48 protein-coding genes (2 of these 48 only partly in view) are annotated in these 57,671 nt (G+C 42.9%); 33 read left to right on the top strand and 15 right to left on the bottom strand.

The window, feature by feature from the left end; translation table 11 throughout:
* From EKM93_RS01320 to EKM93_RS01300, 5 genes are all read left to right on the top strand, one after another.
* Positions 1 to 917, top strand: the 3' portion of a protein-coding gene (locus tag EKM93_RS01320; RefSeq protein ID WP_225423596.1) for an amino acid permease. Its footprint begins 421 nt before the window's first position; the window shows 917 of its 1,338 coding nt (coding positions 422-1,338); its start codon lies beyond the left edge, outside the window; it ends in the stop codon at positions 915 to 917.
* A 31-nt stretch (positions 918 to 948) separates the two neighbouring features.
* Complete coding sequence (locus tag EKM93_RS01315; RefSeq protein ID WP_125712263.1) at positions 949 to 2,277, top strand: L-cysteine desulfidase family protein; 1,329 nt, start codon at positions 949 to 951, stop codon at positions 2,275 to 2,277.
* Between the two features lie 551 nt (positions 2,278 to 2,828).
* Positions 2,829 to 3,467 carry a TrkA C-terminal domain-containing protein gene (locus tag EKM93_RS01310; RefSeq protein WP_125712261.1) on the top strand — a complete coding sequence of 213 codons (639 nt, stop codon included), beginning with the start codon at positions 2,829 to 2,831 and terminating at the stop codon, positions 3,465 to 3,467.
* Between the two features lie 217 nt (positions 3,468 to 3,684).
* Positions 3,685 to 4,902, top strand: coding sequence for a quaternary amine ABC transporter ATP-binding protein (locus tag EKM93_RS01305; RefSeq protein WP_164506954.1), 1,218 nt, complete (start codon positions 3,685 to 3,687; stop codon positions 4,900 to 4,902).
* Positions 4,895 to 6,640: an ABC transporter permease/substrate binding protein gene (locus EKM93_RS01300; RefSeq protein ID WP_125712257.1), complete on the top strand. Its 1,746-nt coding sequence runs from the start codon at positions 4,895 to 4,897 to the stop codon at positions 6,638 to 6,640. Before EKM93_RS01305 ends, EKM93_RS01300 begins: the two co-directional genes overlap by 8 nt.
* Positions 6,641 to 6,803: 163 nt before the next feature.
* Here the strand turns inward: EKM93_RS01300 and EKM93_RS01295 are convergent, their stop codons facing one another.
* The 3 genes from EKM93_RS01295 to EKM93_RS01285 form a co-directional block, all read right to left on the bottom strand.
* Positions 6,804 to 7,772 (bottom strand): hypothetical protein, encoded by a 969-nt coding sequence (locus tag EKM93_RS01295; RefSeq protein WP_125712255.1) that lies wholly within the window; start codon positions 7,770 to 7,772, stop codon positions 6,804 to 6,806.
* Between the two features lie 400 nt (positions 7,773 to 8,172).
* Positions 8,173 to 9,579, bottom strand: a complete 1,407-nt coding sequence (locus tag EKM93_RS01290) for a MucBP domain-containing protein (protein WP_125712253.1) — start codon at positions 9,577 to 9,579, stop codon at positions 8,173 to 8,175.
* 205 nt (positions 9,580 to 9,784) lie between these two features.
* Positions 9,785 to 13,084 carry a hypothetical protein gene (locus EKM93_RS01285; RefSeq protein WP_125712252.1) on the bottom strand — a complete coding sequence of 1,100 codons (3,300 nt, stop codon included), beginning with the start codon at positions 13,082 to 13,084 and terminating at the stop codon, positions 9,785 to 9,787.
* A gap of 534 nt (positions 13,085 to 13,618) precedes the next feature.
* On the opposite strand from EKM93_RS01285, the gene EKM93_RS01280 reads away from it, so the two are divergent.
* From EKM93_RS01280 to hemH, 4 genes are all read left to right on the top strand, one after another.
* Positions 13,619 to 14,383, top strand: coding sequence for a (Fe-S)-binding protein (locus tag EKM93_RS01280; protein WP_125712250.1), 765 nt, complete (start codon positions 13,619 to 13,621; stop codon positions 14,381 to 14,383).
* A gap of 21 nt (positions 14,384 to 14,404) precedes the next feature.
* Positions 14,405 to 15,910, top strand: coding sequence for a LutB/LldF family L-lactate oxidation iron-sulfur protein (locus EKM93_RS01275; RefSeq protein ID WP_125712247.1), 1,506 nt, complete (start codon positions 14,405 to 14,407; stop codon positions 15,908 to 15,910).
* Between the two features lie 14 nt (positions 15,911 to 15,924).
* Positions 15,925 to 16,638 carry a LutC/YkgG family protein gene (locus EKM93_RS01270; protein ID WP_125712245.1) on the top strand — a complete coding sequence of 238 codons (714 nt, stop codon included), beginning with the start codon at positions 15,925 to 15,927 and terminating at the stop codon, positions 16,636 to 16,638.
* 456 nt (positions 16,639 to 17,094) lie between these two features.
* Positions 17,095 to 18,072 carry a ferrochelatase gene (hemH, locus tag EKM93_RS01265; protein ID WP_125712243.1) on the top strand — a complete coding sequence of 326 codons (978 nt, stop codon included), beginning with the start codon at positions 17,095 to 17,097 and terminating at the stop codon, positions 18,070 to 18,072.
* Here the strand turns inward: hemH and EKM93_RS01260 are convergent.
* A complete protein-coding gene (locus tag EKM93_RS01260) occupies positions 18,069 to 18,971 on the bottom strand; it encodes a 1,4-dihydroxy-2-naphthoate polyprenyltransferase (protein ID WP_125712241.1) in 903 nt (300 codons plus the stop codon). The two genes, hemH and EKM93_RS01260, sit on opposite strands and share 4 nt — an antisense overlap.
* Positions 18,972 to 19,059: 88 nt before the next feature.
* Between EKM93_RS01260 and EKM93_RS01255 the strand changes: the two genes are divergently transcribed.
* The 8 genes from EKM93_RS01255 to EKM93_RS01220 all read left to right on the top strand — a co-directional run bounded on the left by EKM93_RS01255 (position 19,060) and on the right by EKM93_RS01220 (position 32,377).
* Complete coding sequence (locus tag EKM93_RS01255) at positions 19,060 to 20,031, top strand: polyprenyl synthetase family protein (protein WP_125712239.1); 972 nt, start codon at positions 19,060 to 19,062, stop codon at positions 20,029 to 20,031.
* A gap of 462 nt (positions 20,032 to 20,493) precedes the next feature.
* A complete protein-coding gene (locus EKM93_RS01250; protein WP_125712237.1) occupies positions 20,494 to 24,027 on the top strand; it encodes a KxYKxGKxW signal peptide domain-containing protein in 3,534 nt (1,177 codons plus the stop codon).
* A 1,133-nt stretch (positions 24,028 to 25,160) separates the two neighbouring features.
* Entirely contained in the window at positions 25,161 to 26,006 is an 846-nt protein-coding gene (locus tag EKM93_RS01245; protein WP_225423595.1) for a formate/nitrite transporter family protein, read from the top strand.
* Between the two features lie 12 nt (positions 26,007 to 26,018).
* Positions 26,019 to 26,600, top strand: coding sequence for a hypothetical protein (locus tag EKM93_RS01240; RefSeq protein ID WP_125712235.1), 582 nt, complete (start codon positions 26,019 to 26,021; stop codon positions 26,598 to 26,600).
* Between the two features lie 28 nt (positions 26,601 to 26,628).
* A complete protein-coding gene (locus EKM93_RS01235; RefSeq protein WP_125712233.1) occupies positions 26,629 to 27,117 on the top strand; it encodes an NADH-quinone oxidoreductase subunit NuoE family protein in 489 nt (162 codons plus the stop codon).
* 12 nt (positions 27,118 to 27,129) lie between these two features.
* Positions 27,130 to 28,428 carry a complex I 51 kDa subunit family protein gene (locus tag EKM93_RS01230; RefSeq protein WP_125712231.1) on the top strand — a complete coding sequence of 433 codons (1,299 nt, stop codon included), beginning with the start codon at positions 27,130 to 27,132 and terminating at the stop codon, positions 28,426 to 28,428.
* A complete protein-coding gene (fdhF, locus tag EKM93_RS01225) occupies positions 28,428 to 31,148 on the top strand; it encodes a formate dehydrogenase subunit alpha (RefSeq protein ID WP_125712229.1) in 2,721 nt (906 codons plus the stop codon). Before EKM93_RS01230 ends, fdhF begins: the two co-directional genes overlap by 1 nt.
* 26 nt (positions 31,149 to 31,174) lie before the next feature.
* Complete coding sequence (locus EKM93_RS01220) at positions 31,175 to 32,377, top strand: molybdopterin molybdotransferase MoeA (protein WP_125712227.1); 1,203 nt, start codon at positions 31,175 to 31,177, stop codon at positions 32,375 to 32,377.
* Positions 32,378 to 32,643: 266 nt separating this feature from the next.
* On the opposite strand, the gene cydC is transcribed toward EKM93_RS01220, so the two are convergent.
* The 4 genes from cydC to EKM93_RS01200 form a co-directional block, all read right to left on the bottom strand.
* Positions 32,644 to 34,386 (bottom strand): thiol reductant ABC exporter subunit CydC, encoded by a 1,743-nt coding sequence (cydC, locus tag EKM93_RS01215; RefSeq protein ID WP_125712225.1) that lies wholly within the window; start codon positions 34,384 to 34,386, stop codon positions 32,644 to 32,646.
* A complete protein-coding gene (gene cydD / locus EKM93_RS01210; protein WP_125712222.1) occupies positions 34,386 to 36,143 on the bottom strand; it encodes a thiol reductant ABC exporter subunit CydD in 1,758 nt (585 codons plus the stop codon). The genes cydC and cydD overlap by 1 nt, the downstream gene beginning before the upstream one ends.
* A gap of 115 nt (positions 36,144 to 36,258) precedes the next feature.
* The gene (gene cydB / locus EKM93_RS01205) at positions 36,259 to 37,260 is read right to left on the bottom strand and encodes a cytochrome d ubiquinol oxidase subunit II (protein WP_125712221.1); all 1,002 of its coding nucleotides are present in this window, start codon (positions 37,258 to 37,260) and stop codon (positions 36,259 to 36,261) included.
* Positions 37,257 to 38,696, bottom strand: coding sequence for a cytochrome ubiquinol oxidase subunit I (locus EKM93_RS01200; protein WP_125712219.1), 1,440 nt, complete (start codon positions 38,694 to 38,696; stop codon positions 37,257 to 37,259). The genes cydB and EKM93_RS01200 overlap by 4 nt, the downstream gene beginning before the upstream one ends.
* Positions 38,697 to 38,929: 233 nt before the next feature.
* On the opposite strand from EKM93_RS01200, the gene EKM93_RS01195 reads away from it, so the two are divergent.
* Both EKM93_RS01195 and EKM93_RS01190 read left to right on the top strand, forming a co-directional pair.
* Positions 38,930 to 39,325, top strand: coding sequence for a hypothetical protein (locus EKM93_RS01195; protein WP_125712217.1), 396 nt, complete (start codon positions 38,930 to 38,932; stop codon positions 39,323 to 39,325).
* Entirely contained in the window at positions 39,288 to 40,136 is an 849-nt protein-coding gene (locus EKM93_RS01190) for an aldo/keto reductase (protein ID WP_125712215.1), read from the top strand. The genes EKM93_RS01195 and EKM93_RS01190 overlap by 38 nt, the downstream gene beginning before the upstream one ends.
* Positions 40,137 to 40,695: 559 nt before the next feature.
* On the opposite strand, the gene EKM93_RS01185 is transcribed toward EKM93_RS01190, so the two are convergent.
* Together EKM93_RS01185 and EKM93_RS01180 are read right to left on the bottom strand one after the other, a co-directional pair.
* Complete coding sequence (locus tag EKM93_RS01185; protein WP_125712213.1) at positions 40,696 to 41,241, bottom strand: AAA family ATPase; 546 nt, start codon at positions 41,239 to 41,241, stop codon at positions 40,696 to 40,698.
* A gap of 272 nt (positions 41,242 to 41,513) precedes the next feature.
* Positions 41,514 to 42,434: a cation diffusion facilitator family transporter gene (locus EKM93_RS01180; protein ID WP_125712211.1), complete on the bottom strand. Its 921-nt coding sequence runs from the start codon at positions 42,432 to 42,434 to the stop codon at positions 41,514 to 41,516.
* 91 nt (positions 42,435 to 42,525) lie between these two features.
* Here EKM93_RS01180 and EKM93_RS01175 point away from each other — a divergent pair, with 91 nt between their 5' ends.
* A complete protein-coding gene (locus EKM93_RS01175; RefSeq protein WP_125712209.1) occupies positions 42,526 to 43,329 on the top strand; it encodes a hypothetical protein in 804 nt (267 codons plus the stop codon).
* Here EKM93_RS01175 and EKM93_RS01170 read toward each other — a convergent pair.
* Positions 43,321 to 43,938, bottom strand: a complete 618-nt coding sequence (locus EKM93_RS01170) for a carbonic anhydrase family protein (protein WP_125712206.1) — start codon at positions 43,936 to 43,938, stop codon at positions 43,321 to 43,323. The genes EKM93_RS01175 and EKM93_RS01170 overlap by 9 nt on opposite strands.
* Before the next feature lie 255 nt (positions 43,939 to 44,193).
* Between EKM93_RS01170 and EKM93_RS13465 the strand changes: the two genes are divergently transcribed.
* Positions 44,194 to 44,355 carry a hypothetical protein gene (locus tag EKM93_RS13465; RefSeq protein ID WP_164506953.1) on the top strand — a complete coding sequence of 54 codons (162 nt, stop codon included), beginning with the start codon at positions 44,194 to 44,196 and terminating at the stop codon, positions 44,353 to 44,355.
* Positions 44,356 to 44,410: 55 nt separating this feature from the next.
* Here EKM93_RS13465 and rpmG read toward each other — a convergent pair whose 3' ends face one another.
* On the bottom strand, positions 44,411 to 44,560 hold the full coding sequence (rpmG, locus tag EKM93_RS01165; protein ID WP_125712205.1) for a 50S ribosomal protein L33: 150 nt from the start codon (positions 44,558 to 44,560) through the stop codon (positions 44,411 to 44,413).
* 303 nt (positions 44,561 to 44,863) lie between these two features.
* Here rpmG and EKM93_RS01160 point away from each other — a divergent pair, with 303 nt between their 5' ends.
* On the top strand, positions 44,864 to 45,388 hold the full coding sequence (locus tag EKM93_RS01160) for a GNAT family N-acetyltransferase (RefSeq protein WP_164506952.1): 525 nt from the start codon (positions 44,864 to 44,866) through the stop codon (positions 45,386 to 45,388).
* Here the strand turns inward: EKM93_RS01160 and EKM93_RS01155 are convergent.
* The 3 genes from EKM93_RS01155 to EKM93_RS01145 all read right to left on the bottom strand — a co-directional run bounded on the left by EKM93_RS01155 (position 45,380) and on the right by EKM93_RS01145 (position 47,098).
* On the bottom strand, positions 45,380 to 46,063 hold the full coding sequence (locus tag EKM93_RS01155) for a type 1 glutamine amidotransferase (RefSeq protein ID WP_125712346.1): 684 nt from the start codon (positions 46,061 to 46,063) through the stop codon (positions 45,380 to 45,382). The two genes, EKM93_RS01160 and EKM93_RS01155, sit on opposite strands and share 9 nt — an antisense overlap.
* A gap of 64 nt (positions 46,064 to 46,127) precedes the next feature.
* A complete protein-coding gene (locus EKM93_RS01150; RefSeq protein WP_125712202.1) occupies positions 46,128 to 46,625 on the bottom strand; it encodes a CvpA family protein in 498 nt (165 codons plus the stop codon).
* A gap of 95 nt (positions 46,626 to 46,720) precedes the next feature.
* Positions 46,721 to 47,098 carry a hypothetical protein gene (locus tag EKM93_RS01145; RefSeq protein WP_125712200.1) on the bottom strand — a complete coding sequence of 126 codons (378 nt, stop codon included), beginning with the start codon at positions 47,096 to 47,098 and terminating at the stop codon, positions 46,721 to 46,723.
* 171 nt (positions 47,099 to 47,269) lie between these two features.
* Here EKM93_RS01145 and rsmG point away from each other — a divergent pair, with 171 nt between their 5' ends.
* From rsmG to EKM93_RS01090, 11 genes are all read left to right on the top strand, one after another.
* Positions 47,270 to 48,007, top strand: a complete 738-nt coding sequence (gene rsmG / locus EKM93_RS01140; protein ID WP_125712198.1) for a 16S rRNA (guanine(527)-N(7))-methyltransferase RsmG — start codon at positions 47,270 to 47,272, stop codon at positions 48,005 to 48,007.
* A gap of 15 nt (positions 48,008 to 48,022) precedes the next feature.
* Complete coding sequence (gene noc / locus EKM93_RS01135; RefSeq protein ID WP_125712196.1) at positions 48,023 to 48,934, top strand: nucleoid occlusion protein; 912 nt, start codon at positions 48,023 to 48,025, stop codon at positions 48,932 to 48,934.
* Positions 48,924 to 49,751 (top strand): ParB/RepB/Spo0J family partition protein, encoded by an 828-nt coding sequence (locus tag EKM93_RS01130; RefSeq protein WP_376923115.1) that lies wholly within the window; start codon positions 48,924 to 48,926, stop codon positions 49,749 to 49,751. The genes noc and EKM93_RS01130 overlap by 11 nt, the downstream gene beginning before the upstream one ends.
* A gap of 59 nt (positions 49,752 to 49,810) precedes the next feature.
* A complete protein-coding gene (locus EKM93_RS01125) occupies positions 49,811 to 50,059 on the top strand; it encodes a DUF951 domain-containing protein (protein WP_125712192.1) in 249 nt (82 codons plus the stop codon).
* Positions 50,060 to 50,092: 33 nt separating this feature from the next.
* Positions 50,093 to 51,193: a redox-regulated ATPase YchF gene (gene ychF, locus EKM93_RS01120; RefSeq protein ID WP_125712191.1), complete on the top strand. Its 1,101-nt coding sequence runs from the start codon at positions 50,093 to 50,095 to the stop codon at positions 51,191 to 51,193.
* 28 nt (positions 51,194 to 51,221) lie between these two features.
* On the top strand, positions 51,222 to 51,995 hold the full coding sequence (locus EKM93_RS01115; protein WP_125712189.1) for a DUF1129 domain-containing protein: 774 nt from the start codon (positions 51,222 to 51,224) through the stop codon (positions 51,993 to 51,995).
* A 191-nt stretch (positions 51,996 to 52,186) separates the two neighbouring features.
* On the top strand, positions 52,187 to 53,665 hold the full coding sequence (gene guaB / locus EKM93_RS01110) for an IMP dehydrogenase (protein ID WP_125712187.1): 1,479 nt from the start codon (positions 52,187 to 52,189) through the stop codon (positions 53,663 to 53,665).
* Positions 53,666 to 53,940: 275 nt separating this feature from the next.
* Entirely contained in the window at positions 53,941 to 54,552 is a 612-nt protein-coding gene (locus EKM93_RS01105) for a hypothetical protein (protein ID WP_125712185.1), read from the top strand.
* 40 nt (positions 54,553 to 54,592) lie between these two features.
* Complete coding sequence (locus EKM93_RS01100; protein ID WP_125712183.1) at positions 54,593 to 55,705, top strand: GH25 family lysozyme; 1,113 nt, start codon at positions 54,593 to 54,595, stop codon at positions 55,703 to 55,705.
* A gap of 473 nt (positions 55,706 to 56,178) precedes the next feature.
* On the top strand, positions 56,179 to 57,228 hold the full coding sequence (locus tag EKM93_RS01095) for a sulfurtransferase (RefSeq protein ID WP_125712181.1): 1,050 nt from the start codon (positions 56,179 to 56,181) through the stop codon (positions 57,226 to 57,228).
* 101 nt (positions 57,229 to 57,329) lie between these two features.
* Positions 57,330 to 57,671 carry the 5' portion of a TVP38/TMEM64 family protein gene (locus EKM93_RS01090; protein WP_125712179.1) on the top strand. It continues 312 nt past the right edge of the window, so 342 of the gene's 654 nt are visible here — the first part of the coding sequence; it begins with the start codon at positions 57,330 to 57,332; its stop codon lies off the right edge, out of view.

Below are 57,671 nucleotides of genomic sequence, written 5' to 3'. Positions count from 1 at the left end.
ATGATAGTGCATCATTCCTGCATTCTTTCCATATTACTAAAACAGTTTGGTCCCATAATCCATTTTATGGCTTAGGTGTAGTGATCTTATTAGTTTTGATTGCTTCCCAAGCTGAAAAATTATTATTTAAAATTTCTTCATTTATGGTTTGTACAAAGCTATTAATTATCTTTGTTCTCGGCGTTACGATGATTGGTTTTTGGAACATTCACAACATTCCCACGTTCCCTTCGATCAGTTATCTTATCAAACAGGGCATTATTATGTTACCATTTACGTTAACTTCCATTTTGTTCATCCAGTCCTTATCGCCGATGGTTATTTCTTTTAGAAGCCACAACGAAAATGTAGAAGTCGCACGTTACAAAGCTTTACGGGCGATGAACATTGCCTTTTTCGTTTTGTTCTTTGTCGTTTTCTTCTATGCGATTTCGTTTAATTTAGCCATCGGTCATGATCAGGCAGTGGAAGCTTACGCTAAAAATATCTCCACCTTGGCGATTGTCGCCCAGAATATGAATGTCGGCTCTGTAAAAATTCTAAGTTTGGTCTTGAACATCTTTGCAGTTATGACGGCCTTCTTCAGCGTTTTCCTTGGCTTTAGAGAATCTTGTCAAGGTATCGCCACCAATGTCTTAAAACGGTTTATGCCGGAAGAAAAAATTAATAAAAAAATCTTGAGTAAATGTATCTTAGTCTTTGCCGTATTGGTCTCTTGGGGGGCCATCTTACTGAATGCTCCTGTTTTGAGTTTTACCTCCATCTGTTCTCCGATTTTTGGGATGATCGGTTGCTTAATTCCAGCGTACCTTGTCTACAAAGTGCCGGCGTTACATAAATGGAAGAGCCCTAGCGTTTGGTTCATCATTCTCATTGGGATTTTGCTCATTGCATCACCATTCCTCGCATTTAGTTAATCAAAGACAACTCTGAAAGGAAATGATCACAATGGATTCAACAAAAATGGCAGCGCAATTTATAGATGTTTTAAAAGATGGTGTTGTGGCCGCAACCGGCTGTACAGAACCGATTGCCGTAGCTTACGGTGCCGCCAATGGTCGTGCGGTATTGGCAGATCAGACGATCCAAAAAATTGAAGTGAAAGTCTCGCCGAATATTATGAAGAACGCCATGGCTGTAATTGTGCCGGGAACCGGCGAACCTGGATTGTTAGTCGCTGCCGCTGCCGGCGCCCTATGCGGACAAGCGGATGCCGGCTTGAGCGTGATTGCCAACATGACGCCAGCGGACGTACCGGCTGTTTTGGAATTGGCCCATTCTGGTCGGGTCAGTGCCCAAGTGGCGGCCGTAGACGATGATCTGTACGTGGAGGTGTCCTTAACCACCGCCAAAGATACCGTGCGTGTCTGTATTGCCGGCGCCCATACGAATATTTTCCTAGTTGAAAAAAATGACACTGTTTTATTTTCTAAAGAACGGCCTTCTGCCCATGCCACTTCGGATTTTAAGGCCTTTATGAAAACTGTAACGTTTGCTGATATTTGGCAGTTTGCGCATAATGTTGATCTAAAATCAATTGCGTTTATGAAAGACGCTGCCACTGTTAATATGGCCTTGGCCGAAGAAGGGCTGCACCATGATTATGGGTTGAAATTGGGCCGTTCCATTGATCAAGCCAGTACCTCTGGTTTTGGCTCCGGGATGGCTGCGGATTTAGGCAATCGCATTGTGGCCTACACCGCAGCTGCTTCTGATGCCCGCATGGGTGGCGCACCGTTGCCCGCAATGTCTAATTCAGGCTCCGGCAATCAAGGCATCACCGCCACTTGTCCGGTTTGTGTTGTGGCCCAGCATGTCAACGCTGACGAGGAGACTTTGGTCCGTGGCATAACGTTGTCCCATCTCACGGCATTATATATCCATGCCTTTTTGCCAGTGCTGTCTGCATTTTGCGCCACTGATTCCGCTGCAATGGGTGCTGCAGCTGGGGTGGTCTATTTAATGGATGATGATTTCCAAACAGCCTGTCGCAGCATTAACAATATGGCCAGTGATGCCGCAGGGATGATCTGTGATGGCGCTGGTTGCTCTTGTGCGATGAAAGTCGCAACTTCTGTAGCCTCTATGTATCGTTCTGTGAATCTAGCGCTGATGCAAATTGCAGTGCCTGCCAGCAATGGGCTTGTTTGCCATCAAATTGATGAGACGATTCAAGCTATTGGGCGTTTAGGTACAGAAGGGTTGGCGGGTACGGATCCGACGATCTTGAACATTATGGTTGAAAAAAAAAGTGATCAAGTCCAAGAGGTGCGATAGAAAGTTGCTTTAACGGCTATATATAATAGAAGGAAAATAAAAAAGCAGTCTGGTCGGGTTTGATCAGGCTGTTTTTTGTGGGGCTTGAGGCTTTCCCGCTCACGGCGGTTTTATCTTATGCTCGTCTTCTGAAACGCGTTCGAGCTTACTGACAATTTACATAACTACGTCTTACTCACAAGCCAAGACCGGGCTTATGTCGTAAGTCTAGGTTATGTGCATTGTCACCCATAAGCTCTCACGCTCTGGCTCATAAACGCGTTCACTAGAGCAAAGCTCTCACCTAACTACGAATCTCTTGTGTGTCTGACGACACCCTGCAAGATTCTAGGTTAGTGTTCGAGGCTTTCCCGCTCTAGTTCACGCTCTGGTCTTTAAAACGCGTTCCAAAAGACTGATTTCTGTGCCTAGCTACGTCTAACTTGTAAGCGAAGCCCGCTCACGGCGTTAGTCTAGGCTATGCTCAAAATCAACCCGTCTTTTGTCACGCTCTGGCTTTTTTTATGCTATGCTTAGTTTAATAAATTTTTTTTATGGAGTGATTATTGCGTATGGCTGGGATTAAAGAGAATGCGCTTGCGCGTTATCAGCAGATTGCCTTAGATCTTGCGACGCGTATTACCAAGCAGGAGTATCCGATTGGGACTAAGATTCATGCTCGTTCGACGGTGGCGAATACTTATCAAGTGTCTGCGGAGACGGCCCGTAAGGCGATTAAATTATTGGCGGATTTAGAGATTGTTGAGGCGAAACAGGGTAGTGGTTTTTATGTGGCTTCGATGGTTAAGGCGATTGATTTTATTAATCAGTTCAAAAGTGTCAAAACGTTAAAGGATATTAAAAATGATATTCAGAAAACAATGAAGCAGCAACAAGATGCTTATCAAAACTTGTCTGAATTAATGGATCAGTTTTTAGATCAGACCCAGCGTTTTAATGCGGTGAATCCGTTAATGCCGTTTCAGTTAACGCTAAAGGCTGGGGACAAGCATCTGGGCCGTAGTATTGGCGAGTTAAAATTGTGGCAGAGTACAACGGCGACGATTGTGGCTGTCCGACATAATCAAGAGTTAAAAGTATCGCCAGGGCCTTATGCCAAAATCGAAGCTGGCGATACGATCTTTTTTGTAGGGCAGGGGGCAGCTTGGCAGCAAGTTCAAAATTTTTTTACCGCTGATGAGCAGCATTAGGACAAAACTTCAAAATTTTTTGAAGTTTTTTTTGTGCCTTTTGATCTGGTCGAAGATTGGGTCAAGGACAGACTTGAGACGCCTTTTTTTCATGAAAACCAAGGGGGCTATAGGTTTATTTAGGCTGATAATCGTTTGACAAAAGTGCCCATATGAGAATAACATGGTTAAGTCACTTAGTTTTATACATTGTTCGAAATTTGAAGGAGGAAGTTTATTGCCAATTGTAAAAGTAGAACATCTTACAAAAATATTTGGGAAACGTGTCAAACCCGCCTTAGAAATGATTCAAGATCGTCAGTCTAAAACAGAAATTCTAAAGAAGACTGGCGCAACGGTTGGGGTTTATGACGCTAATTTTGAAGTAAATAAAGGCGAGATCTTTGTTGTGATGGGACTGTCCGGCAGCGGTAAGTCCACAATGATCCGCTTGATCAATCGACTGATTAATCCGACAACTGGGTCGGTTTACATTGATGGCGCAGATATTGCCAAAATGGATAAAAACGCCTTAATTCAGGCACGACGCAAAAAAATGAGTATGGTTTTTCAAAATTTTGCGCTATTTCCCAACCGGACCATCTTAGAAAATACCGCCTATGGTTTAGAAATTAAAGGCGTCGCAAAAACAGAACGCTTAAAAAAAGCCCAAGCCACCTTAAAAGACATGGGCTTGTCGGCCTTTGCGGATCAGTATCCCGACCAATTATCCGGCGGAATGCAGCAGCGAGTTGGCCTGGCCAGAGCGCTGACCAATGACCCCGAAGTACTATTAATGGATGAAGCCTTCTCAGCATTGGATCCATTAATCCGCCGAGAAATGCAAGATGAACTGCTGGATCTGCAGCAAAAAATGCAAAAAACCATCATCTTCATCACCCATGACCTGAACGAAGCCTTACGTATCGGCGATCGAATTCTAATCATGAAAGACGGCCAAGTCATGCAGACCGGGACCGGGGAAGAAATCTTAACGCATCCGGCCAATGATTATGTCCGGACCTTTACCCGGGATGTGGATTATGCCAAAGTCCTTACCGCACAAAATATCATGATTCCAGCATTGACCCTTAATTTGGATAAAGAAGGGCCAAATATCGCCCTGCGCCGCATGCGGCATGAAGAAGTCAGTATGCTCGTGGCCGTTGACAGTCAAAGACAGCTCAAAGGTGTTATCAGCGCTGAAAATGCCGTGGCCGCCCGTCAAAAACAGGCCCCACTAACCGATTATCTAGATACCGCCGTGACAACCATTACAAAAGAAACCATTGTAAATGATATTTTCAAAGTAATTAATAATTCACCGACTCCCGTTGTGGTGACCGAACAAAATCGAGTACTGGGCGTCGTTATCCGAGGCAGCGTCATTGATGCCTTAACCGATGATGCCGCCGTAACAGAATCTAAGACAAAAGGGGGGGATAGCAATGAATAATGGCTTGATGATCGCACAACTCCCCGTAGCTGATTGGGTGGAAAAATTCACCGATTGGCTGACAACAAATTGGGCCGGTTTCTTTGATGTTTTGCAGAATTTCGGTAAAAGCTTGATGAACGGCATTACCGCCGGCTTAATCGCTATTCCACCGCTAGTCTTTATACTCGTACTCACCGTAGCCGCTTTTTTCGTCTCTAAGAAGCGCTGGGGCCTGACAGCATTCACCTTATTAGGCCTGCTTTATATTTATAACCAAGGCCTCTGGGCGGACTTGATGAATACAATCACCTTAGTCCTGTTATCCAGCCTGCTGTCAATAATTATTGGCGTCCCACTAGGAATCTGGATGGCTAAAAGCAATCGGGCCCGAATCGTAATCACCCCCATCTTAGACTTCATGCAGACCATGCCGGGTTTTGTCTATTTAATCCCCGCCGTTGCCTTCTTTGGCATTGGGATTGTCCCCGGTTTGTTCGCATCCATTATATTCGCCTTGCCGCCAACAGTGCGCATGACGAACCTAGGAATCCGCGGCGTCCCCCAAGATCTCGTGGAAGCAGCAGACTCATTTGGCAGTACCGGCTGGCAGAAATTAACGAAAGTAGAATTACCCCTAGCCAAAAATACAATTATGGCCGGCATTAACCAAACAACCATGCTGGCACTATCCATGGTCGTCATCGCCTCAATGATCGGCGCACCAGGCCTAGGCCGCGGCGTCTTACAAGCCCTGCAAAGAGCCCAAGTCGGCAGCGGCTTCGTAAATGGCCTCGCCTTAGTCGTACTGGCAATTATCATTGACCGGTTCACCCAATACTTAAACCAGCCTAAAGCCAACAAAACCAAAACCCCGGCACAAAAAAAGCGGCAACGCTATTGGACCATCGCTGGTCTAGTGGCCGCACTGGGCTTAGTCGGCAGCAGTGTGGTTTATAATCAACAGCAAACACAATCTCAAAATAAAGGCACGCTCAACCTGTCCTATGTGGAGTGGGACACAGAAGTCGCCTCCACCAACGTGATCGCTGAAGTTTTGCGACAAGAGGGCTACGACGTCAAAACCACCCCCTTAGACAACGCCATTATGTGGGAATCCGTTGCCAAAGGGGAATCTGACGCCATGGTAGGGGCCTGGCTGCCCAATACCCAAGCCGCCCAGTACAAAAAATATAAAAAGGACGTTGTTAACTTAGGCACCAATCTAAGCGGCGCCAAAGTCGGCTTAGTCGTACCTAAGTACATGACCGACGTTAATTCAATTGCCGATCTGAACGGTCAAGCCAATCAAACCATCACCGGCATTGAACCCGGCGCTGGCGTAGTTGCTGCTGCAGAAAAAGCTCAGCAGACCTATCCTAATTTAAAGGATTGGCAAGTCTCAACCTCTTCATCTGGTGCCATGACCGTTGCCCTAGGGAAAGCCATCAAACAAAAAGAACCGATTGTTATTACCGGTTGGTCACCACATTGGATGTTCAGTAAATATGACCTGAAATATCTAAAAGATCCCGCCGGTGCCATGGGACAAGCAGAAACCATTAAAACTATGGTACGCAAAGGCTTAAAACAAGATCAACCGGAAGCTTATCAAATTCTAGATAACTTCCATTGGTCTGTCAAAGATATGGAAACTGTCATGTTGCAAATTCACAACGGGACAGCACCAGAAAAAGCCGCAAAAGCTTGGATTAAAGCCCATCCAAAACAAGTTAAAGCTTGGACGGACGTTAAATAAAAAAAATCGTGTTTTACTTGGCCAAAAAGACCGGGTAAAACGCGATTTTTTTATTGAAAGGAAGTTAAACTTTGTATTGTTACTATCGTTTGTTTTGAAAGGAAGAAATATTACACTCACTCTTATTTTGAAAGGAAGAAATGCAAAATCTATACGCTGCTATTTAATGTAATGCCATGGTAATGGTGTTATTTTGACCATCTTTTGTACTAAGGTTAATCGTCAATGGTAAAACATCGTTATTCAATTTGAACAAATATTTCAGACTCATTGTTGTGCCCACCGTATTTTGGAACTGTGGGAGGAGGGCGGTGGCACTGTCTTCATTTTGTAATGCCGTCAACTGTGACCCTGATTGCTGCACAGTCGGCTCATTAAACAAACTGACAAACATCGGTATGTCTTGATTATCAATGTTTTTCCAATTCACCGTTAACGTTAATACATTGTCAGCAACCGCAGTCTCTAAGCTGATGATTCTCGTATTAGCCACGTCCCAGTCGATGGTTTTCTTTTCCTGAGCGTCTTCAGCTGCCTTTGCCTGAGTTTGGTCCTGATCGCCTTCAGGGCGGTCACTGCTGGCCGCCGCTTCAGAAGGGGCCGATGCTGATGCCGCCTCTGAAGCACTACTACTTGAGGCCGCCACCGACGTGCTATCATCCGCTTGGCGTAGGCTGGCTAAATATTTGGCGCTGGGGATAATCGAAATCCGTGCCGTCTCGGTGGCATTAGTAATACTTTTCGCCTGAATGGTCAAAGTCTGACTTTGAGGTGTTTTCAAAGTATAGTTGAACTTGAAATGACCATTCTTAGCCACCGTAGTTTGGGGCGTGTTCTCAATCATAATCGTTGTGCCCGCCGTAGACACACCTTGAATTACAGCAACGCCCTTAGCGTTAGTCGTAACCTTCGACTGAGTTAACTGTAATAAGCTCATAGACTGTGTTGTTGCCTGTTCTTGGGTACCTGCTTGTTTCATAGCAGCCATCATAACGAATAAACCTAAGCAAAGCACAATACCAATAAGGGTCCAAAACCAGCCACGTTTGTAAAAAACACGATGGTGGCGCTTTTCGCCATGGCGCCGCCGCTGTGACCGTTGATATGTGGGATGCTGCGTTGATCTTCTCATGAGTGACCGCTCCTAAGTGGACTTGTCAAAGCAATTATAGCCAATTGGCCAGAAATACCGGTGATACCGTGCGACCGAAGATAACCCGATAATCTAAGGGCACACGTTGATACTATAACTATAGTATATTCTTAGCACCAGGGGGGAGGTTGGTCATGCTCTGGTTCTGAAACGCGTTCACTAGAGCAAAGCTCTCACCTAACTACGAATCTTTTGTGTGTCTGACGACACCCTGCAAGATTCTAGGTTAGTGCTCGAGGCTTTCCCGCTCTAGTTCACGCTCTAAACGCGTTCCAAGCTACTGACAATTTACATAACTACGTCTTACTCACAAGCCAAGACCGGGCTTATGTCGTAAGTCTAGGTTATGTGCATTGTCAAACCGTAGCTTGTCACGCTCTTAGAATAACCAGCTGAATACTTTGTTAACGGTTTTAGCGATGCCACCGACGATGCCATTGACGGCTTTGATTGTGCCGTTTGTGATGTTGTCAATGATGTTGTCGTCAGAGCTGCTTGCTATTTCACCGGATGGTTTGTCTTCTACGTTACCAACGCCGACAGCGACTTGTTCAGTGTTTTTTGCGGTAGTAATCCCAGCAGCGGCACCGGCACCAACGCCGTTAGTTAAAGAAGCGTTTGCTGTAGAACCTGCAGCGAGAGCGGTAGTAATTCCAGCGACTGCGGCACTAGATTGGGCATTAGCACTTAATGGGGTTACAACGACTTTCTTGTCAGGTGTGATCCCAGCAATAACCCAAACGCCAAATGGGCCAACATAGACACGTGTCCCGATCTTCCATGCGTTACCAAACAAACCAGTGAATTGAACTTGACCGTAAGAAGTTGCGCCTAAAATACCAACACCAGAACCTGCAGAAACGATGGTGTAATGATCAGGATCTAAAGCAACACCTGCAGAGGCATTAGCGTAAACACCTGGCAAGTAGTAATTAGTATCGGTTGACGGTGCAACTTGGTCTTCAGTGTAAGTTGCAGTAATTACGGTATCAGCTGAGAGTGTTAAAGCAACATTAGTATCAGTGCCTGTAGTGTTATCATTAGCTGTCCACTTGTTAGCAAAGCTATAAGTCTTGTTATCGTCACCTGTAATCTTATCTTCTAAGGTATAGTTGTAATCAGCGCCAACATATAAATCATCATTAGAAATATCTTTTGTGCTAATAGTATTGCCGTTGGCATCTACATAATTCAAAGTTACAGTGGCAGCCTTAGCGTTATAAAGAACATCAACTGTAACATCGCCACCAGCTTCATTTTTATTTGAATAAGTGAGCGTTGTGCCATCTGAAGTAACTTCAAAATTATCATTATTAGACTTAACCTGATCAAAGATATATTGCGCACCTAAATCTGTCTTTAAATCAATATTACCTTTAGCATCATACTGAAGATCCGTAATAGTAGTTGTTTCTAAAGTATTACCAGCTTGATCAATATAATTAATTTTTAGGTTGGAATTGGCAATTTCTTTATAAACAATGTTGCCTCTTAAAAGTTTGTCATCAATTTGCAAGTTTTGACCTTCAATAATTTTATATCCAGGAATACTCGGCATAGGGACTGTATAACCAATAGGCGCAGTACCCGTGACGGTATCCCCAATTTTATGACCGGCTTCATCCACAGGTGTTAGTTTATAAGGAAAAGTTTGTGCAGCTTGGACAGTGGTTGGTGTAGTGGTATCAGCAGCGTTTGGTGTAATGGTTGCAACTCCTGTGAAGCCTAGTAGAGCTGCGGCAAAAAGCATAATAGATTTTGTTAAGAAATTATTTGATTTATACATGGTTATCTTCCTTTCTAAGGTACACAAACGAGTGGCAACAATAGTAGTCGGGTCTTTTGATCACTTTCCCCCCTTTTAAATTGATTAAATTTAGTGTTCACATAAGCATTAATGTGAAGTTTATTTAAATACCTAAAAAATTATGCTTTTTAGGTGTTAAACCCGAAATTAGGCATACGTTTTAGAGAGGTTACCCGTAACTTCTCTAGTTCACACTTTTGACAACGGTCCAAGTCAAGGTGCCGTCATAGATACCGGTGTCGATCTTACTGCGGTTATCATTGGTGATATTCATGACTGGACCGTAGTCATAAGTGTCGCCAACTTTCCAAGTATTACTGATATCCACGGTATTAGCGGTGCTATTATTGGTATAGACAGTAACTGGCGTTGTTAGGTCATTGGCCAAACTACTGTCATCTATGCGATAACCTAAACCTTTATCTAAAGTGGCATTAGTTTCACTAGTTAATGGGGTGGTTTCAACAACCTGTAGGTCGTAGGCTTTACTTTGGGTTGTATCCGTTACAACCAAATTTGCCCCGCTGGTGGCTTCTAAGTTATATATGCCATTGCTAATGGTCTTAGGATGCTTCCCAAAATCTAAAGCTGGGGCTGTAATTGCAACGTTACCATCGTAATTATAGTAGTAATCTAATTTCAAATCGTTTTGATCTAATTTAAAAGTGCCTGTACGCTCTGCTTCGGATGGTAGTTGTGTTTCATCACGGGTGTAATAGGCTTCACCTTCAGTCAGTACCTTCGGAGCGGCACCATTAGTATCCGCATAAACAGCTGAACCAGCACCTGCAACTAGAGTTGCTTCATCTGGCTCAAAGACACTGCCGTTTTCAGCATCATCATATAAGTTATAAGTATCTCCAGCATAACCTAATAGTTGTGTGGCTGTTGTAGTTGTGTTACCGTCTTTTGTTACATGTCGGTTTACGGTGACATTAATTGGATCGTTTACGCGAACACTCATAATATTTGAAATGTAGCCGGTAGCCGTAGGATCGCGAGTACCACTCGTATCAGTGACACCATCTACAGCATAGATATAAATTTTATGACCTTGAGCCTGATAGGCTTTAAGTTTTGTTAAGGTGTCACCAGTGACGTCAGCTTCAAAATCCGTAAATTGATTGTGGTCTGTTCCAGAAACAACGGGACCTAAATCTACAGTACTAAGATAAGTCGAGGCATCATTAGGCAAACCGTCACCAGGTGTTACGGGATCATCTATTGTGTAGTAAAGATTGACATATTGATCATCTAAGTCAGAAACAGAACCACTAATTGTTGCTTTAGTTGCATCAGGTTTGATTCGTAAATATTCATTTTCTATCTGAAGACGAGGTGCAGCGGCGGTAGAAGTACTGACATTGAAAGTCATGTCAAAGGTCTTATCTTTTTCAAAATCGCCAACTTGACTTTTAACTTGAGTTGGCGACCACTTCATGGAAATAGCTGAATCAGAGTTAGGTGATACACCGTAAGAAGTGTGGTTAGCGGCGGCTTCGTTTGCTCCAGTGCCATAAGGCCAATCAGCTTGAGCATTTCCATTAGGGGTTTTAAATATATCAGCATAAGTTCCATTTATGTCAGGACGAGTACCAAGATCACTAATCATAGTAGTCGTTGTTAGATATGAATACATCTTTTGATTATCAACACTGATCTCATCGGTAAAAGTAGCACCTTTATATTTAGTACCAGACCAACCATCTGGTGCTGCGGTATAGTTAAAGTTGAAGTCTATTGTGTAGTTCATTTCTTTAGCCTCTGGTCTGAAATAAAGTCCAGAAACTTTACCAGCTCTTGGACCAGTAGATGCTTGGGGGCCAAAATAGATCGGCACATTGTCATATCGATTGATATCGAGGTCTTCGTCATATACTGGTCCATAGCCGCTCATTGTATCGAATCTTCGGGTAAAATAAAAGTTAGTTAACGCATGATTGGAAGTGTTCGTGACGGATTCATTGATGGCCATACTTTGATTATCTTCTGTAGGAGATAATGTATTGTGAACTTTAATAGACAGTGGGTCTGTGTCGGCACTAAATATACCAGGATATAAGTAGTCCAAAGTGTCTTGGTTTTTAATATAGCCATCATAAGTTAACTCAATTAAATTAGGCTCTGCAGCACTAGGTGCCATATGAATGTGTTTAGCAGTATCGAATTTTAGTAATCCGTAGTAATTATTGTCCTGTTTTATTGTTGGAATTTTGGCACTTGTCGTATTACCGAAAAGAAGTGGCGTTGTTGTATACAAGCCAGTGCTGCCGGATTTTTCAGGATCATAAAAAAAGTCACTTGTCGTTAAATCTGCTAAATTACTATCCATAGGATAGTAATTACTTTGGTAAATAAAATCATTAAAAAGGGTATAGACACGAACACCTTCGTTTTCAGAAGCGCCAATTCCGTTATTCACGGGGGTTGATGTACTGGTAACAAATTTTTCTTTGTAAGTGTTTATTGCACTGGGACTGGTGTCTACAATATTAAAGTTAGGCTTATCCACACCTTCAAATGTGCCTGTAATACTGTTTGCCTTCATTGGCTGACTGTCAGCAATCATAGGCCCATAACTATAACGGAGCTGTAAATTCGTATTACTATTAATATTTGCCTGTGTCCGATCAATATCTGGCAGCCAAATATTGAAGTCTACATTCAGATTAGTATATTTATAATTAAAAACGTAACCAGTTCTAATTACGATAGTGGCACTGAATTTATTGCCTTCATAACATTTAGTACCGGAATTTTTTATTTTGTCGATACCCGCAGGTTTTAAATCTACTGTGATACCTGTGTCCTTATCGGCTGAAATTGTGAAATCTGTGTCGTTAACTAGATCGCCATTGGTAGTGGTAATTGTAAAATTTGCGCTCTTAGAAAGGTCACTGGCTGTTAGATCACCGATGTTAATATAATCTTGCATTGGCGTGGTATCTGTACCATTTTTAAATGGTATAATTAAGGTGTTTTTCCCACCAGTTGTTGCTGAGGCTGGTGCTAAATCGACTTCACTTTTATAAGTTGGTGTTGCAGCAGCGGCGGCCATGGGCATGATAGCTGAACGTGAAAATAAAGCAAAATTGCTGAAAGTACTTGTAGCAGCGGTTGTATCTGTAGTAACGTCCGTATTGACGTCTGAAACAGTTGTCCCCAGGTAACTGTTTTTAACGTCATTGGGATCAATATTTGGATGCAGCTGCTCTACGTAGTAAAGCTGTTTTGCTAAAGGTAGTTCAACGAATTGTTTTACGGTATAAGGTGTGCCGACAACGGCGACACTGACCCAACCAGGATAGGTAGGTTCAGTTGTTTTTTTGACGGCTTCTGAGGTTACCTTCGTAGTGGTAGGGTTGTTGGGACTATCAGCAGCTTGGCTGGTTTGTGGTGCAGTGAGCAAAAATAGGCTGCTGATTAGTGCCATAAGGCTAAGTAAGTATAAATGCTGGCGATTCATTCTAGTTAATGAAAGCATGTAATAACCTCCTCCCGGTGCTTAATATGAATATTTTATGAACAAATTATGAAGCTTTAATCTTATTATAAGGTAAAAAATCGTGATTTTATTTCAACTTTTGTAAGAAAACCTATCCGAATCTGAATTTAAGGCAAATGGTCTAGTTTTTATGGCGAAATAAATACGGGCAGATCCTGATAAGATGGGCATAAAATCGGAAAATGAATTGTACACAATCTATGAAATTAGACCAATTCTTTTTTTTGAAATTTCTCATTAATTTATCAAATTTTATGAATCAGAGTTGAGGAGCAAGGGCTTTTTTTACAGAGGATAATAATTATTGATTGGTAAGGGGAATCCCTACATTTTGTGGGACTTTGTGAAACTTATGGTGGAAAACCTTAGTGTAATTAGGGTTGGCGCTTTCACGATGTAATGGTTATTGTTTTCAAAATGATTTTGAATGCGCTACAATAAGGCTATGCAGTATGATAATTGTGTGCTATCAGCTTTCGGCTCGGATTGTGGGCTGAATTAGGAGGTTATCAAATGAAGGTTGTTATTTTTTCAACTTGTGTCGTTGACTTAGAGTTCCCAAATGTCGGTAAGGCAATGGTAGAAGTTTTAGAACGGTTCGGCTGTGATTGTTATTTACCATCAGATCAAATCTGTTGTGGGCAACCGACTTATAATAGTGGGTATGAAAAAGGCACTCAGCGGACATTCCGTAATCAGGTGGATGCGTTGCTCAGTGTTGAATCCGATTACATTGTTGGGCCTGCAGGTTCTTGTGTGGCAATGTTAAGAGAATATCCGGAATTGTTAAAAGATGATCCGGAATATTTAGGCAAGGCTCGGATATTGGCTGCTAAGACTTATGAATTTTCACAATTCTTATGGCGGATTTTGGGTGTGGAGAATGCCGGTGCGGAATTAAACGGTAAGGCAACTTATCATCGTTCTTGCCATATGACGCGGCTGCTGGGTGAAGCAGAATCCCCTTATGCGCTGCTGGAACATGTGAAGGGCTTAGAGATGGTACCATTAGCCAATGCCCATGACTGTTGCGGTTTTGGGGGGACGTTCTCGGCTAAGGAACCTGAGATTTCTAAACAAATGGTAGACGAGAAGGTACGGCATATTGAAGAGACTGGTGCTGAGATTTTGGTCAGCTGTGATCCAGGGTGCTTGATGAATATTGGCGGCCGGTTCAATCGTTTGGGCAAGCCGATTAAGATTATGCATCTTGCGGAAGTGTTGAATAGCAATGTGGACGAGCGTCGGATTACTTATTTGAAGCAGATGCCAGTCTAAAGATGAAGGAGTGTTGAATTCATGGGGATTGCAACAAGTGACAAACCATTATTAGCGCGGGTTAAAGAGTCTGAACAAGACAAGTTCATGCAGGCTTCCGTTGCCAAAGCACAAGATGCCCAACACACGAAACGTGAAGATTCTCGGGCATTGCTGGGCAACTGGGAAGAATGGCGGGAACTAGGTGAGCAAATCCGGCAGCGGGCGATTGCTTATTTACCGGATTACTTAGAAGAATTTAGTAACAATGTGGATAAGAACGGCGGCGATGTATTCTTCGCTGATACCGAAGCAGATGCTGTGGATTATATTCAAAAAATCGTCAAGGAAACGGGTGCCAAAAAGTTAGTTAAGTCCAAGTCAATGGTGACCACTGAAATTGATATGGACAAGCAATTATTAGCGTTAAACAAAGGTTTAGCTTTAATGGAAACCGATTTAGCTGAATTTATTCTACAAAAAGATAACTGGGACGAACCTACCCATATTGTGTTCCCAACCCTACATAAGAATCGGGATCAAGTCCGAGAGATTTTCATGAAGTTAGGGTATGAAGGGGACAATGACCCTGAACATTTGGCACGATTTGCTCGGAAATATTTGAGAGAATATTTCTTACAAGCAGACTTAGGGGTCACCGGCTGTAACTTTGCGGTGGCTGATACGGGCATGATTAATTTAGTAACGAACGAAGGGAATGCGGATTTGACGATGGCGATTCCTAAGACACAAATCGTAGTCATGGGTATGGAAAGAATTGTACCAACCATGGCTGATGCAGAAGTCTTAGATAATCTGCTTTGCCGAAGTGCCGTTGGTCAAAAGCTTACGAGTTATGTGACTTTTGCCGGGCAGCAAGTTGCTGGCGAAACGGACGGCCCTGAGAACTTCCACGTGGTGATTGTGGATAACCGGCGTTCAGAAGCGCTGGGGACGCAATTCCAATCTATTTTGCAATGTATCCGTTGTGGGGCTTGTATTAACGTGTGTCCTGTTTATCGGCACATTGGCGGTCATGGCTACGGCTCAATTTACCCTGGCCCAATTGGTGCGGTATTGTCACCAATCTTAGGTGGCTACGAAAAATTCGGTGAATTACCTTATGCGTCTAGTCTTTGTGGCGCTTGTACTGAAACTTGTCCAGTAAAAATTCCGCTGCACAAATTATTGATTCAGCACCGGATGGTTTACACCGACAGATTGAAGATGCAAGGTGGCTTGAACAACTTCATGATGGAAGTGATCGGCATCGGCACCGGTTTTCCATTCTTATTCCGTTCAGCTATTCGTTTTGGCCGACCAGGCTTGCGGACGATGGCCCATAAGACCGACCGCTTGACGGCGTTGAATTTTATCAAGGACGAACCGTTAGTGGATAAAGGACCTGGTTTGGTAGGCGGCTGGGCAGATGTCCGGGACTTACCAATTCCACCGAAGCATAAAGAAAGTTTCAGAAGCTGGTTTGCGGATCATAAGCAGCAGCAAAAACTGGCACAGGCGCAAAAAGACAATTCTTCAGACAAGTAGAAAGGGGCATTGATATGGCAATTTATAATCGTGAAGCATTTTTAGACCATTTATCCGAAAAATTAGGGACGCCACGGCACCAAAAAGACAAAGAACCGTTCACACATATCAACCAGCTGCCCGAAGAAACTTTAGCGGACTTATCCGCTGATGAATTATTGGAAATGGCTCGAAATACTAGTGAAGCATTGAAGGTCACCTTCAAAGTGACTTCTAAAGCTGATTTAGGCGGTGTTTTGGACGCCTATCTTACAGATAAAGGCGATGGACAATTGATCTTACCCACCGCACCGGACAAAATAAAGGCTTACGGTCTAGACGACTGGACTGCAGCAGCTAGCAACCAACGGACTGTGAAGTACTGGGATCCTAAAGCAGATCGGGCAACGAACTTAGCCACCGCCCAAGATTCCGCCATGGCTATTGGTTTTGGCGATTACATGTTGGCAGAATCCGGCACTATTACCGTACCATCCTCACCAGGACAAGGTCGAGCCTTTAACTTCTTGCCAACCCATTATTTGTGCATCGTTAAACGCAGCAACATCTTGCCCCGCTCCACCCAAGCCACAAAACTTTACGCACAACGCTTAAAATCCGGAGAACTGAAAACTTCAAACATTAACTACATCTCCGGCCCATCCAACTCCGGGGACATCGAAATGGTCCTCATCGTCGGCGTCCACGGCCCATTGGACATGACATACATCGTCGTAGACGACATGTAAAGCCAGAGCGTGAACCAACACGGGTGATTTCGCAATATAACCTAGACTTGGCAGGCAGTCGCTTGCGACTGGCAACAAGGCGTAGTTATATGTAGAAATCAGTGTTGGTGAACGCGTTTAGAGCGTGACCAAAGACGGGTTGATTTTGAGCATAGCCTAGACTAACGCCGTGAGCGGTTTTTGCTTACAAGTTAGACGTAGCTAAGCGCAGAAATCAGTCTTTTGGAACGCGTTTATGAAAAACCAGCACATTTTAAAAACAACCTAGATAAAACCATAGCACCAAAAAGATCATCCTAAATTTAAGGATGATCTTTTTTTGGAGCCTTGGCTTTTAACAAAAAACTATATAATTTGAGATTATTCAAAAATTATATAAATTAGAGATCAAATATGCTGATGATGCTGCAACACTCTGCTATAATTGTAAGTATCAAAATTTAAGGGAGGCATTTTATGACAAAGTCAGGCGTGCTATTGGTGAATCTGGGGACACCGGCATCGACAGATCCGGCGGATATTCGTCGATATTTAAAACGCTTTTTAAGTGATCAGCGGGTAATTGATTTACCTAAAGTGTTTTGGCAGCCGATTTTACGGGGCATGATTTTGCCTAATCGGCCGAAGCGTTCTGCTAAAATGTATCAAAAAATTTGGGACGAGGCGGCATTTGGCGGTTCACCGTTATTATTTTATACCCAGCAAGAGGCTAAAGCGTTAGCCCGACTGTTGCCGCAATATGATGTGCGCTATGCCATGAGTTATTCGCAGCCGCTGATTCCGGAGACGCTGGCGGCTTTTGCAAAAGATGGCATTGAAGAGATCACCGTTTTACCGATGTATCCGCAGTTTTCCACGACCACAGTAGGCTCCATTTATGATGCGGTGGCCGGTTATTACTTAAAGAAAAGCAAGATTCCCACATTGCGGTTTGTGACAGATTTTCATAAAGATCCCCGTTATATTCAAATATTAGCGGATACGTTGCAGGCGCAGTTGGATGCGCATCCGGAAACCGAAGAATTAGTTTTTTCATATCACGGGATTCCCAAGCGTTATGTGACGACTAAAAAGGACCCCTATCACACCCAGTGCCATGTGACCACTGAACTGGTGATGGAGCGCTTGGATCATTGTGTGCCTTATCAGATGACCTTTCAATCTAAGTTTGGGCCAGGGGACTGGTTAAAGCCGGCTACGGATGAAGTAATAAAAGCGCTGCCAATTACAGGTGTTCATAATTTGATGGTGGTTACCCCAAGTTTTATTGCCGACTGTTTGGAGACGATCTACGAAATTGACCAAGAAAATCGAGATTATTTCATTGAAAATGGCGGAACCAACTTTACGTTTGTACCGCCAATGAATGACCGACCAGAATTTATTGAATTTTTAGCAGCGCTAGTTACCGAGCAAGGCGGCCATAAAAATTAAATTAATAGACCTAGGCCAAAAGTGACGACTAAGGCTAAGGTTGTGATAAATAGATTCTTAATTGCAAAGGGGAAGGTTTCTTTTTTGACTTGTTTTGCTAACAGCTGTCTGGTATTTTTTGTAACTGGGAACACTGTCAGCAAGGTCAACAAAGTCAGCCAAGGCAAAAGTTGCAGCCAAACAGCTGCGATTAAGCTGAGGTAGCCTAGTATTTCTAAGGCCACGTAAAAGCGCAGGCTGTTTTTGACGCCGATATAATAAACGATTGTCTTACGGCCCAGCTGAATGTCTTCTTCAGCGTCACAGAAGTTATTGGCTAACAGTAAGCTGGCGATCATAGTAGCTGCCAGTCCTGAAGCAAGCAGTACTTGCCAGATCAGTGTCCAGTTAAAAGCCACTTGATCATAGCTGTTGATGTAAACTGCGATCAAAGTAATCATAAACCCCATGGTGAAGCCAGAGGCGAATTCACCAAACGGCGTGCCGGAGATCGGCCGGGGTCCCGCCGCATAAAACCAACCTACCAAAAAGCACCACAGGCCCATGAACAACAGCGGCCAGCCGGTTTTAGCAACGATAATCAGGCCCAAAACAGCAGCCACCAGCATCATGGTTAAAGTCATCAAACCGATCTTTTGCGGATCCAGCTGATTGACGCCAATAATATTTGTTTTTTCTCGATAGTCATGGGCTTTGGTGGCCCGCTTGTAGTCTTGGTAGTTATCGTGGGCATCCACCGCCATATTAAATAACAACATGGCCAAAAAAAATAACACCAAGGGGACAAGATGTATTGTATGATAATGGTACCAAGCATAAAAGGTACCTAATAAAAACGGAAAGACACTAGCTGTTTTAGCTTTAATTTCGACGAGTTCTAAAAAAATGCGCAAAGTCACAAAAAACATTTCCTTTCTCAGATATTATTCGTTACTATAAAGTTAACACAAATTTATCAAAAAAACAGTTGGTTAAAGAGGTATTGTCGTGATTTCAATCAATCCAATGTGGATGGCCTTTCCCGCTTTGCATGATCGTTTAATCAAAGTGGAAGATGTCGTTCAAAATCATATATATTTACGAAACAAAGCGATTCAACAGACGTTATTTGACCTGACCAGTGGTGGGGGGAAGTTAGTCCGCCCAGCCTTTTTGCTGCTATTTGCCACGTTCGGTCAAGCACCTGCTTCAGACAAGTTAGAAAAAAGCGCTGCCGCCATGGAAATTTTACATCTGGCCACTTTAGTCCATGATGACGTGGTGGATGATTCTCCGTTACGCCGGGGCGTTGCGACGATTCATTCCCAATATGGGGATCGTAACGCCATCTATGCCGGGGATTATTTGTTCACGGTTTACTTTGAACTCATTAATGAAACCGCCCGCAATCCAGAAGACGTTCATTTAAACGCCATGATGATGCGGCGGATTCTTTTAGGGGAATTGGACCAAATGCGGTTTGATTTTCGTTCCGGGATGACCTTAAAAGACTACTTACGAGAAATCGACGGCAAAACCGCCGCACTCTTTCAGCTGAGCTGTGAATACGGGGCACGAATTGCCAACGCCCCCGTGACCATTCAGCGCCGTGCCCGGCGGATTGGGCATGATATCGGGATGGCCTTTCAAATCTTAGATGATATTTTGGACTACACCCAAGATTCAAAAGCCATGCTCAAGCCCGTAGGAGAAGACTTACGCTCCGGCACCTATTCCGTACCATTGCTATATGCCGTACAGAACTACCCAAAACTAGAACAACTGCTCCAAGATGAAATGACCACCGACCACGTGGCCACCTTGGCAAAAATCGTTCAAGAATACGGCATCACAGACGCCAAACACCTAGCCACCGCCTACACACAAAAAGCCCTAGACCAAATCGACCGGCTGCCACAAACCAGCAACACCGACATATTGCGCCAGCTGACTAACGAACTATTACAACGTGCTTATTAATCAGAGCGTGACAAAAGACGGGTTGATTTTGAGCATAGCCTAGACTAACGCCGTGAGCGGGCTTTGCTTACAAGTTAGACGTAGCTAAGCGCAGAAATCAGTCTTTTGGAACGCGTTTAGAGCGTGAACTAGAGCGGGAAAACCGCGAACACTAACCTAGAACCTTGCAGGGTGTCGCCAGACACACAAGAGATTCGTAGTTAGGCGAGAGCTTTGCTCTAGTGAACGCGTTTCAAACACCCCCATGGAAATATTTAAATTAAAATCTGCAAGAGAATTCAATTTATAGCAAATTGAATTCTTTTTTTTGCATTGATAACGTTCAAATATAGTGGATACCAGTTTTTGTAAATTTTCTTATTCAATGATGAAATATATCAAAATTAATTTGTGATATATTGATGATAAATAGATTAGATATGTTATATAAAATCGTCATAAAACCAGGGGGAGGTTTTCATTTTGAGTAACAAAATAGACCAAAATCAAGTGTTGGCACAGCCGTATGAGCATTACAAGATGTATAAAGATGGCAAAAAGTGGGTGTTCGCCAGCATCACAGCCCTGAGTTTGGGCTTATCGTTGGCCATTGCACCAGAGCAGACACAAGCCGCAGAAACTACAAACGCCGCAGAAAATACGACATTGGTAACTGGAGACAACCAAAATTCGGAAATAACTGGTTCTGAAACGCCAACAGAACAAGAAGCTGGTACAAATGAAACACCAGCCACTGATCCATCAGCAACGCCTGAACCCGAAAAAACAGACGAGACCATTTCTACTGCAAAAACAGCGGCTGATTTAGAAAACACTTATCAAGATGCCAAAGATCAAACCGACACGGCTAATGACGCAGCTACAGCAGCGGATGACAGTTTAACGAACTTAAAAGCCTTGTTAGATACTCCGGATTTGACCAGCCAAGACAATTGGCAAGAGAATTTGCAAGCAGCTTTAAAAGATTACCAAGAAAAAGCAGCTGCTTTTAACGGTACACTCACGGGTACAGATGAAACTGTGGCCACATATCAAAAAGCCATTGATGCGCTGATCGCCAGCAAACCTAACGCTGTCGAGCAAGTGACGCAAGGAGATACTACCACTGGGACAACAATTGAGGATTACAATAAATTGGCTGAAGCTTATCAAAAGCAAGTAACGGAACAATTAGCACAAATTCAAACCAAGTTGGATAATTACGATACTGGTACGGCGGTGAATACCGCCCAAGGTAAGCTGGAAGCGGCTGCAGAAGCCTTGAACACCGAAATTGCCAGTGATGAGGTGTCGGTTGCTCAATTAACCACTTTAAAGGACGCTTATGACACGGCATTAGCTGCTTATAATACCGCTGTTGACGCCTATAATGCCAAAGTAGCCGAAGAAAACCAGCTGTCAAAAGTTGAAACCAATGCTACTGATGGCACTGACACAACTAAGAATCCTAGTGAGGCCGCTTTTGAGCAGTTGAAACAGTATTTAGCCACACAAGAAAGTTACAATGCTGCTAAAGACGCCTACGACGATACCGCTGACAAGGCGGACACGGTAACTGAAAATTTGACAGCTTGGAAAAAAGCGGTAGCTGATTATAATGCCGCCCTTGATAAACTACAAATTGATTTTTCTGACTTGCAATCTGCTGACACAACTAATATTGATACTGCTAAAGCAACTGTTACTGATGCAGCAGATGCGGCCGTCAAAGCTAAGGCTGCTTATCAAGACACTTTAACTACAGGTGATGCGGCTCAAATTAAAACAGCAACTGAAGCTTACGGTAAGGCAATCGAAGCTTTAAAAGATGGGGTTGCTAGTTGGAACGACGCTTATGACACTTATTTAAAGGCTGTGGCCGATAATGGAGCAACGGATACTTCAGCCAAATTACCAGATTTATCAAAATTATCAGATTTAGGCATGGCAGTTACTGGTGCAGAAGATAATTTGAAAGGCTCTGTCGATGAATTAATCAAGAGCAAAGATGCTTACCAAACAGCGCTAAAAACTTATCAAGATGCTTTAACAGCTAGTGGCAGAGACTTAACTGCAGCAACCGGCGATATGCCAGATTTGGCTGCGTTACAAACGAGTTTATCCGATCAATTTACAGCTAATAACCAAGCAATGGCCAGCGCTGAAAAATTAGTCGCCGTCAAAAAGGCTGAACGGGCTTTGCAGCAACGGGTGAATGAAATTAACGGTTACGTCAACGGCCTTAACAATACGGCGGACGTTTGGAAAGCCACGGCAGATGCAGCCGCTGGCACCGGTCAATGGGGGATATTAGCCGCCAGCTTGAAATTAATCAGCGACAACTATCTAACGACTGGTTATGGGTATCAAGACGCAGTTAATGGCTCAAAGACAACTGTTGGTCAGGAGACCAAAGAAAATGAAAATGACGTTGGTGGGACTTATGATCAGTTAACAGCCAAAACCACGACACCGGAAGACCCAACCAGCTACGAGGCTTTAGTGACCGCTTATCTTGATAGTATTGAGGATTATAATAAAGTTGCCAAAGATGACCTAAAGGCGGCAGCCTACACAGGCGCTGGAGATGTCAGCGGTAATGCTAGTGCTTTTCAAACTTCTATGACTGGTTTTCAAGATGCTTATAATGGGTTGCAATCGCAATTAGCCAATGAAACACCAAATGAAGCGCGAAATGATGAGGCTAAGAATAGCTTGAAGACCGCAGATAAAATGTCTACGGATGGTAGCGCTGCTGAACCTGGCGATAAAGGTAGAAATTTGAATGTTCAAGATATGCTCCAATTATTAGGTCGAAGCCTCAGTGATTTTGTTAATTTTAATCCAGACGAAGCAGAAGGTGTTTATAATAATCTTGATTGGGATACGCGTACCTTAGCTCTAGCTGAAAATTATGGTGAACTAACTAGAGTTACAGATGAAAATGGGACCTACTATCAACTGACTGATGTCGGCCAAAACAAATGGGAAACCAGCTTTAGAGAACATTTAGCACCGAGTATCACCCAAGATGGCGTGACTTATAAATTAACGGGCTTGTATATCCCAGGTACGGATTTGTCAGGAATGAAAGAGAATCCCGGCACGTTAGATGGTATTTATACCTTTACCACGGCTGATCCCATTACTGAATTCTTCACTGTTTTTAAAGGTGCACCGTTAAACCTCCAGAACAACATGAACTTTTATTTCTACTATGTTGCTGTACCCACTGATTTAGCAGAGACTAAAACGGATGACAGTGGTGAGGAAAAAACAGTTTCAAAGATTGACATGCCAGGTGCAACGGCCATTGTTGACTTAACAGCCGTGAAAACAGACTTAAGCTTAAGCGCCGAGGGCAGTGTTGGGACGATTCCAACAGTGAACGTAGCTTCGCCAGAACTTGGTACTTACCTCGCTGGGGAGACGGTCGATACGGCCTTAGGAAATGTAGAGATTGATCAAGCACCGCAATTGACTTTGAATCATGTGAAAAAAACGAATCCGGTAGTTCCAGATAATCCAGATGAGGGGGATCCGGTTGGACCGATAAATCCAACAACACCGGATAATCCAACAGATCCAGACACCCCGACAACACCAGATAATCCAACAGATCCGGATACATCAACGGATCCAGAGACCCCAACAACACCGGATACACCAACAGATCCAAACACACCGGACACACCGGAACAACCAGAGACAGACAACAATGTCACGAACAATGAGACGGTAAGTAACCCGCATACAGGTAATAACTGGGCTAACCATAATTACACGAATTACACGAGTCATGGCACAGCTGGTAAGACAGCAACGGCCACTAAGACAGCAACGGCCACTAAGGCAGGGATTGTGCAAGCGGCAACGAATCAGGATACAAAAGCAGCCAACTTGCCACAAACCGGTGAAGCCCATGACCGTAAAACGTTACAACTTGTGGGGACAGCATTATTATCCGTTGCCATTTTAGGCGGGGCAGTGCTCTTAGGTAAACGACGGAAAGCTTAAAAAAATAAAAAGCGAAATCTTTGACCTGACTTTAAGATAACTATAGAATAGACCTGAAAAGTGACGTGAGACGTTACACAAAGGTCTATTTTTTTTATGACTTTCCTTGTTATAGTACAACATCTTGTTAGTTTAACTGAATATTTTTTAGATATAACAAGATTTGATATATTTTTGGCATAACAACTTGTAAAATTTTGACAATTTGCGATTTTATTTCACAATCTGAAGGGCGGGTGATTGGTCGATAATTTTCGAATATTTTCTCATAATTAAAATATTTTTTTAGGGAATCCCCTCGGTTTTTACCAAGAAAGGACGAATTTCCAGTGCAGATCCGAAAATAGCGTCAACTGGTGGACGACGGCCAATTCCTACAGCTAGTTATGTGAAATAAGTAACTTAGCCGATAAGCCACAACAAAACGCTATTTATCAAGACAATTGTCGAAAATCAGCGGGCAGGCAGCAAATTAACGGACAGCAACGGCAGATTTTTAAATCTATTCGTATTTTAATCTTTTTCACATTTTTCATAAATAAAAAGTTGACTATTTTTGGAAGCGTTTTATAATAAAATGGAGCAAAAAAATTTAGCTTCCAAAAAATTTGTTTAGATTACAAATTCAAACTAAAATTTTGTGCGAGGTAAACCTTATGAATCCTATGATCGGAAAGGGGTCAGGAACTGGTACAGTCGCAAGATATGACCGGTGTTCAACGATCGTCGTTACTGTGTTCTACAGATCGTAAACTACAAGCGCTGCTACAGGATCAATGGCCATAAGGATTACCGCAGATCAATCAATCCATTGTCAGACAACTACCCGCAACGGTTTTCGTGAGGAAAGGCTGTTTATATTTTTCAGGGGTTTGGCAATGTTGTCGTTGACCAATTGGGGGTCGGCGGCATGTGGGCAGTTCGTTGATTGATTTAGTCGCGATATTGTGCCGGGTCAAAATATCGCAATCGCTTGTGTGCCGCTTATGGCCGTACTTGATCACGGGTCGAACTTTTTGTAATTCAAGTAAGGTTTATAACGACAGTTAATAATCGAAATTTTGGCGGTAACGTCTACGACTTACAACCTCGGCTTAAATTTCAACGCAACCAACGTGTATAGGGGTGGAGATTTGAATACAAGCATGTTTTCAACAAATGAAGTTATTGAAACTTTTGCGACTAAGACCGCAAAAACTAAAAAAGATTTGCCATTTGGCAGACAGTTGTTATTAGGGATCATGGCAGGGGCTTTTATTGCCATTGGTTATTTAGCATTTGTCAGAGTTTCTGGTGTTTTACCTAAGGCATGGGGCAGCTTTGGCACCTTTTTAGGGGCTTGTCTATTCCCCATGGGGCTGTTAGCCATTACGTTTGTCGGCGGCGAGTTGGTCACAGGCAATATGATGGTGTTAACTTTTGGCTTTTTGGAAAAACAAGTTAAATTTTACGAATTAATCAAGAATTGGATTTTAGTGTTGCTTGCCAATTGTATCGGCGGCGCTTTAGTGGCGTTTTTCTTTGGCCATGTGGTGGGCTTAACGCAAGGTGCTTTTGCGGCGAAGACGATTGCTGTGGCGAGTGCTAAGCTGGCGGATACACCGACGATGATGATTGTGTCTGGTGTCGGCTGTAATATGCTGGTGGGGATGTCTATCTTCTTTGGGGCAATGAGCAAGGATTTTATTGGTAAGTTAATTGGTGTTTGGTTCCCGATTATGATTTTTGTTGTCTGCGGGTTCCAGCACGTGGTGGCCAACGCTTTCATCTTAACTGCCGGCGCACTTGCTGGTGGTGGTTTCACGGTGGCGGCAATGGTCCAAAATATTTTATTTGTTTTTATTGGCAATATGATCGGCGGCTCTTTATGTTTGGCGGTACCGGTATATTATGCGAATCGCAAACCGAATCCAGCACTGCATCCTGGGCACGCTAATCCTAAGGCACAAGTGGTTACTATGAAGGAACAAGCAAAATAAGGGGTCATAATCATGACAGCAGTTCAAACACAATGGCATTTGCCACAGATGATTCAAATTGGGTCTACTGGTCGTAACAGCGGTAAAACAATGGTGGCCAGAGCCTTAATTCAACGGTTCAAAGGGACACAGCCAATTTATGCGCTTAAAGTCATTACGATCACCGGCCAGCGGGGCCAATGTCAGCGGGGCGGTGTGGGGTGCGGTATTTGCACCAGCATTGATGATGGTTTTGAACTGATTGAAGAGACCAATACGTTAGGTGCTAAAGATACAATGATGTTGCTGCAGGCTGGCAGTACAAAGGTGTTTTTATTAAAGGCATTTGAAGACCATCTTTTAGATGGCTTCAAGGCTTTTGTTGACCAAGTGCCAGCTGATGGCCTCATCATTTGCGAATCCAATTCACTTAGAGAATATATTCAACCTGGTTTGTTCATTATGATGGACAACCAAAAGCGGCGGCAAAAACCTACAGCAGCAGCGGTTTATCAAAAGGCAGATTTGATTTTGTCAGATGTGGATGATCCACAGTTAGCCCAAGTAGCGTTTCATCAGACGGCCCGCCAAGCACCGCAAGTATTTTTGACTTAAAAGATTGCGGCTAATAAGGAGGACAATTATGGCAACTTTACCTGTTGAAGAAAAAATCGCCATTATTAATCATTACGATGCTAATCCAGAGCAGGCATTAAATATTCTTGTAGATTTACAGTTTGCTTCTGCGGATGGCTATATTGATCAGGAGACGGCGCAATTAGTCGCTGATTATTTGGGCATGACTGAGACTAGAATTTATGAAATTATCAGTTTTTATGCCATTTTAAAGGAACAGCCCCAAGCCCGTTATGTGTTAAAGATTTGTAATAGCTCACCTTGTCATTTTTCTGGGGAAAGAGCAGTGAGCACGGGTTTAAAGCAGATATTAGATGTTAACGAAAACGAAACAACGGCTGATGGTATGTTTATGTATCATGGCATCCCTTGTGTGGGTGCTTGTGCCCAGGCGCCATTTGTGAAGATCAAGGAACGGGTTTTTGCCAATTTGACTTTTGAAAAATTGGAAGCGTTAATTGTTGATTTACGGGCAGGTCGTTATCCAGAATTGTAAGGAGGTGTCGTCATGGCAGCAAATGATAATGTATTAATGGCCCGCTTTGGCCAATATATTGATGCAACAGATGTGCAGGCTTATTGTAAACAAGAGGGTTATGAAGGGCTCAAGCACGTGGTTAGTTTGGCAGAACCCGCTGACTTTTTAGACGAATTAGATACCGCCATGCTACGGGGCCGCGGTGGTGCGGGTTATCCGTTAGGTAAAAAATGGCGCCATTTATTTTATAGTGAAAACGATCCCAAATATATCGTCTGTAACGCTGACGAAGGGGAACCGGGGACGTTTAAAGACAAGGCCTTACTGGAATATGATCCGTTGGCTGTAATTGAAGGGATGACCATCGCGGGTTATATGTTCGGCTCACCCCAAGGTTATATTTATATTCGTGGTGAATACCGTAACTTACATAGACGGTTTACCCAAGCGTTAGAGCATGCCCGTCAGGCGAATTTCTTAGGTGAAAATATCCTAGGGGTGGCTGGCTTTAATTATGATATTAAAATTATTTCTGGTGCCGGGGCTTATGTGTGTGGCGAAAACTCGGCATTATTGAATTCCATTGAAGGTAAGACTGGTCGGCCGCGGGTAAAACCACCGCATTTGGCGGATGTGGGCTTATATCAAAAACCAACTTTGGTAAATAATGTGGAATCTTATGCGGATGTTCCAGTGATTGCTCGAATGGGCGGTCAGGCCTTTTTGGACTTAGGGACTGAAGATGGCGGCGGGACGAAGTTAATTTGTTTGTCCGGTCATGTGAAAAATCGGGGCCTTTATGAAGTTAAATTAGGTACGCCGATTCATGAGATTTTGTATTCTCCAAATTATGGCGGCGGCAGCAGTACGGGCCGGCCGTTGAAATTCATTCACTTTGGCGGTCAGTCTGGGCCGATCGGTGGGGTGGCTGAATTAGATGATTGTGCTTATTCCTATGATGGGTTAAGTGCCCATGATTTAACGATTGGTTCTGGGGCGATTGTGGTCATGGATGATAGCGTGAATATGGTGGATTATTTAACCAGTGTGGCGGAATTTTTTGCCCATGAATCTTGTGGGAAGTGTACCCCTTGCCGGATTGGCAGTCTGCGGATTTTGGAAACGTTACAATTATTCCAACGCCGGGATGCTGTACCGGGTGATTTAGAAGTCTTTGAATCTATGCTGACGCATGTGACGCAATTATCGGCTTGTGGTTTAGGCCAGTCGATTGCCACGTCAATGGTCAGCGGCATGGCACTTTGTCCAGATGAATTTGAACAAGCCATCAACTGGGCTTTGCCAAAACGACAGGAGGTTTCGTGGTAATGGACACAAAAACACCAACGCAAACAGTGACGTTAACCATTGATGATCAAAACGTGACGGTGCCTAAAGGGACAACGTTGTTAAAGGCAGCCACGGAAGTTGGTATTGAAATTCCAACGTTATGTCATTTGAAAGAATTATCACCGGATGGCTCTTGCCGGATGTGCATGGTTGAAGTAGAAGGCGGCCGCAAAGGCGGTTTAGTAACGGCTTGTACGGCCCATGCAGCAGACGGGATGGTTATTCATACACAAAATAAAAAGGTCCGGGATTCACGCCGGTTTGTTTTAGATTTGTTATTAAGCAATCACAAAATTGACTGTTTTAATTGTGCGGCCAATGGGGATTGTAAGTTACAAGATTACTCAATAGAATATGGTTTGACGGGGACGAGCTTCCATGGTCGCCGCCAACCGGCTAATAAGATTGATCATAGCAATCCATTTTTTGATTATGATCCAGAAAAATGTATCATGTGCCGCCGCTGTTCACGGGTTTGTGAATTACGGCAAGGTCGGGATGTGATCAGTATTGCCAAGCGGGGCTTTGATACGAAGATGATGCCATCTTATGGCGAAGCTTGGGATGAATCTAATTGCGAATCTTGCGGAAACTGTGTTTCAGTTTGTCCAACTGGGGCGTTGACGGCTAAAGATCATAAAAACTACCGGGATTGGGAAACGAAAAAGATTCAAACGACTTGTCCGCATTGTGGGACTGGCTGTCAAGTGAACTTGGTGGTTAAAGGCAATAAGATCGTCGGTGCGGAACCAGCCAATGGCCCGGCGAATAAGAATTTGCTTTGTGTCAAAGGAAAGTTTGCGTCTTACAAGTTTGTGGGTTCTGACGATCGTTTGACGACACCGTTGATTAAGCGGGATGGTCAATTTGTCGAAGCCACTTGGGATGAAGCGTTAACATTAGTGGCTGACAAGTTCACGGCATTGAAGCAGGCCCATGGCGGCGACAGCTTAGCTGGTTTTTCTTGCTCCCGGTCGATTAATGAAGATAACTTTGTCTTTGAAAAGATGGTCCGGACTGCGTTTGAAACTAACAATGTGGATAACTGTGCTCGGGTTTGTCACTCGGCAACGGTTCATGGTTTAGCTCAAACTCTTGGCAGTGGGGCGATGACCAATACGATTGAAGATATTACAACGGATGTGGATGCGATTTTATTGGTGGGGTCTAATCCCACTGAAGCCCATCCGGTAATTGGGTCGCAAATTCGCCAAGCAGTACAGCATGGGGCACAATTAGTTGTGGCCGATCCAAGAAAGATTGATTTGGTCCATAATGCCAAGTTGCACTTGCAGGTTAAGGGTGGTACCAATGTGGCTCTTGCCAATGGTCTGATGAATGTTATTATTAATGAAGGGTTAGCTGATGAAGCCTTTATCGCCCAACGGACGGAAGGTTATGAAGCATTAAAGGCGATGGTTGCCGATTATACGCCAGAAGTGGTGGCTGAGATTTGTGAGATCGAACCAGAAGCGATTGTGCAAGCAGCTCGGATTTATGCCAATGCTAAAAAAGCACCGATTATTTATTGCCTAGGCGTTACGGAGCACTCTACCGGGACGGAAGGCGTTATGAGCATGTCCAACTTAGCGATGTTAGTGGGTAAGATTGGTAAGCCTGGCTGCGGGGTAAATCCGCTGCGGGGCCAAAACAATGTGCAAGGCGCTTGTGATATGGGTTGTTCACCATTTGATTTCCCAGGTTATCAAAAAGTAGCCAACCAAGATGTGGTGCATAAATTTGAAAAGGCTTGGGGGACGACGTTAAATCCAAAAATCGGCTTAACGTCTACGCAAGTTTTACCTGCCGCTATTCGCGGGGATATCAAGGGCTTATACATTTTTGGGGAAGATCCAATTGTGACCGATCCGGATACGAGTCATGTGCGTAAAGCGTTAGAAAACTTGGACTTCTTAGTTGTTCAAGAGTTGTTCATGACGGAAACAGCGGCTTATGCGGATGTTATTTTACCGGGTATTAGCTTCGCTGAAAAAGATGGGACGTTCACGAATACAGAACGCCGGGTGCAACGGGTGCGCAAGGCGGTTGAACCAAGAGGTTTGGCACGAGAAGATTTTGCGGTCTTTGCGGAAGTGGCTACTCGGATGGGCCAACCAATGGCTTATGATTCTGCCAGCGATATTATGGATGAGATTGCGCAATTATTGCCAACTTTTGGTGGTATTAACTTTAAGCGCTTAGAGAATCCGAATGGTTTGCAATGGCCTTGTCGGGATCAAGATGATCCAGGGACGCCAATTATGCACGTGGGTGAATTTTCACGGGGCAAGGGCTTGTTCATGGCAATTCCTTACAAGCCTGCCAAAGAGCTGCCAGATGATGCTTATCCATACATGATGTCCACTGGCCGGATGCTTTATCATTATAATACCCGGGCTATGACTGGCCGAACTGAAGGGATTAATCAAATATCAGATCATTCTTATATCGAGATCAACTATGAAGATGCCAATCATTTAGGCATCAAGGATGGGGACAAGGTTAAGGTAAGTTCTCGCCGGGGGTCAATTGAAACTTATGCGGCTGTGGGCGATCGTGTAATGGCTGATTCTGTGTTCATGACGTTCCATTTCCCAGATGGTAATGTTAATGAGATTACAAATGCTGTTTTTGATGATATTGCGATTATTCCTGAATACAAGGTCTGCGCCGTAGCTATTGAACCTATTAATTCATAGGTATAAAGGAAAAGAGGCGAGCGACCATGATTGAATTAGAGCAGGCTCTTGCTTTAATCAAACAGCAAATAACTGTGCAGGAAAACACGGTGGTCGTAACGTTACCTGAGGCTTTGGGCCGGGTGACGAGTTCAGAAATTGTCGCAAAAACGGCAGTTCCAAATTTTGCTCGATCTGGTATGGATGGTTATGCCATTTTTGCGGCAGATACACATACTGCGAGTCCGCAAACGCCAGTGACCTTAAAAGTTTTGGGGACGGTATTGGCTGGCGAGGCGGTTGACCAATACCATGCTCAGCCGGGAACCGCTGTTAAGATCATGACCGGGGCGCCAATCCCTGATGGTTATGATGCGGTGGTTCGACAGGAATTAACGGATTACGGCACGGAAACGGTGACGATAACCCGGGCAATGACAAAGGGTAAGAACTTTGGACCAATTGGTGAAGATGTGGCTCAAGGTCAAGTTATTTTTCCAAAATATACGTATTTGACTTGTGATAGTCTGGCGGTTTTAGCGAGTTTAGGCTATGATTCTGTCTCGGTATTACAACCTATCCGGGTCGGTTTGATTGCCACTGGTAATGAACTGGCTACGCCTGGACAACCTTTAGCAACAGGTCAAATCTACAATAGTTCAATGTATGCGATTGCGGCACGTATTCGCCAAAGCGGTGGTGTCGTGGTATTTCAAGAGATTTGTCAAGATGATCCTCAGGCTTTAGCCCAGTTATTAACGGATTATCGTGATGCGGTGGATGTATTCCTGACGACTGGCGGGGTTTCTGTTGGGGTCAAGGATTTTGTACCGCAAGTTATTGAGTCAATTGGCGGTAAGCCGTTGTTTCACAATGTTTACTTTAAGCCGGGGACACCGGTGATGGGTTCTGTTTGGCAAGATAAAGTGATCTTATCTTTGTCGGGCAATCCTTTCGCAGCAATTGTGAATTTTCAATTACTTTACTGGCCGTTATTAGCGGCATTTATGAATAATCACCATTTTGATTTGAAGCGTGGTCAAGGCAAGATTGTGGCTGGGCAGATGAAGTCCAGTAAGTTGCCCCGCTATGTTCGGGGGGATCAAGATCATGGTGCCATTCGCATCCCAGCTAACGGGCATCAGTCTTCGGTTCTGCACAATGTGGTGGCGCATAATTGTCTGATCTGTCAACCACCGGATCAAGCGTTGTCGGTGGGGGATGAAGTGACTTATTTGGAATGGCGTTAAGGCGGGTAGTACCTTTTTTCTAATGTAGTGTTAAATAATTGTTTATATATAAATAGGCGGCTAGATCAAAAGTTGATTTTGATCTGGCCGCCTGTTTTTTTGAAATGCGCTCACTAGAGCAAAGCTCTCGCCTTGTCCGTGGTTGTCTTCTGAAACGCGCTCACCAACACTGATTTCTGCGCCTAGCTACGTCTAACTTGTAAGCAAAGTACGCTCACGGCGTTAGCCTAGGCTATGCTCAAAATCAACCCGTCTTTGGTCACGCTCTAATAGCCTCTGTCCATTTCATATAGTTGTTTGAAGTGTTCGTTTTCTTCATAAAGTTTGTGTGGGTTGCCTTGCATTTCGATTTGGCCTTCACTTAAAAAGACTAATTGGTCTACTAATTCGACGCCTTGTAGATGATGGGTGATCCAGATAATTGTTTTATCATTTAGGAGGGTGAAGAAGGTTTCCAAGAGTTCTTGTTCGGTGATTGGGTCTAGGCCAACGGTGGGTTCGTCCAGTAAGACGATGGGGGTGTCTTGTAATAGGATGCGGGCGAGGGCAATACGTTGCCGTTCCCCGCCGGAGAAGCGATTGCCGGCTTCTTGGACGATGGTGTTGTATTGGTCGGGTAGGGCTTCAATTTTATCTTTTAGATTTACTTTGTCTAAGACGGCTTTAACGGCGTCATCACTGGCTTGTTCGTTCCCCATGCGGACGTTGTTCATGATGGTGGTGTCAAATAAGAAGGGTTTTTGATTTAAGACGGAGAATAGTTTTGAGCGGTCGTTTTGTAAGGCTGAGATGTCGATGTTGTCTACTAAAACGTTGCCGTGTTGTGGGGTTAGGTCGCCTAGGATCAGCTGCAGTAGGGTGGTTTTTCCGGTGCCGCTGGGGCCTAGGACGGCCATTTTTTCGCCTTTCTTTAAGGTTTGATTAAAGTGGTTAATTAGTAATGGCGAGTCGGCGTCATATTCAAAGGTTAGATCTTTTAAGGTCAGTTGCTGGAATTTTTCCGGTTGGCTTGCGACTTGTTCCGGTAGTGGCCGGGTGGGGACTTTTAAGTCGTTGAGCCGGGCAACGGAGTCTGAATAGATGGGCAATTCGTCAAAGCCGGCGCTGATGGGGATGAAGGCGTCAGATAGTGGGAAGATGGCCAAGACAAAGGCGCTGACGAAATTTGCTTGGGCTTGATTGGCGGTGAGATGCAGGTTGGTAAAGATGATCAGCACAATGGCGATGATTAGGAAGACAACTTGCAGGCCAAAATCTCGGCTCCAGCCAAAGTGCTTACTTTTTAATTGGGAGGCTCGGAGTTTTTCCAAGGCGGGTTTGGGCCGGTTGATGAAGTCTTGGTGGCGACCGGAGATAACCCAGTCGGCGGCGCCTAAGATGTTGTCGGTGAGGTCTACGTAGAGTTGGTTGTTGATGCTTTTTTGCCGGTAACGGCGGGCGCCTTCGATGTTCACGGAGATGAGGGGGACTAAAATGATTTCAATGGCAAACAGCAGTAATAAGATGAGGCCGTAAAACCAATTTAAGATGCCCATGATGACGATGATGATGAAGGCGAGGATGTAGCCGACGATGGTGGGGAAGATGGTGCGTAAGTAAAGGTTTTGTAAATGGCCCAGGTCATCGGCTAGGATGCCTAAAATGTCGCCGGTGCGGTGGTGTTCTTCAAAAAAGGCGGCGTCTTTTTCTAAAACGTGGTACAGTCGGCGCCGTAAGTCAGAGGTGACCCGCAAGACCCAATTATGGCTGCGCAGGCGTTCTAGATATTTGAAGACAGGGCGGCCAATCCCAAAGGCTCTGGTTAAAACAACGGCGGCGTAGATCAGCAGGATGTTGTAGGGATGGGTGGCGGATTTGTCAATGACATACCCGGAGGTGAACATTAAAGCGGCGGCGCAAATGGCGGTTAGGACGCCAAAAAATAGTGAGAAGAATAGTAAAGATCGGTAACGGCGTAAGTAGGGTTTGACCCAGGTGTCCCGTTGCATTAAAGCTTTAAATTTTTTCATTAGATGGTCACCCGCCTTTGCATGTGTTGTGTTAATTCTTGGTATTCGCCGGCAATGTCCGCAAGTTCTGTCGGGGTGCCTTGTTGGACAAGGCGGCCGTCTTTCATAACCAGGATGTAGTCCATTTCTTTAAGCCAATGGAGGCGGTGGGTGGCAAATAAGACGAGGTGCTGTTCAAACAGCGGTTTCATGGTGGCTTTTAAGGCGTATTCGGTTTCGATGTCCAAATGCGCTGTGGGTTCATCAAACATGAGAATGTGCCGATTTTGGTCTAAGAAGGCCCGAGCTAATGCGATTCGTTGAGCTTGACCGCCACTGATTCCCCGGCCGCCTTCACCGACTTTCGTTTCAAAGCCATCTTTTAAAGAGTGGATAAAGTCTGTTAAACCGGCTTTTTCAGCGGCTTGAACGACGGCTTCATCACTGGCTTCGGGAAGATAAAAGCGAATATTATTGGCGATGGTGTCCGCAAATAAGTATGGAAATTGGGGGATAAAACTAAATTGTGTCTGCCAATTTTTCTGGCTCATATTTGGCAAATTTTCGCCGTTTAAAGTGAAATTATTGGTAGCGGTATCATCAGCGGTTAATGGACTTAAAAAGCCGCCTATGGTGTCTAAAAGTGTAGATTTGCCCGAACCACTCATGCCGATAATCCCTACTTTTTGGTAGCCCTTTAAAGTGAACTGAATATCCGTTAAATCAGTAGGCTGTTTTGGATCGGGGGCGTATTGCAAATCAAAATGATTGGCGGTTAACGTGCTGTTTTCGTCCCATTGAAAATCTGGAGCGACCGTATCGCTTTGGGCCACGGTAGGCCGGTCGATAATATCCAAAATATCGGTCATGGCGTTTTTACCGTTCAAGGTGGCGTGGTAGTCATTACCAAAATCCCGAATAGGCAAGAAAAATTCAGGGGCTAAAATTAAGGCCACTAGCGCTGGAAATAATGGAATCGAGCCGCCAATTAGGCCCAGACCTAGGAATAGGGCTAATAAGGCAATGGATAAGGTGGTGAACCAGTCTAAGGCAAAAGTTGACAGAATCGCGATTTTTAGCGTGTCCATTGTGCTGCGGCGATAGTCTTCGCTGACGCTGTAAACGTTAGATTCATAGCGTTCAGACAAACCTAGAAATTTTAAAGTGGAGAGGCCCCGCAAGGCGTTGACAAAATGGTTGGATAATTTCAAAAAGCCGGCGTACTGCTGATCGGCTTTGTCCTGGGCCGCGAAGCCTAAAAGGATCATGAATAGGATAACGACGGGGAAGACTAGGGTTAAGATGAGCCCTGAGCGGACGCTATGGAAGTAGATGTAGATTAAAATCATCCAAGGAATGATGAACATGTCCATCACTTTGGCGAAGATTAAATTAAAATAATTATAGACGTTATTAATGCCATCTAGGGCGACGGTGACCAGTTTGCCGGTACCACTTTGCGCCACGTCGTTACTGCCGGCAACGTAAACTTTGTCTAATAGCTGTTGCCGCATGTCATTGCTGGCTTTGTCGGCGTAACGGTCTAAAATAATATTTTTGATCCAGATGAAGAGCTGCCGGCACAAAAAAGCGATAGCAAAGAGGATGGTGCCGGTTGTTAGTGTATTTAAAGGCTGTTGCCGCCAGGAAAGCACTAAAACAGAGGTTAAGTAATGTGCTTGCATGATGATTGCGCCGCCTTGAAGGAGGGTCAAAAGGGCCGCAACGATTAAAACTGGGGTAACGCCGGGAAGCTTGAATAAACGTTTGTCGATCATAAAATCACACCTTTTTTGACACAACAGCAAAAGAGCAGCCGCAACAAAACGATATATGCTTTGTTACCAGCCGCTCTTAAGATGCGTGGTTAATTGTTTCGTGTTTAATTAAGAATTAAGCTTTAGATTTAACGCGACGTTTGAAGACAAAGAATGTCCAAATGAAGTAAATCAGCATAATTGGCAATAGGATACAAGCCACGATTGTCATAATTTTTAAAGTATAAGGTGATGCAGCGGCATCTTTAATCAATAAACTGTTGGCTGGATTGTCAGCAATTAGAACCCGTGGGAAGAGGCCGTTGAATAAGAGGACAACGATTGCCCCTAAAGTCAAACCGCTGGTAATAAAGGAAATGCCTTCGCGGTCGGCAAATGCCCCGTACATGGAAATTGCTGAAAGTGCCACGATAATGATTAAGATGATCCATGTGGACAAGGTCCGAAGTTGGAAGAAGTCCGTGAAGATTGCTAATAAGATAACAAAGGCAATTTCACCGGCAAAGAGCACGTAATAAAGTTTTTCAACTAAATTTCTAGCCCGGCGGCGCATGTTGCCGTCAATTTTTAACCGGATAAAGTTTAAGCCGTGGATTAAGCAAAGTAAGGTTACGGCAATCCCACCAACGATAGATAATAAGTTAACATTATCTAAGAAGCCAGCGTAGATATCACCTTTGCCGTCCATTGGCAAGCCTTGAATCAAACTGGTGAACATCATCCCTAATAAGAATGGTGCCACAGTACTACCGATACATAATGCCCAATACCAGAAGCGACGGCCGCCTGCAGTATCTGCGTTAGCAGAAAATTCAAACGAAACACCTCTAAAGATTAAGGCAACTAGGGTTAAGAATAAGAGAATATAGTAACCAGAAAATAGGCTGGCGTACCAAAGTGGGAAGGAGGCAAACATTGCCCCACCAGCAGTGATCAGCCAAACTTCATTACCATCCCAGTGTGGGCCGATGGTGGCGATTAATGCTTCACGTTCATCGTCATCTCTAGCCAATAGACGTGTGGACATCCCTACACCGAAGTCAAAGCCTTCCAGGAAGAAGAAGCCAATAAATAGAACACAGATTAAAATGAACCATAATAGTTGTAAAGCGGTCATGCCCCAAACGCCTCCTTACTAAACGGATCAGAATCGGCACTCTTGCCGTAAGCCATATCCAAGTTGTCTGGGCCTTTGATCATGATCTTTCTAGAGTAGAAGACCATAATGGCACCCATTAATGAGAACATTAAGAAGTAAACGATATTTGTAAACCACATCTGACCAACGGTTGTTGTTGGAGAAACCCCATCAGCAATGGTTTGTAAGCCGTAAACTAACCAAGGATAACGACCGAATTCAGTAATGAACCAACCAGCGGAGTTAAAGACAAATGGGGTGTAAGTTGCGATCCCCAAAATCCATAAGAAGCCCCGTCTGTTTTCGATCTTGCTATTTTTACCGGTCATAGCCAAGCCGATAATTGCTAACAGCAGCAGTAATGCTGAGCCGCCAGCCATCACTCTGAAGCTCCAGAATAACGTCTTGACCGGTACATAGTAATTCATATCAGACCCATATTTCTTATCATATTTTGCGTGGAATTCTTTGTTCAAGGAATTCATCCCTTGAACACTCCCAGTTGTCTTATGATAAGCTAGAATACTTAAAGCTTTTGGAATTTCAATGGAACTTTTGACTTCGTGTTTATCGGTATCAAAAGTACCAATGACCGTCCAATCTGCAGACTTACCGGTATCTTTGTAGAGCCCTTCAGTTGCTGCGAATTTCATTGGTTGATCTTGAATAATCCGTTGTGTCTGGAAGTCACCAGCAATAATGACAGCGATTCCAGAGAATAGCATAACCCAAAGACCAACGCGCATAGATTTTTTGAAGAAGTGATTGCTGTGTTTTCTAAGTAAGCCAAAAGCAGCGATCCCAGTTACAACCGTTGCGGCCGTTAAAATAGCCCCGGTAATAACGTGTGGGAACACATTCCATAGTTGCGGATTGCTGACAATTGCCCCAAAGCTTGTCATTTTAACACGTCCAGTGCTGGCATTAATTGCAAAGCCAGTTGGATGTTGCATGAAGCTGTTGGCTGCCAAAATCCAAATTGCGGAAAGCATGGAACCTAACATTGTCAGCCAAATAAAGATAACGTGCGTCTTTGGCTTGAAGCGATTCCAAGTGAACATCCAGATACCGATGAAGACAGATTCCATGAAGAACGCTAATAAGGCTTCAATTGCTAATGGGGCCCCAAAAATATCTCCCATGAATCTTGAATAATTAGACCAGTTCATCCCAAATTGAAATTCTTGAATAATACCTGTGACGACACCGACAGCAAAACTGAGTAAGAAGATCTTACCCCAAAACTGCGCCATCTTCTTGTAGACTTCGTTTTTCTTGACAACATACATTGTCTCCATGAGGGCCACGACAAAGGCCATCCCTATGGAAAACGGTACAAAGAAGAAATGAAATACTGTTGTCATCGCAAATTGCCATCGGGCTAGCGATAAAACGCCAATACTCATCAACGCCATATTAAAACCCCCCTAAAATAGTTTGTGAAACAGTAATAATTTCTAGTAACTAACATCATTGTAGCCCACTAGCAAGTTTAATAGCAACTAATAACTACTCTAATCTGGAAATTAATTTTTTTATTTTTGATAAAACCTATTGAATCAGCGCTGACAGCGGTAATAAAGTGAAACTAAATTACAGACAACATAATTATAAGCAATATGATAAAATAATTAATGAGGTGGCGTCTGTGAAATCAGAAACAAAAAAGTTGACCCTTGATCAACAGTACACATTAAAACGCAAGTATAAAAAACAAAAACGCCGTAAAGCAAAACTTTATTGGCTTTGGGTGCTCACTGGTTTATTTGGGGGCTACCATTATTACTTAAAACACTACACCAAGGGTATTATCATGTCTGTAAGCTTTGTCTTTGCCCTGGCAGTAGGCTGGTTTACGTGGTACTTATTATTGGTGATTAATTTAATCTGGATGCTCCACGACTTTTGGTTTTTAAAAAGGTGGTGGCAAGCAGAAAACCGCAATATTTATCACCGTATTTGGTTAGATGTCCAGCAACAATCGAATTCAGATGGAGGTTTTATAGATGCAAAAGATTCCAAACGTGTTATTAGCGAACGGTAAGTCCATGCCCCAATTAGGTTTGGGCGTTTTTAAAGTCACAAAGGCCACAGAAGTAAAAAATGCTGTTAAATGGGCTTTGGATGCGGGCTATCGCATGATTGATACCGCTGCTTTTTATGGTAACGAAGCCTTAGTTGGCGAAGCCATTGCCGAAAGCGGTATTCCTAGAAGCGATTTATTTATTACCTCTAAGCTGTGGAATTCTGTGCGGGGTTATGATGAAACAAAGCAGGCATTTAATGAAACTTTGCAGCGCTTGCAGCTAGATTACTTGGATCTGTACTTAATTCATTGGCCGGCACCGGGGTATGTTGAATCTTGGCAAGCAATGGAAGAACTGTACGGCTTGAATAAAATAAGAGCGATTGGCGTATCTAATTTTGAAATCGAACATTTAAATGATTTGATGTCTAAAACCGCAATCACACCAATGGTAGACCAAGTAGAAACCCATCCTTATTTCCAGCAAAAAGACTTAAATAAATTTTTGACAGAACACAGTATTTATCATGAAGCTTGGGGCCCTTTAGGACAAGGTAAATCAGGCTTATTGGAAGATCCAGTATTGACGGAAATTGCCAAAGCCCATGACAAAACCGTCGCCCAAGTTGTTTTGCGCTGGCATGTACAACGCAATGAAATCGTCATTCCAAAGTCCATTCATGAAAACCGAATAAAAGAAAACATAGAAATCTTTGATTTTAAACTCTCTAAAAACGAAATGGCAAAAATTGAAGCCATCGACACCAATGAACGTAGCGGCCGCGACCCTTACGACACCGAATGGCTCGTTGAAACAAGCAGAGCGTGACAAAAGACGGGTTGATTTTGAGCATAGCCTAGGCTAACGCCGTGAGCGGGCTTTGCTTACAAGTTAGACGTAGCTAAGCGCAAAAATCAGTCTTTTGGAACGCGTTTCAAACCCAGAGCGTGAACTAGAGCGGGAAAGCCTCGAGTACTAACCTAGAATCTCGCAGGGTGTCGATAGACACGCAAGAGATTCGTAGTTAGGTGAGCGCTTTGCTCTAGTGAATGCGTTTCAGAAGCAGAGCGTGAACCAACACGGGTTGATTTCGCAATATAACCTAGGTTTGGCAGATAGTCGCTTGCGACTAGCAACAAAGCGTAGTTATATGTAGAAATCAGTGTTGGTGAACGCGTTTTAGAGCCAGAGCGTGACAAGCTACGGTTTTGACAATGCGCATAACCTAGACTTACGACATAAGCCCGAACTTGGCTTGTGAGTAAGGCGTAGTTATGTAAATTGTCAGTAGCTTGGAACGCGTTTTAGAAAACCAACATAAATCCACTTTTGGCTTATCACTATAAAAAGAGGCTAGATCAAAAATAATTTTGATCTAGCCTCTTTATTAAAATGCCTTTAACCGATGAATTAATCGAATTAAACGTTGAATATTTTCATCGGTGGTGTAGCCATCGGTGAAGAAAATGTGGTCGGTAATTTGATAGTGTTCATAGTTATCTAAAAAGTGTTCCGTTAGTTCGTTATAGATACCTTGCTTCGTTAAAACCCGCTTAGAAATTTCTAAATTATCAGAGGGCAAAACTAAGATTAATTTGGTATTATTAACTTTAGCCAAGTTCTGTAATTCTGCAATTTCTGCCACAGTAGGGGAGACGATAAAACTAGCGCCTAAATCAAAAAGACAATCATTTTTGGCGGGCATAATTTCTTGAATCGCCTGAATGGCAAACGGCTTCCAATATTGGAATAGGGCAATCATATTGTTTTGTCGGATATATTGTTCGGCCTGTCTAGGATCATAGCCATATTTGATGAAATACTGGCTGCGCGCCGTATCCAGGGAATAATAGGTGAGCTTCGTAGCTTTGGCGGCAGGTTTGCCCAGTACTGTCTTGCCAACGCCATGTGGTCCAATTAGGGCGATATTCATAAAAAAGCCTCCGCGAAATGTAATTTTAGTGCTTACTATAAGTTTAAAAGGTTTTACAGCTGTTTGCAAACAAAGCGCGCAAACTAGCGTGATTTTACACTATCATGCATTTATGAGAACTACCGCAATAAATTTGGACTTGGCAAATAAAGCACTGAGCGTTAGGTGCCTATTTTCTTTTAATGAAGACTTTTAGAATATGTAGGACTAAAGACGAAGAAACTAAGTCAAAAATAGCTTTTGACTTAGTCTCAACTGGGGTGAAAAAGAAATTATATACAGCTATCGCAAGATTCGTTAACGATTCGACCATCTTCGACTTGAATCGTGGTATGATTTAACTTGAAGTTCTCGGTTAAATCGTGATCTAACTGCTTGATGAAGGCATTATTGTCCGCCATTGTATCGCGGCAGATATGCACCGTCAATGCGTTTTCAGTCGTACTAAGCGCCCAGACATGCAAGTCATGGCTGCTCGTTACAGTTGGCTGTGCATTGATGAAAGTCTGCACTTCATCTAAATCAACACTGTCTGGAACGGCGTCTAAAGAAAGTTTCACAGAATCTCTCAACAGACCCCAAGTTCCGATTAAAATGACAACGGCGATGACCAAACTAAATGCAGGATCTAACCAGAGCCAGCCGGTGAATTTCATAATAATAGCGGCTAAAACAACCCCGATGGAAACACCGGTATCAGCGGCCATATGCAAGAAAGCACCTTTGACGTTTAAATCTTCTTTTTGATCCTTCATGAATAAGAAAGCGGTAAAACCATTGATCAAAATCCCAATTGTGGCCACAATAATCATGCTGTTTTCGGCAACGGGCTGTGGATTTTGCAACCGTTGAATGGCCTCAACAACAATGATAGCAATGGCTGCGAGTAAGAATACGGCGTTGAATAATGCGGCTAAAATAGATGACCGCTTATATCCGTAAGACATAGTACTCGTCCGCAATTTACGGCTTAGGACAATGGCGATCCAAGAAACCAATAGGCCTAAGACGTCACTTAAGTTATGGCCGGCATCGGCCACAAGTGAAACCGCATTCGCCGCAAATCCGAAACCGCCTTCAACGAGAACAAAAGCAAGGTTTAGAAAAATACCGATTTTAAATGCGTTATTAATTTTTACAGAATGACTATGATTATGTGGTGCATGGGTGTGTGGTTCGTGACTATGTTCCATTATATGCCTCCTCTTACATATGAATGTTTGCTCATATGTATATACTGATGATACCATGTAACTAAATTAAAAACAATAAGGAGCGTTAAAAATGACAGAATTATTTTGTGCTGCCCACCAAAGTTGGACTGATGACGGCATTAAACCGATAGAATGGTTAACTTCTGATGGTCTAAAAGCCTTTGATTGTAAGATTGATTCCGGCGAACCTGTAACTTATGTACAATACGATCAAACCTTTTTAACGCAGTTGCGTTCAGAGCCTCAATGGCAATGGGATGTGGCGTTGAATCAATATTTTTTGCAGGATGATCGTATTTTTGATTTCTGGCATAAAAATAAAATCCGCAACCACAGCTTACGGCATGTCCAACACGTGCTGCATTTTTGTGCCATTATGAATAGTATTGAACAATTAGATGAAAAAGATGCCTTGATTTTATTATTAACCGCCTGTTTCCACGATATTGGGCGGGTGAATGCGGACGTTGCACCGGATCATGGCGCACAAAGCGTGGCCCGGTTGTATGACCATTACCATTTAAGTGAAGCCGTACCGATCGAAACATTCACAGAAGCGTTTACGTTACAATCAATGGTGCTCTTGAATTCACAAAGTAACTATCCAATGCCGGAACTACGGGCCAATGATGTTCGGGTGATGCTGGATTTGATGCGGTATCACAGCTTGGAAGATACCCAAGCTGAAACCGATTTCAAAGAACGCTACAACGATCGGGCAGCCCAGCGCCGGTTACGGCTTTTGCACTTGTTTAAAGACTGTGATGCCCTAGATCGTTTACGCTTTAAAGGTAATTTGGATGTGCATTATTTACGGACCACAGCGGCCCGGCGTATGTTGCGGATTAGTGCCGGCTTTAACGGCTTAATCTAGCTTAAAAATGGCCCGGTCATTTAACGGCTGGATATCGCGATTATTTTTGGCAAAAAATTGTTGAAACTGGGTTAATTGCTGGGGACTAACGGTCTGCAGCTGTTGCGCCAAGTACCATTCAATGCCTTCAATAATTGGCGGCGTAGTTAAAGAGCCCATATAATGATAATAAGCAGTGTTTGTCAACCAATCCGTAACCGTGATCGCAGTGGTTTGACTTTGCGCCTGGGGAGGAACTTGGGTTAAAATTTGCTGCAGCACCGGATTTGGGGCACCCAATTGAAATAAAACACCAACAACTGCTTTTTGGCCGTTTTTAAACTGATGGACAAAATGGGCTTCTAAGGCAGCGGCTTGGTCGTCAAAGTGATGCTCACTGGGATAATGGAAATGCAATTCCTGCCATTGGCCTGGGCGCTGTTGTAAAGTCGCTTGCCCGTGGCCGCTGAGGGACAGTTTAAAACCAAGATTTTGAATTTTGGTTAACTGATAAGTGGTAAACGTCGGCCGAGTAGCAATCAGCTGACGGTGATGTGTTGTAATGTTGATGGGGGATTGCTGTTGACCGCTGATATGCGACCAATTTTGTTGGGCGTCATAACGATACATTTTTTGAACTCCTTATTTTTTTTTAGGTGAGCAAAAAACTTTTAGTCACCTAGAGTTTAGTCCTTTCGTAATCATAATGAAAGGGTTTTTAACAAAAAAGATGATAATTAAGACACTTTTTACAGTGTTTTTAATTATCATCTTTTTTGGGAAAACTTGCGAACAATTTGATTTCTATTTTTTATAATTCGTGGTATAGCTAATTTAAAAATAAAAATAACAGCTATTTTTTGTGCTAAAGAGGCTACTTAATTAATGAAGCCAAGACAAAAATTAATTTTAGAAATCAGTTATTTGTTTATTGTTGTGGGGCCGGCATTGTTTGTGTTTATTGGCGATCGGCTAAAGTTTGTGGGTATTGTGGCTTTGATTTATGTCAGTTGTTTAGGGTGGTATATTTTTATAAAGTCAAATTAAAAAAGGCCAGTCCAGAATAAAAATTCTGAACGGCCTTTTTAAGTCAAAACTGAAATTATTTAGTTTCAGTAAAGATGACGTGTTTACGTAGTTTTGGAGAATACTTACGTAAAGATAAACGATCTGGTGTGTTACGTTTGTTTTTAGAAGTTAAATATAAACGTTCGCCGGATTCTTTATGTTCTAAGATGATGTTATTACGCACTTTAAATTCGCTCCTTTATTATATTCGTTACCCTTAAAAATCTACATGATTTTTGGAAAAAGTCAATACGCCTATTATACACATTTTTTAGGTTTAACGCAAAAAACGAATTAAAATAAATTATTTACTTAAATTGTTCTTTGATTATAGTGCGAAGTTGGTATTTGAGGGCTGATTTGATTTGCGTTGCACTTAAAAACGGATATTAATTTTAAAATAGCGAGTCATAATTTAGAGATGACACCCTTTGTGCATCTAAGGTACACTGTTACTGTACATTTTAGTTTAAAAAGGGGGCATAGTATGTTTCAAGCAGTGGTGAATGAACACGTAAAATTACGCAAGCTTAGTATCCGAGATGCCCAGCCGCTTTATGCGCTGATTCAAAAGAATCGAGCAGCGCTGCCAGAATATGGGCACATGCTGCCAGAAGATATGACGGATTTTGTTAGAGATCGGCTGGCCAAAGAAATTATTGGTCAGGCTTATAATACGGTGATTTTGGTGGATGATGAAGTGGTGGGCAGCTTAGATTTGCATAACATTGACACCAAAAACCGACGGGGTGAGTTTGGCTACTGGTTAGACCGTGACTATCAACATCAAGGAATTATGACGGCTTGTGTGTCAGTGCTGGTAAAGATTTTATTTGAAGAATTACATTTAAATCGACTGGAAATCAGACTTGCGGCCACAAATAATCCCAGCCGCCAAGTTGCTGAACGACTGGGATTTCAATTAGAAGGTATTTTACGGGCCTTTTTAGTGGTTGACGGCCAGTATGAAGACATTGCCATTTATAGTTTTTTGAAGTCGGATTTAACTTAGCGCCGTTGTTGGGGCAGTTAATCTTGCTTCATGGCGCTGGATAATCAGGGCCATAATCGCTTTAGCAATATTTTGATTTTTCAAAATCGGGCCATGGGCATAACTGCCGATGGTATTTTTGTAGTGTAAGCCTTCAACGCCGGCTTCCGGGTGGTTGCCATAGCCTTGAATCACTTTGCCCAAAGGCTTTAATTTTGGATCGTCAAAAAAGGTCTGTCCGCTGTGGTTTTCAAAGGCTTTGGCCGTTCCAAAGGCGGTTTCAAATTCGGTATCGCCAATCATCCGTTTGTCCGGTTTAAAAATGGTGTGCAGTGGCAAAATATCTAAGCCTTCAATGGTCACGCCACTGGATGTTTTGTAATACGTACCTAGAAATTGGTAGCCACCACAAATAGCTAACATGGGATGGCCTGCTTCAATGTAGGCTTGAATGGTTGCTTTATGCCGTAATAAATCTTTAGCAACTACCGTTTGTTCGAAGTCTTGGCCGCCGCCAAAAAACAGAAAGTCAAAATCATCAGCATCAAAGGTGTCTTCCAGACTGACGTTGACGACATTAACCTGATAGCCTTCTTTTTCTAAGAAGTAGCGCAAAATTTTGACATCGCCGCTATCGCCATAAGTATTCATTAAGTCTTCATATAGGTAAGCAATTTGAATGGGTTCTTTTTTCAAGTCCACGTCCGTGAGACCTCCTGCAGTTATAAAAAGTATTCCTCTATTTTAGCATGTTTTAGTTTTAGAGGTGGAATAAACTTTCAATTAAGCGTTCCGTTAAGAGTGGCGTTTGCTGGGTAATCCACTGGGCTAATTGGGAATTTGTCACTAGGTTATGCAGATTATCAAATGGCAGTAAGGTGAAGGTCCACAAAATAATGAAGATACCAATGTAGGCGAATAGTAGTGCTAATAAGCCGCCAGCCAGGGCATTTGTTTGTTTAATCACGGGGAGCCAAGTGATGGTTCTGGACGCTTTGGCTAAAGAAAAGATCAAAATATTACCCACAATTATAATCAAATAAAAGCTGATGATATTGTTAATATGATTCACCGTATAATTGTTGTTAAAGGTTGTGATGAAACGGCCAATACTTTGGCTTAGGGTGTCATTATAGCGCCAAGCAATGAAGAAAACGGCTAGGCCGCCCAGTGAAATAATTAGCTGTTTGGTAAAGCCTTGGTGCCAGCCGCGACCAAAAGCGGCGATTAAAAAAATTATAATTAAAAATGACAGCATCTCATGCCATTCCTTTCTAGCGAGTTTGCTGTCATTATTGTATCAAGTTATATATGAGAATACATCAATCTTAGGGCGTAGTCTGAGCTGGGGCTTTATTTGATTTCAGCCACCCAAGCTTTAGCGGCGTCCAAAACGCTTTTAGTTAACGCAGCCCAGTCATCAAACTTGGCCAGTTCAATGACGCTTTCGTCATCACTGTCGTTAAAGGTACTTTTATTATTGATGATAATATTATATTCGTCAAAGTGGAAACGGTCGTTAAAGTGTCTGACTTGTAAAGTGAAAAAAGCCGCTTCATAGGTCGCCGTATTGTCCGGTTCTTGATAGAGTACTTGCAGCTGTCTGTCCGCATTTTTGAATTCGAATTGTTTTAAGGCATCCCAAATTTCAAGATAGTGTTGATGGAGTTCGTCAACTTGGGCGTCGGTTAAATCCTCATCATAGACAATTTCTTTTCCAGTGAGTTTCATAATAGGGCTTCCTTTGTAATTATAATTTACCTATATGATAGGTTTGAAATTGGAATTGGTCAAGAATTTACTGCAAATGTGAGTTGCAACCGACAATGAGATAGTTTAAAGTAATTTAATGTATGCACAAAAACAACTTATGAAACTAAAATTGGAGGCCGAAAGCACGTTATGTCCCCGGAAATATTTCAAAAAACACTTTTAGATAATTATCAGATTCGTTTAACCGTTACGCAGCTGGCACAGTTTGAAGCTTATTTCAAATTACTGGTCGCCCGTAACGAACAGGTCAATCTCACGTCCATCACCGATGAAGCTGGGGTTTATTTGAAGCATTTTTATGACTCCATCACGCCTTATCTTTATTTTCCAGAGGTATTTAATGCCAATACGCAAGCGACGATTTGTGATGTGGGGGCCGGTGCCGGTTTCCCATCAATTCCGTTAAAAATTTTATGTCCCGGGTTAAATGTCACGATTATTGATTCTTTAAATAAACGGATCAGTTTTTTAGATGAATTAACCAAGCTTTTAGAATTGCGGGATGTGGATTTGGTCCACGGCCGAGCGGAAGATTTTGCAAAGCCAAAGCAACCGATGCGTGGGGCGTTTGATATCGTATTAAGCCGGGCTGTGGCGCAATTACCAGTCCTTGCGGAATTCTGCCTGCCTTATACGAAGTTAGATGGCTATTTCTTAGCTTTGAAGGGCCAAAAGGGGCCACAAGAATTAGAAAACAGCCGTTATGCGATCGCTACACTAGGCGGTAAAGTTGTGGCAGAGAAGGCATTCAGCTTACCTGACACAACGGAACAACGGGATTTAATTTTGATTCAAAAGAAAAAAGAAACACCAAAAGTTTATCCAAGAAAAGCTGGGACACCAGTCAAGAAACCATTGATTAAATAAGTTAGGAGGTGGCTTATGGCACTGTCTTCATTTTTTAATAAGAAGAAAAAAACGCAAGAAACTGCGGATAATGTAACCAATCAAGTTCGAGAAATTGCGGTTGCCGCAATTATTCCGAATCGTTATCAACCAAGAAAAGTTTTTAAAGCAGACAGTATCAATGAGTTGGCGGAAACGATTGCCGCCCATGGCTTATTACAACCGATTGTGGTTCGAGAATACGCCGCAGGCCAATATGAGATTATTGCCGGCGAGCGCCGTTTTCGGGCGGTGAAAAAGTTGGCTTGGTCACAAGTACCCGCAATTATTGATAATTTAGATGATAATGAAACGGCGGCGATGGCGTTGATTGAAAATTTACAGCGGGAAGCGTTATCTCCCATTGAAGAAGCCCAGGCTTATCAAAGTTTACTGTCCCAAGATACAATGACGCAAACCCAGCTGGCCCAAGCAGTGGGTAAAAGTCAGTCGTTTATTGCCAATAAATTACGCTTGTTAAAGCTACCGGATACGATTCAAGAGGCGATTATTAACGGCGAAATTTCTGAACGTCACGGCCGGGCATTGTTACGGGTAAATGAGATTGATCAACAGATTATTTTGCACAAAATTTTGAGTGAGCACTTAACGGTTAAAGATACCGAACAGGCAATTTATACATTACAAAATCCAGAGCCAAAAAGTGACACAGCGCCAATGGCTGTTGAAAAACCTGAAGCCACTGGGGCTAAATCGAAAAAATCAAAGACCGTGCAACCGCCAAAATCGGCTAAGCGTAAAATTAGCGGCCGGTCTAAAGACCCCAAATTGGCGATTAACACGTTGCGGCAGTCTTTGGCGATGATTCAAGAAGCTGGGGTTGATTTGAAAATTGAGGAAAACGATGCCAAAGATGTTTACAGTTTGACGGTTAAAATTGATAAATAAAGGGGATGCGCAGATGGCTCAGGACCCAAAAGAAGCCGTTGTACAGCTGCCCATCCAGGAACTACGGCCGAATCCTTATCAACCGCGGCATGTTTTTGAACCAGAGGCGTTACAAGAGCTGAGTGCGTCTATTCAGGCCAGTGGGGTTTTTCAACCGATTATTGTGCGGCAGAGCATTCAAGGTTATGAAATTATTGCAGGTGAACGTCGGGTTCGGGCCAGTGAATTGGCGGGCAAGACGACGGTACCGGCAATCATTCGGCCGTTAGATGAGGCGGCGATGATGGAAGTGGCGGTTTTAGAAAACTTGCAGCGGGAAAATTTGAATCCGATTGAAGAGGCTCAGGCGTATGAAACGTTGATCCAGCGATTGAATTTGACGCAGGCGCAAGTGTCACAGCGGTTAGGTAAAAGTCGGCCTTATATTGCCAATTATTTGCGGTTGCTGACGCTTCCGGTGCCGGTTAAGCAGTTGGTGCAGACGCGGCAGCTGACGATGGGGCAGGCGCGAACTTTATTGGCTTTAAAAGATAAACCAAAGATTACCGCACTGGCTAAAAGGACGGTTAAAGAAGCGTTGACGGTGCGACAGTTGGAAGATTTAGTGGCTGAGGCGAACCAGCAGCCTAAAACTAAGGCGGCCATGCCGGTTAAATCCACGTTTACGCAAACAACTGAAGCGCAGTTGGCTGAAAAATTTGGGACTAAGGTGACGATTACCGGCGAAAAGCAAGGCCACGGTAAATTAGAGATCGACTATACATCCATGACCGACTTAAACCGGATTTTAGAAATACTGGGGTTTTCATTAGATTAATATAGTATTATAACTTATTTTGTTTTATGCTAATTGTAGATATTTTAAGGAGGATGGCAATGTTTGAATTAGGCGATATTGTTTCGATGAAAAAACCGCATGCCTGTGGGACCAATCGTTGGGAAATTCTGCGAATGGGCATGGATATTCGAATCAAATGTCTCGGCTGTGGGCACTTGATTATGATGCCCCGTAAAGAGTTTCAAAAGAAGATAAAAGCAGTCTTAGTTTCAGCAGCTGATGTTCAAGCAGACGAATCAAATTATCAAGATGTTTTGAATCGGCCTCGACCAGATCAATTATTATAATTCTTAATTTTATAAAGAAAGCGAGTTTTTTAAATGGCATTAACAGCAGGCATCGTTGGCTTACCAAATGTGGGCAAATCAACTTTATTTAACGCAATTACAAAAGCAGGGGCCGAAATGGCGAATTATCCCTTTGCGACGATTGATCCTAACGTGGGGATGGTGGAAGTGCCCGATCATCGTTTGGCACGGATTGATGCATTAATTCCAGCCAAAAAGATTATTCCAACAACCTTTGAATTTACAGATATTGCCGGCATTGTTAAAGGTGCTAGTAAAGGGGAAGGCTTAGGCAATAAGTTTTTAGAAAATATTCGTCAAGTAGATGCGATTGTTCATGTCGTTCGAGCTTTTGATGATGATAATATTACCAGTGTTTCCGGTAAAGTAGATCCTTTAGATGATATTGAAACGATTAATTTGGAATTGAGCTTAGCGGATTTAGAGAGTGTCAATAAGCGTTATGCGCGGGTAGAAAAAGTGGCCCGGACCAAAGACAAAGAAGCTATGGCTGAATTTGAAGTGCTGAAAAAAATCAAGCCAGTGTTAGATGAAGGCGGCAATGTCCGCAGTATTGATTTTTCAGAAGACGAGCAAAAAATTGTCAAAGGGCTGTTCTTATTGACGGCTAAACCGGTGATTTATGTAGCTAACATTGCGGAAGAAGATATGGCAGAACCAGAAAAATCTGAATACTATCAAATTATTCAAGATTTTGCGGCCAAAGAAAATGCGGAATCTATTGCAATTTCTGCCCGGACGGAAGAAGAAATTGCGGAATTAGATGATGAAGATAAAAAAGACTTTTTAGAAGCTGAAGGTGTTAGTGAATCTGGGTTAGATCGTTTAATTCGGGCTTCTTATCACTTGTTAGGCTTAGCCACCTTCTTTACAGCCGGGGGCAAGGAAACCCGTGCTTGGACGTTTAAACAAGGGATGAAGGCACCGCAAGTTGCCGGGATTATTCATTCAGATTTTGAACGTGGTTTCATTCGGGCTGAAGTGATGTCTTTTGCTGACTTGGATGCTTTAGGCAGTCAACAGGCCATTAAAGAAGCCGGTAAGTTACGTGTAGAAGGTAAAGATTATCTCGTTCAAGATGGCGATATCATCGAATTTAGATTTAATGTCTAAGACAAATTCAATAAAGTAGGGTGAAAAATTGGATAATAGAGAAAGAAATGCGGCCGCAGCAGAGCATCAAAAACATGCTAAAGCCGTTCAAGAAAAAAAGGAAGTTACCATTCAAAAGGCGTTAGATGGCTCCTTAGATGAACAATTTGCAGCATTAACGAAACGTAATCGGGAATATGTTTTCCGCTTCCGCAAAGCTTTGTCAGACGGCGGTATGCCGGAAGAAAAACAAGTGGCAACTTTAGAAAAAATCTTGCCTGAAATCATTGTGGCTCAACATAAAGGCCAACCGGCAACGCAACTTTACGGTCCGCCGGTAGCTAAGGCAAATAGTATTGTGAATGCGCCAGAACCACCTAAAAAACTTACTTTTTGGGTGAAAGCACTAGATTCGATTCTATTGTTTGCGATTTTCATGTTCGCTTTTGCGGCCCTTTCAATGTATACGGCCAAGAATCGGGATCCGCAGCAGTTAAAGAGTTTTGGACTGCTTTCTTTGATTTTGATTACGACGGTCGCTGGTGGCGGCTTGGCTTTTGTCCAAGAGAAGATTTCTGCGCCTAAAGAACAGCGTTTGGCGATTTGGAAATTAATTTTGTTATTTGTTGGTATTATGGCGGCGATGTTCTTGTTGGTCAGCGTCGGCTTAATTCTGCCAGATGTGATCAATCCGGTATTACCTGCCGTGGTCGATATTGTGGTGGCTGTTGCGCTGTTTGGAATTCGGTTTTATATCCGTCGGCGTTACGGGATCAAGGGCAATATCTTTGGGCCAACGGGGGCACCTCGGAACAAAGCGTAAATTTGGCTTAGCATGTTAGAGACGAATGAGATATTTCTAATAATAGATTTTGTTCGTTGTTTGTATAAAAAATCACATATTTTTTTATGTTATCAAACTAATTATTTGTTTTTTTGTTTAGAGAGAGCCTTGACTGTTCTCTCTTTTTTTTATATATTAATCAACAAACAATTAATGGAGGCTTCTATACAATGTCAAATTGGGACACAAAGTTTCAAAAAGAAGGTTTAACGTTCGATGATGTGTTATTGGTTCCAGCAGAAAGTCATGTTTTGCCGCACGATGTTAATTTATCAGTACAACTCGCGGAAAATATTAAGCTTAATGTCCCAATTTTAAGTGCCAGCATGGATACCGTCACTGAAGCGAAAATGGCAATTGCTATGGCGCGTCAAGGTGGCATGGGTGTCGTTCACAAAAATATGAGTATTGCCCAACAGGCGGATCAAGTGCAACAAGTGAAACGTTCTGAAAGTGGTGTTATTAGCGATCCGTTCTTCTTAACGGCTGAGCGGCCAGTCCGGGATGCGGAAGCTTTGATGGCTAAATACCGTATTAGCGGGGTGCCAATTGTCGATAACCAGGATAATCGGTTGTTGATCGGTATCGTGACGAACCGGGATTTGCGGTTTGTTTCTAATAACGATGAAGTGATCAAGAATGTAATGACGGCGGAACAGTTGGTGACTGCACCAGTGGGGACGTCTTTAGATGAGGCTGAGGTTATTTTGCAGCAGCATCGGATTGAAAAGTTACCTTTAGTAGATGATGCGGGTCGTTTGAGCGGCTTAATTACGATTAAGGATATTGAAAATGTCAAACAATATCCAGATGCAGCTAAAGATAGTCACGGCCGGTTACTGGTTGCGGCGGCTGTTGGGGTAACCAGCGATACTTTTGAACGGGCACAAGCTTTATTAGATGCTGGTGCAGATGCGATTATTATTGATACGGCCCATGGGCATTCTGCTGGAGTTTTACGTAAGATTACGGAAATCAGAGCACAATTTCCAAGTGCCACATTAATTGCCGGCAATGTGGCAACTGCTGAAGGTACAGCGGCGTTGTTTGATGCTGGGGTAGATGTTGTCAAAGTTGGGATCGGCCCAGGTTCAATTTGTACCACAAGAATTGTTGCTGGTGTTGGTGTACCTCAAGTTACGGCCATTTATGATGCGGCTTCTGTAGCCCGTCAGCGGGGCAAGGCCATTATTGCGGACGGCGGGATTAAATATTCCGGCGATATTGTTAAGGCTTTGGCTGCTGGCGGTACGGCTGTCATGCTAGGTAGTATGTTAGCTGGGACGGATGAAGCGCCTGGCGAATTTGAAATTTATCAAGGTCGTCGATTCAAGACTTATCGTGGGATGGGTAGCTTAGCAGCGATGTCCCATGGTTCTTCGGATCGTTACTTCCAAAGTGGCGTGAATGAAGCGGATAAGCTGGTGCCTGAAGGTATTGAGGGCCGGGTCGCGTATAAAGGCAAATTGGCAGATGTGATCTATCAAATGGATGGTGGTTTACGTTCAGGGATGGGTTATGTTGGTGCTAAGACGATTTATGACTTGCAAGACAATGCTCAATTTGTTCGGATTACCGGTGCTGGTTTGAAAGAATCACATCCCCATGATGTTCAAATTACCAAAGAAGCGCCTAACTATAGTAGATAGACTAGCGTGCAAACGCATATGGGTTTAAATTAAATATAAGCGTAGAGGTTGTGTCAAAAATTACTTTTGATGCGGCCTCTATTTTTTGTGGGCTTGCGGTTGGTTTTATTTCGCGCTCTGATTCGTAACGGTTTTGTAATGTTATTTTTCTTCCTACGTAATATTGATGGTGTATTATTATTATGAATTGTAATGAATAAATATTCGTCACAATGCTGTTATTTTTATGATTGCTGTTTTGCTTTAGGCGAGACGGGGTTTGTAGGAGGTGTTTTATGGCTTCAAAGGATGGATTTAAACGTATGCGGCGGGTTGCTTTTAGGTTGGGTGCTTTGGGTTTGGTTTTAAGCGCGGTGTTGTTATTAGGTGCTTGTCATAATAATAATGCGTCATCTAGTCAGGATAGTGCGTCTAAGTCGAGTTCTATTAGTAGTTCCAAAAAGGCGGCACGACTTAAGGCGTCTAAATCTGAGTCTAGGGCCAAGGCAAAATCTAAATCTAAGGCCAAATCTAAATCTAAGTCAAAATCTAAATCTAAGTCAAAATCTGAGTCCCAGAATATGTATAGTTCTGAGCAATCTATGACAACGTCTGCAAAACAGTCTGAGTCAAATGATCAGACGGGTAGTGCGGCGCAGTCTAGTAGCAGTGCGGCGGTTAGTTCGGCTAAGATTACAAGTGGCGATCAAGCGGTTACATATTTAGAACAACAGGTAGGTAGTCAATATCCTAGTACGGCGGATGATGAAAAGATTTATGGTTATATAGATACGTCCACGGTACAAGGGCAAACGGCTTATCAAGTAAATATTGGCCGGGATAATGGTCGGAGTACGATTGCGATCTATTATGTTTTAGCAGATGGGACAATTGTTCAAGGAAAATAATATATTAACTTTTTAGTTTGGAAAATGGAGAATTTAATTAATGTTCAGAAAAAAAGCTTTTAAGAAACTTTCAGCGATGTTTTTACTAGGTATTTCAGTGTTGGGGGCAGGTTTTGCTACAGCACAGCAGCAAGTACAGGCCAGCAGCTTTTCTAAGTTTGCGGATGTTGCCAGTTATCAAGATTCCTCAGAATCATTTTTCCAAAACTTGGCCACTGGGGATGTGGCTGGTGTGGTTATCAAATTAACTGAAGGCACCGGTTATGTGAATCCTAAAGCTGCCGCTCAAATTAAGAGCGCACAAGCGGCTGGGATGAAGGTTAGTTTGTACCATTATGCCCGTTATAGCGGTTATAACAGCGCTAAAAACGAAGCAGACTTTTTTGCCAACACAGCTGAAAGTTATGGCTTAGATAAAAGTACCGTTATGGTTGCCGATGTAGAAGACAGCAGCATGTCTAATCCTTATGGGGATACACAAACGTTCCAAGCAGAATTAGCGGCTCGAGGTTATAGTAATCAAGTAACTTATTCAATGGCTTCTTGGTTCTGGTATAACAAAGTCCCAACCAATTATCCAATTTGGGTGGCCAACTATGGTGTGAACCAACCGGGTGTGGATAATGCGGCTGCTTGGCAGTATACATCTAATTACAATGGGATGAACTTAGACATGAGTTATGACTTTACGGGTTTATTCACAAATAATAGTGTCTCTCAAGCCCCATCAACAGATGCCAACACAACAGTAACGACAAATAGCAGTGCGAATGTGGCCACTGTCGGTTCTAAAGCGGCTCGTGCTGTGACAAGTACTGGCAAAGTTGTGCGCTATTTTGATGCGGGTTCTCAATGGCGGAAAAATGGTATTGTTTTAATTAACGGTAAAACAGCTTATGCTGTCGGCGACAATGTTTATCTTTATCAAGATGATACAACACAAGCTGGTATTGTAACGATTAATGCAGCGAATAGTGGTGTAACGGCTGTAAACAAGCAAGGTAAAGCCATTTCTGGTTCTTCTAGCAAATTTACAAACGGTAGCCAATGGTTAATCAACAGTGTGACAACGATTAATGACAAACCTGCTTATCAAGTAAGTGATACGGAATATATTATGGCTAGCGATGCGAACGGTAGCGGTAACAACTAATACTAAGCTTTATCGTAAATTCGTGTAGAGGGCATTAGACCAAATATTTAAATCTGGTGATTAGATGACAAAAAATCTAGTCACCAGATTTTTTTTGAGCTGTTATTTCAGGAATATAACGGAAATAATTTAGTATGATTTAAACTAGACCAATTTTTCAAAAATAAGGTAATTTTGACTAAAAAAGGCATCTTTAAACTTGATATAATTTTGGAATAATCGCTTAAATTGATAATATCAGAATAAAGTGAATTGGTTCTTCATGTTGATACCAATTTACTTTAAATCAAGTTACTATTGCGTTATAGCCCTTATGCGCTTATAATGAAATCGCTAGCAAGTTAAAAGGTTATCAAACAATTGCGAATAATTGTCGTTATCCATATGTCTGGAGGGTAGCTAAAAAATAAATTTTATGATAGTGTACCAATTATGCTAATTAATACATAACAATTATTCTAGGAGGAAACATGATGGGAAAAGTTAAAAAAGGGCTATTGATTATATTGCCATTATTTTTGACCGTATTTGCACTTGTCTTGGGGACAAATGTAAAAAAAGTGAGCGCAGCTGACAATTATTTTGCGCAAAAAGACGACACTGAAGAAACGGCTGGACCAAGAGTCTTTGTGAGCCCACATTGGGTTAATGAAGTGATCAATGGTCAAACAGATGTGAAAGACTATAAGATTTTTGAAGCTTCATATGGTAACGATAGTACTTTCAAAAAAGGCCACGTGCCGGGCGCTGTGCATATCAACACCAATTCTGTAGAATCAGAAGCAAATCAATGGAACTTGTTATCTGCAGAAAAGATTAAAAAGTTACTTTTGAAGAACGGTGTCACAAGCAACACAACTTTGATTGTTTATTCAACTGATATTAACGCTGCCTGCCGGGTTGCTTTTGCCGCTTTGTGGACTGGGGTTAATAATATCAAAGTCATTGACGGTGGTTATAAAGGTTGGCAAAAAGATGATTTGGACATCCAAAAGGGTGCTGCCAAATCCGTTAAAGCCGCAACGGACTTTGGCGTAGAGGTACCTGCTAACCCACAATATGAAATCAAAACACCAGCTGACTTTAAGAAACAGCAAAAAGAAGATTCAAATGTTGTTTTAGCAAGTACACGTTCTTGGAAAGAATTCATTGGTAAGACCAGTGGTTATTCTTACATTAAGGATAAAGGCGAACCTAAAGGCGCCGTTTATACAAAATCTAGTAAGACAAGTTCTGATGTCGATTATCTTTTGAATAAAGATGGCACCGTTAAGACAGCCGACCAAGTTTCCAAAGCTTGGGCAAAATGGGGTGTCACTTCTGACAGCAATATTGATTTTTACTGTGGTACAGGCTGGCGGGCAACAACCGCTTTCTTCATCACTTATCAAGCGGGCTGGAAGAATGTTCACTTGTATGATGGCGGTTGGTACGCTTGGGACTTAGCACATAAGAAACATCCTGCTAAATATCAAGTACAAGTTGGCGATCCACGTTCTGAAAACGTTAAGATTCTAAAATAAGAGTCATATGAAAAAGGCGGTTTGAGGCAGATGAAATTTTGCGCACAAACGCCCTTTTTCATTGCTTATTTTGAATCAAGCGGTGGAAAAGGAGGCCATCAGTGAAAAAAGTCGTGCTATTCATCGCCGCCATTGCTTTGGGTATTATTATTTTTTACAAAACTGGTTTGATTGATTTACTGCAAAATGTACCAGCGATGCAAGTTTGGTTTAAGCAGCAAGGCTGGCTGGGCTATGGGGTATTTATCTTATTGTGTTTGGTTACTTCCGTTTTCATGTTACCCGGCGGTTTGCTGGCCGTTGTGGCAGGGATTGCTTACGGGGGCTTTTTAGGCGGATTGTTAACGGTTATCGGCAGTACGATTGGCGCTAGTGTTTCTTTCATCTTAGGTCGAACTTTTTTGAAAGACGCCGTGATTAAGAAGTATGGGCAGCAGCCGACA

Source organism: Agrilactobacillus yilanensis (assembly GCF_003946725.1).
GTDB classification, from domain to species: Bacteria; Bacillota; Bacilli; order Lactobacillales; family Lactobacillaceae; genus Agrilactobacillus; species Agrilactobacillus yilanensis.
The sequence above is the reverse complement of the archived record's forward strand: the minus strand, read 5'-3'. Positions and strand labels throughout refer to the sequence as shown.

Bases quoted from the DNA above. Each gene is read 5' to 3' on its own strand.
- fdhF (WP_125712229.1), top strand. From the start codon at position 28,428: ATGGACACAAAAACACCAACGCAAACAGTGACGTTAACCATTGATGAT.
- EKM93_RS01280 (WP_125712250.1), top strand. From the start codon at position 13,619: ATGAAGGTTGTTATTTTTTCAACTTGTGTCGTTGACTTAGAGTTCCCA.
- EKM93_RS01290 (WP_125712253.1), bottom strand. From the start codon at position 9,579: ATGTATAAATCAAATAATTTCTTAACAAAATCTATTATGCTTTTTGCC.
- EKM93_RS01145 (WP_125712200.1), bottom strand. From the start codon at position 47,098: ATGAAACTCACTGGAAAAGAAATTGTCTATGATGAGGATTTAACCGAC.
- EKM93_RS01175 (WP_125712209.1), top strand. From the start codon at position 42,526: ATGACAGAATTATTTTGTGCTGCCCACCAAAGTTGGACTGATGACGGC.
- EKM93_RS01270 (WP_125712245.1), top strand. From the start codon at position 15,925: ATGGCAATTTATAATCGTGAAGCATTTTTAGACCATTTATCCGAAAAA.
- EKM93_RS01095 (WP_125712181.1), top strand. From the start codon at position 56,179: ATGGGAAAAGTTAAAAAAGGGCTATTGATTATATTGCCATTATTTTTG.
- EKM93_RS01230 (WP_125712231.1), top strand. From the start codon at position 27,130: ATGGCAGCAAATGATAATGTATTAATGGCCCGCTTTGGCCAATATATT.
- EKM93_RS01100 (WP_125712183.1), top strand. From the start codon at position 54,593: ATGTTCAGAAAAAAAGCTTTTAAGAAACTTTCAGCGATGTTTTTACTA.
- EKM93_RS01315 (WP_125712263.1), top strand. From the start codon at position 949: ATGGATTCAACAAAAATGGCAGCGCAATTTATAGATGTTTTAAAAGAT.
- EKM93_RS13465 (WP_164506953.1), top strand. From the start codon at position 44,194: ATGAAGCCAAGACAAAAATTAATTTTAGAAATCAGTTATTTGTTTATT.
- cydC (WP_125712225.1), bottom strand. From the start codon at position 34,386: ATGAAAAAATTTAAAGCTTTAATGCAACGGGACACCTGGGTCAAACCC.
- rsmG (WP_125712198.1), top strand. From the start codon at position 47,270: ATGTCCCCGGAAATATTTCAAAAAACACTTTTAGATAATTATCAGATT.
- EKM93_RS01310 (WP_125712261.1), top strand. From the start codon at position 2,829: ATGGCTGGGATTAAAGAGAATGCGCTTGCGCGTTATCAGCAGATTGCC.
- noc (WP_125712196.1), top strand. From the start codon at position 48,023: ATGGCACTGTCTTCATTTTTTAATAAGAAGAAAAAAACGCAAGAAACT.
- EKM93_RS01190 (WP_125712215.1), top strand. From the start codon at position 39,288: ATGCAAAAGATTCCAAACGTGTTATTAGCGAACGGTAAGTCCATGCCC.
- EKM93_RS01240 (WP_125712235.1), top strand. From the start codon at position 26,019: ATGACAGCAGTTCAAACACAATGGCATTTGCCACAGATGATTCAAATT.
- EKM93_RS01105 (WP_125712185.1), top strand. From the start codon at position 53,941: ATGGCTTCAAAGGATGGATTTAAACGTATGCGGCGGGTTGCTTTTAGG.
- EKM93_RS01295 (WP_125712255.1), bottom strand. From the start codon at position 7,772: ATGAGAAGATCAACGCAGCATCCCACATATCAACGGTCACAGCGGCGG.
- EKM93_RS01180 (WP_125712211.1), bottom strand. From the start codon at position 42,434: ATGGAACATAGTCACGAACCACACACCCATGCACCACATAATCATAGT.
- EKM93_RS01160 (WP_164506952.1), top strand. From the start codon at position 44,864: ATGTTTCAAGCAGTGGTGAATGAACACGTAAAATTACGCAAGCTTAGT.
- EKM93_RS01300 (WP_125712257.1), top strand. From the start codon at position 4,895: ATGAATAATGGCTTGATGATCGCACAACTCCCCGTAGCTGATTGGGTG.
- EKM93_RS01220 (WP_125712227.1), top strand. From the start codon at position 31,175: ATGATTGAATTAGAGCAGGCTCTTGCTTTAATCAAACAGCAAATAACT.
- cydB (WP_125712221.1), bottom strand. From the start codon at position 37,260: ATGACCGCTTTACAACTATTATGGTTCATTTTAATCTGTGTTCTATTT.
- EKM93_RS01200 (WP_125712219.1), bottom strand. From the start codon at position 38,696: ATGGCGTTGATGAGTATTGGCGTTTTATCGCTAGCCCGATGGCAATTT.
- guaB (WP_125712187.1), top strand. From the start codon at position 52,187: ATGTCAAATTGGGACACAAAGTTTCAAAAAGAAGGTTTAACGTTCGAT.
- ychF (WP_125712191.1), top strand. From the start codon at position 50,093: ATGGCATTAACAGCAGGCATCGTTGGCTTACCAAATGTGGGCAAATCA.
- EKM93_RS01170 (WP_125712206.1), bottom strand. From the start codon at position 43,938: ATGTATCGTTATGACGCCCAACAAAATTGGTCGCATATCAGCGGTCAA.
- hemH (WP_125712243.1), top strand. From the start codon at position 17,095: ATGACAAAGTCAGGCGTGCTATTGGTGAATCTGGGGACACCGGCATCG.
- cydD (WP_125712222.1), bottom strand. From the start codon at position 36,143: ATGATCGACAAACGTTTATTCAAGCTTCCCGGCGTTACCCCAGTTTTA.
- EKM93_RS01285 (WP_125712252.1), bottom strand. From the start codon at position 13,084: ATGCTTTCATTAACTAGAATGAATCGCCAGCATTTATACTTACTTAGC.
- EKM93_RS01275 (WP_125712247.1), top strand. From the start codon at position 14,405: ATGGGGATTGCAACAAGTGACAAACCATTATTAGCGCGGGTTAAAGAG.
- EKM93_RS01125 (WP_125712192.1), top strand. From the start codon at position 49,811: ATGTTTGAATTAGGCGATATTGTTTCGATGAAAAAACCGCATGCCTGT.
- EKM93_RS01185 (WP_125712213.1), bottom strand. From the start codon at position 41,241: ATGAATATCGCCCTAATTGGACCACATGGCGTTGGCAAGACAGTACTG.
- EKM93_RS01235 (WP_125712233.1), top strand. From the start codon at position 26,629: ATGGCAACTTTACCTGTTGAAGAAAAAATCGCCATTATTAATCATTAC.
- EKM93_RS01150 (WP_125712202.1), bottom strand. From the start codon at position 46,625: ATGCTGTCATTTTTAATTATAATTTTTTTAATCGCCGCTTTTGGTCGC.